The organism is Bradyrhizobium sp. SEMIA (genome assembly GCF_014844175.1).
Classification (GTDB): Bacteria; Pseudomonadota; Alphaproteobacteria; order Rhizobiales; family Xanthobacteraceae; genus Bradyrhizobium; species Bradyrhizobium arachidis.
The window spans coordinates 9,549,070-9,603,714 of the sequence record NZ_CP046601.1 but is presented as its reverse complement, the minus strand read 5'-3'; the positions used below and the strand labels follow the sequence as shown (position 1 = coordinate 9,603,714).

The following is a 54,645-nucleotide window of genomic DNA, read 5'->3' as shown; positions in this document are numbered from 1 at the left end:
ACCGCGAGGCATCGCTTGTCGCCTTCGATCTTCTAGAACTGGAAGGCACGGAGGTTCGCAGGCAAGGCAGCGAAGCGCTGAATTCCATGAGCGGCACGCTGCAGCTTACGGCCGGCGGTGCGAATGTTGACTCACAACTTTTCAGCAACATCCCGCAGAACGCGCAGAGTGCGCCTGAGGAGTTGTGGGACCAAAAACAGGTCGTAAACGCGCACCGTATCTCCACTGGGCTGAACGCATCGGCAGTAATGGAGGCAATTAAAGAAGGGGCGACTTTCGTAGTCGCTGACATTGGAATGCAGCCCGTTGGATCGATCCCGCGGAAAGGTTCGAATTTTGGAAGACGGAAGTGAAGTCACGACTTGCCGATAAGCCGATCTCGCTTGAAGACTTCCCTGGGGAGCACTGCTATTTCGCTTCGAAATGGCTGCTTGCTGATGGACTTCCATTGATTGTCCTTGAACGACACCACTGATTTGATGGCGAGGTCCGCTCAGGGTCAAAGGCTGCCGCGGCTGCCTTGCATGACCCTCTTCGGGTCACCGCTAGGAAGCAGACCTCGCGGCGCTCGGCGCCAGGTGGCGGCCACGGTCAATTCCGGACTTTCCTAACCGGCCGCGTAATCTTCGAACGACGCCATCTATTTCCCGGCTGCGTCAGGTGGCGTAGAATGTTACTGCCCCTTGAAGCGGGACGTGCCGAAAATCACCGCCAGGGCAAACGAGCAGTGCTATCGGCAGGCACGCTCTCTGGAGACCGTTCTTTTTCGGTTTCGCACCACCAGTCTCAACGAACTTTGCGTGTCGCATCTACGGCCGCAGGTTCAGTAATGTCGGGAGAAAAGCCATGAGCAGGGTCGATCGAAGATCCGCACTGGGTATCGGATTGGCAGTGGCTTCGGCTGCCATGATCAAGCCAGCCGCCGCACAGGCCACAAGCTACAAGGATACGACGCCTTGGCCAGGCGTCGTGGTGCGTGAATATGAAGGCGAGACACCATCCCTAATCCCAGGTTTTAAGACCGTCTCAATGCGCGATGTCATTATGCAGCCGGGGTCGAAGACCATGGGTCCCCCTATGATGAATGCTATGGTCTGCCATATCACCGAAGGGGAGCTTCGGCTTGACCAGGAGGGAAAGACCTTCACGGGCAAGAAGAATTTTGTCTGGACCTGCAACAAGGAGACAAAAGAACAGGCGTTCAACGATGGGAGTGTGGTCGCGATTATGCGAATTACGGACCTAAAGGCTTAACACTGGTTTTCGCAAGAGATCGATTGTAGAGCGGATGGCGCACGCGACGACGCGCCATCCGCGTGCAGGTACGGTTTGGGTCAAAGTTCGAATAACTCAGGTTGAGCCCGCTGCGCCGCAATGAGCGGACTCCGTCAGACCCGCTTCGCAGATGGGCAGCAGCCGACCAGAACCGCTGACGTAGCCGCTGGGTTCTATTTGGCTCTCAGGCTTTGAGCCATGTCGTCCTGCCCCTGCGCGAGCTTGTCATAGGCATCTGCCATCCGGCTGTATTGAGCCTTCGTTTCCGAATCTCGCATCAGATCACTCTTGGCACGACATTCTTCGGCTTGGTTGCGGTAACGCTTTGCGTTCGCCGAATGATCCATCTATTCACGATTATCCCGATGCGCCTTGCTTTCGGTGCGATACATCGCGCTCTCCATCACGGTGAGACGAAGGGCGCCGCGACTATGCAGTTGTTCGGCTTGCAAGGCGAGCTTTTCCTTTTGAAGAGCTTTGCTCTCTTCAATGGCAAGCTGAGCGCGAGCGAGAAGGGGATCAATCATCCGGCGATCATGGACGCGGAGAAGCCTCGTTCCTATTGCCTATGTTAACTTTCGGGATCTTCTTTCGGAAACGGCTCGTAGGTCTGACGACCGAGAAAGGTATCGGGCTGAGGCAGCTTGAGTACCTCCAGGGCTTCTCGAATGGTCTGCCGCACCATTTCGACGTGTGCGGCATCTTTTGGTGAGAGTTGATGAAAGTGACGGATGACCGGCATGGCGGCGCTCCCTGTTTTGCAGGCGGGAGCACGGCAGTGTCTCTCAGCCATCGACGCCTACGGCAGAGCCTCGGCCGATGATGTAACGACAATACCACCACAAAGCGGAGGTTCCTAGGGGAGTTACGGTTGTGAGCGATCACCTCAGCGGGCTTTGCTGCTCGGCTCTCGTAAGCGCGTTCAGCCGATCCAATTGACCTGCCAACCCGGTGAAGTTCCGCGCGATGTTCTTCATGAGGGAAGCGCCGTCGATGGACGTGCCCGATACTTGAGAAAGACCTTTGAAATGAGTTGCGAGTTCAACGCATTTTGCCGCCGTAATCATGTTCGGCTCCAGAATGAGAAATCGGTGACGTGCACCCGCTAAGTCTGAAACTGAAGTGTTGTTCAACCAGCAACAATGCTTCCGGGCCGCTGGCAAACGTCTTCACCGGGTCATGAGCGCCGTTTGGAAGATCGGCCGGTTGCTTCCGGTCTACCTCGATAAGCCGACAACTGAGGGCGCCGCCCGAACTTCGCATTCGGCCCAGAAGCCGACATCGGCCAAGCTCGACGCCGACATCCGTACTTCGTCAGACCTGCACAACAAAAATCCGAAGGCCTTCAATGAACCAAGTCCGCCGACCAGAGCGTTCAGCATGGTGTTTGCTCGGTCCACTCTGGCAAGCTGCTCTAGATTTTGGGAGCGCTCTCAGCCCAACGGGCCATCCTTGCGTTGGAAGGCAAGGACTCGTCAACAAGTTTTTTCGCGGTCTCAATACCGGCCACCGGCAATTTATTGGGATCTAGAAGCCCGATCTGGACCAGTACCGAGGCCTGATCCCAATAGATATGCTCATTGTAAAGCTTGTCGCCGCGAAAGCAGACGATCGCGACTAGCGGGATCTCGACGTATCTGCCGGTCGGAAATATGCCCGGTAACATCCAGTCGATCTCGGTGTCATGAGTGAAGCAGAACAACATCTCATCGACCACCCGGTCGGAGCCAATGGTGCGCGAGATCGGGATCAGTTTAGTGTCCTTCGGCGTCTTCGGGATAAAATGGTTTTTGTAGAAGCGCAGAAGGTCACTGTGGCCAACGCCGCCAGTCATGATTGGGATATGGTTGACGTAGGGTTCGGCCACCATCGTGCCCATAGTCGCTTCGGCCGAGCGTGTGGCAAATTCCAGCTCGGTGTGCTTGTCCCACAGTGACGAGAGATCGTAATGAGGGCCGAGGGCTTTACGGAACAGCGCGATCGAACGCGAGTGCGCCATCAAACTCGCCGGTCTGTTGAAACTCGCGCGCTCCGGCGCTGCGAAAGCATGATTGCAGCCCGGGTAAAAATAGAACTCGACATCCGGACGATTTGCAAAGGCCGATCTAGTTTGCGTCCGCGCCTCCGCGGGGGCAAGAGGATCGAGTTCGGCGTAGTGAAAGACTATGGGCCGCTTGATCTTCGAGGCCTCGCTGAGATAGGCCTCGATGCCAATGCCATAATAGGACACGGCACAATCGACGTCGGTGTGCACAGTAACGAGATAAGCGATTTTACCGCCGAGGCCGAAACCGAGTGCGCCAACCTTGCCAATCGTTTCCGGCCGCGCCCGCAGCGACTGTAATGCATCAGTGCAATCCTTGACTGAAAGATCGGCGTCGAAGCGCAGGGAATACTGCATCGCCTTGCTAAAATCGGCCTCGGCGCAGCCGAGATCAACGCGCGGGTCCATGCGCCAAAATAGGTCCGGCACGAGCACGACATAGCCTTCCTCGGCATAGTAGTCAGCGATGCGCATGGAGGGGGCGACGCCAAAGATATCGTGCAACAACAGGATGGCGGGACCTGACCCAGACGCGGGAATAGCGAGATAGCCCTTGAATGTACCGCCATCGGCGGCTTTGATGTCGATCCACTGTCCCGCCATTTCAACCCTCCACGACCTATGAAATGTGTCAGCGAAAGACGACATCTTGCCAACGTCGTCGCCGACGTCTGTGCCTACGTCCAGGTCGGATTTTACTTCGCAAGGCGATGTCGGCCGATGAGCCAATACTAGAAACGTGGAAGATTGCTACTCGAAAATCGTTGCCGGTGTAACACGCCGTCTCTCGTCCGAGCGCAAACGTAGTCCGTCAACCGAGATCACGATGAATGCTCAATTTTCCATGACAGAGGGAGTCTGCTAATGGGATGGTCCGGCCGTGCTCCGGCCCTGCCAGCACGAGAAGCTGGCAAGGGGCGCTCAAGACAAGGAGCACGCCATGTCTCGGAAACTCAACGCAGCGATCGCCGTGATCGGCATCGATATCGGCAAGAACTCGTTCCACATCGTGGGTCATGATCACCGCGGTGCCATCGTGCTGCGGCAGAAGTGGTCACGCGGCCAGCTGGAAACGCGGCTCGCCAACCTGCCGCCGTGCGTGATCGGTATGGAGGCCTGCGTTGGCGCCCATCATCTCAGCCGCAAACTCCACATGCTTGGCCACGACGCCCGCCTGATGCCGGCGAAATACGTGCGCCCGTATTCGAAGGGACAGAAGAATGACTTCCGAGATGCGGAAGCCATCGCCGAGGCGGTGCAACGCCCGACCATGAAGTTCGTCGCAACCAAGACCGCCGATCAGCTCGACCTTCAGGCGCTGCACCGCGTCCGCGATCGATTGGTCGGTCAGCGTACCGGCGCCATCAATCAGATCCGTGCGTTCCTGCTGGAGCGGGGCATCGCCGTGCGGCAGGGCCTGCATGCCCTGCGGTTCGAGTTGCTGGGTATCTTGGCGACACGCGCCGATGTGCTCTCGCCTCGCATGTTGCGCATCATCGAGGGTCTGGCGGAAGACTGGCGCCGGCTGGATGAGCGTATCGAGGGGCTATCGAACGAGATCGAAACACTGGCCCGTCAAGATCAGGCCTGCCAGCGACTGATGACGGTGCCTGGCATTGGCCCGATCATCTCGAGCGCAATGGTGGCCGCGATCGGCACGGGAGACGTGTTCTCGAAAGGCCGCGACTTCGGCGCCTGGCTAGGACTGGTGCCGAAGCAGATATCGACCGGCGACCGCACGATCCTCGGCAGTATCTCAAGGCGCGGCAATCGCTACCTGCGCGCGCTGTTCGTGCAAGCCGCGTGGGTTGTGCTGGTCAAGGTCAGGTGTTGGGAGCGCTATGGCCTCAACTCCTGGATCGAAGGCGCCAAGAAACGACTGCATCACAACGTGCTGGCGATTGCGCTCGCTAACAAGCTCGCCCGGATCGCCTGGGCGGTCCTCAATAAGGGACGCGCCTTCACGTGCGTCAAGACGGAGGAGACGGCGTCTGGATCTGCTTGATCCTCGCGCCGTGCGCGGCGCCGTCAAGGCGCAGCCTGGCCGCAGGAGAGCAAGCCGTCAGGACAGCACGACGGCCGGCCTTGACGGCGCCTTGCGCGCGGCGCGTCTGCGCGCGCAGGCCGGGACGAAGGAACGACCGCCAGGCACGAACAAAGGAACAGCGCGAAGTGAGGAGCTATCGATGACGTAACAACACCCTTACCTGCCGAGGTCTGCGAGAGGATGACACGACGATGGAGAATCGGTCTTCCCGACGCATGCGAACCCTGGTGACCCAAATGGCCCGGTCAAGGCCTGTCCGCTAACCAGATCACGTGCGCGCTGATATCCATGATGGCCCGGAGCACTCCGCTCCAAGCAGAGGCCGGATACATTGATGCAAGACCGTATCTACCGCATCGTCGAAATCTTCTTGCACCGCACGGCCGGACCATACATTTGGGTCAAAGGCCGCTCTCGGCGTCTCCACGATGGCTTTCCGCTCCGCCCTCGGAAGCGGACGGTGCGAGGCCAAGAGCGGAGGTCAGCCACGGGCCAGAAGGAGACATTTTTGGTGCAGCGTGGGGCGGCCGAGAGGCGGCCGCCCCGCCTTGACGATATAAATTTCTATTTCGCCATCGCCGTCCTGGCGGCCTCGATCTTGGCCTTCACAGCATCGAGGTTGAAGCTTGCGCCCTTCTGCATCGGCGGAAACTCGATCGCGGTCATGGCCAGTTTCTCGACCTCCTGCTGGACGAACACGAAGCGCCAGAATTCGTATTTGAACCAGTCGAAGTATTGCTGCGCGCCAAATTTGGTCCCGCTATCGGGCCAACCCGTCCGCTCGAACGGATCGAGGCGAAGGTTGATCAGGTAGGGAACGTCAACCTTGGTCTTCTCGCCTAGCCATCCCCCGGGCTGGTCGATGAAGCGATACTTGAAGTCGTCGATGCTCGCCTAGCCATCCCCCGGGCTGGTCGATGAAGCGATACTTGAAGTCGTCGATGCGCACGGCTCCCAGCTCGCTCTCGCCGAAGTACCAGATTTCGTGCCGGTTCGAGGGCCCTTTGCCGGTGATCATGTCCATCTGATTGTAACCGTCCAGATGGCACTTGTAGGTGCGGTCCCCAATGTGTTTGCCCTTCTTCAGCTCCTCGACAATGTTCGGGTTGCCGGCTGCGGCTAGCAAGGTCGGGAACCAGTCCAGCCCGGAGATGATACCGTTCTCGACCTTGCCAGCCGGCACCTTGCCAGGCCAGCGGATCATCGCCGGCGCACGGAAACCGCCTTCCATGACCGTGCCTTTGCTCTGCGCGAAAGGCGTCTGTCCGCCATCCGGCCAGGTGAAGACCTCTGTGCCGTTGTCGGTAGTGAAGATTACAATGGTGTTGTCATCCACGCCCATGTCCTTGAGCTTTTGCATGACGATGCCGACATCGTCGTCGAGCTGCGCCATGCCGGCTTCATGAATCGTCCAGCCGTTCTTGGAATTGCGCATCGCCTGATATCTTGGCGACAAGTGCGTGACGATGTGCATGCGGGTTGGATTGAGCCACAGGAAGAACGGCTTGTTGTCGGCCTTGGCCTTTGCTCGATCCTGTTGAAGACGCGTTCATCGATATTGCGGGCTCGGTAGACGCATGAGCGATGCACCCCGACCGTGAGCATACGCACTCGAGAAGCAACCGTCAGCTAGGTCGGGATGTTTCCTGCCGCGTGCGGCGCGCTGGACGCGATCGCCGATGCGCCGCGCATGTGCTACTTGAGCTGTAAGCGTGGAGCGGGCGTTAACGCAGTCATGATTGCGAGCCTCCGGAGCCTGGTGCTGTTGGCTTTTAGGCACTCTCCTTTCAAAGCACGGCGAGAGCTCTCATAGGGGCGGTCACCGGCCAGCATCCGACTATTCGCGAATGGGAACATCGCGGAAGTGTAACGCCACGAGAAAAAGCATCTTCCTGCTGAATCGAGCCGCTCATTTCAGAGGGCGGACGATCACATCGCAGCTCCGTGGCGGTATGTCAGCGAATGCAAGGCTCGGATAACGAGCGCGGGCGTGTTTCCCGCTCGGAACCGCTCGCCAGGCCGATGTCTATAGGTCTGGCTCGTCAGTTCATGCCTCGGAGAGTTCGTCATGCTCCACGCCGGCCCGCCAATGACGGCGACGTAGTGTTTCCTCGCACTAGGACGTTTGAGGTAGGCATAGGGCATGGAACGGAGCTGCTTTCTACAAGCAGCGATCAACCTGGATAAGCGCGGCGTATTTCATGCTCTTCCCGCCGCCGTTGCAGCGCGACTCCGCTGGCTTTTCTGCCTCGCCTCTAGACCAGGGGCGCAATAGAATCGGATACCCAAGCGCTCGACCGGCCAAGTACTCACCCGAGTGGTCTTGGGTTGTGAAAACTATCGCGACTTGAAGCCTCGGTCCCAATATTTCTTCCGCAGGGAGGCTGTGAACCTGCCCGTCTGGTCATGTACGCCACTCGCGTTCAGCACTGGTGGCCGATCGCGTAATTGCTCTGGCCGCACCAGCATGCGAGGCTTTCTCGGCTCGTCGCTCGTAGTCGTCGGCGAGAGCCTTGAGCTGGGCGGCAATCGCTCGGTCGGTCATGGTTTGGACAGCGCGGAGCAAGCTCTGTGCTATTTGTAAGTATTCCCTGCCTCGTTGTGAAATCTGGGAAGTCATCAAGCCCTCGCTCGGTTCTCTGGCGCCTGGTCTAAAGCGAGAAGCCAGGATAGCCAATTGCCATCACTCGCCCGACGAGCTCTGAAGCGATTGACGCACTTCTTGGAGCAGAGAGGGGTTCGCCACGAGTAGTGCCGGACGAGTCCAAACTTGCGATCACAAACTGCGCATCGTGTGGCTTTGCCAGATCCAGCGCTCTCGTTACCAGGGGTGCTTGTGTCCATGAGAGTTCTCGATTGAAATGAGTACCCGCACACCCCGAGGGCAGCCAAGGAGTGTGCGGGCATCGCTGACTTAGCCGATCGAGCTGGTGTTCGACTGCGCGAGCAGCTGCGTGACGGCAGCGGTTGAGGCTGATGACACCGGTTGGGGTGTTTGCCTTTGCGAACGCCCGGAGCTGCTTAACTTCCTGCTCGCTCCAGGGCTCACGCAAGCGGCGCTTGTACTTCGGGTTCGCTTTGCGCGGTCCCTTCTTGCCGATCGGTGAGCCGGGACGTTTCCACGATGCTTTTGCAGTTTCTGCCATAGTTCCTCCAAAAACTTAGAAGGCGCGAATCAGGATGTTTGTTCCTGATGAACGCACCGCGACGATCGGCACAACGTCCACCGATCGGTGGGAGATGAGCGTCTGGCTGCTTTGATCGGCCAAACCACTCGCACTTCCTACCAAATGTTAAGCATGGATCGCAGAGTGTGTGCCACGGTACCTTGCGGCGACGTCAACGTCGTACGCGTACTGGGACCCAATGTTTGACGCCAATGAGAGATAGCAGCTGTGGATTTAGACCGCTGGCGTCCGGTGATCCCTCACTCCGAAGGACTGAAAGGCCGTTGGGATGACCAACCTCAGGCAACAAATTGAAGATGCGGAGTCGAAAGCGGCAGAGAGCGAGCTGCTAGGCAATCTCTCGGCGGACGAAGAGGTGCGCATCTACAATCGCCGACTTGCCGTAGAACTCAAGCAGCATGCCGATAGGCTCCGCCGCCAGTTGAGCGCGGCTGGCAAAGGCGGCTGACGTCGAGGAACCGGAGGCAGAATCCGCTCGTTCTGTGTCGATGACACAGTATTCCTTCAAAGTCTCAAACGGCGAACTCTCCTACGAGACGCAAGAGCTGCCGGACGATGAGGCGGCCTGGCGTGAGGCCGTTAGAACGGTGAAAGACGTTGAAACCAATTTACACTCGGGCGGCGGCAGTTGGTCCCTTGTCGTCACGCGTGATGGCAATCCACTCTATCGGATCGACGTGCGCGCGCAGAAGTTCAGTTAGACTGTGGGACTGAGGTGAAGATAGGTCGCATCGAATCCTGCGAGATCTTCAATCTGCTGCGGCTCAAGGATCCGAAATTCGGATCGGCTTGCCGCGACCAATCCCTCTTTTCGAAGATATTGAAGAACCCGGTTCGTGTGCACCGTCGAGAGCCCCAAGCAATCGCTCAGATCGACCTGGGTGAGTGGCAGAGCAAATTCTCCGTCCCGCGTGTGCCCGATGGCCTTGAGCCGCTCATGGAGTTCAATCAGAAGATGGGCCATTCGAGGGATCGCCTCACGCCGCCCGACATTGACGATCCATTCCCTGAAGATCGCCGCATCAATCAACGTTTCGCGCCACAACGCAGCAGCCAGGTGGGGGCGCCGCCGGATGACCTCCCTTAGATCATCATGAGCGATAAAGCCCAGCGTGCAGGGCGAGAAAGTAATGAGGTCGTGGTCCATGACTTTGAGATGGAGACTTTGAAGGTCGGGTATTTCGCCGGGTATGTGGATCGACAGCACCTGCCGCAGCCCATCCGCAGTTATCTTCGAACGGAACGCAAATCCGTCGGCCAGTAAACAGCATTCATTTGGCCGATCTCCGTCGCGAACGATGAATTCGCGGGCATCAAGCCGACGCTCGCGAATCTGAAGGTTCTGAATCGCCCGGATGTCGTCGCCTTCGAGATAATTCGAAACCGTTAGTTTCGTGATCAATGCCGAAGCAAGATTGAGGGCCATTCGGAAGCTCCTTGGAGGCCCGAATGGCGCACCACTCCGACCTTACACAGGCGGGAGCAGATCTACTCTCGACACCAGCGCCCGATGATATCTGCCGGTGATGCAAGACAACGTCGTGTAATAAGATCGTTCCAGTGCCTGACATAGAGCAGATTAGCAAGTGAATTCATAACTTGAGCTTTTTTGGCGCAGCGCGCATCCAATTAGCTTAAGTTAACATGAGCCGGTGTGTTCGGTCGGCTGATGTCGCTCGAAGTGACGACAGCGCATGATCGATAACGCGAAGGCGCCGCCGAGGGCCGAAACGCGCAAGCACGGCCCCAAGCGCTTCCGGGGCTGGAGAGGAGCGGAGCGCTGGGGCCGCGAGCACGCCGAATCGGACAGCGCACCCAATCGGCAGCCTGTGCTTCGCAACAGGCTCACGCCCTACCAAATGTAACGACCCCACGATTAACTTGGGACATCAGATTTCTGGAACCATGCCGCCGTTTCCCCGTTTGGACTTGGCTTCTCACCTGTCCCAACCCTGCGGCTAGAAAGCCCAAGTAATAGCACGGCTCTGCTTTGCCCAAGGCTGGGGCCGTCTGATTTTCCGCCAAATCAAGCCGGACCCATTGCTGGGCCGCAAGATCCAGGGGACATTCCCTTTGGCAAGAGTCGCAGCACTAACCTCGATCTGCTTGCGCCAACCTCTTGAAATTGTTTCCGGGCTTCAACATTCTTTCGCTTATGCGCACTGTTGATTTTTCGCCCCTGTTCCGGTCGGCCATCGGGTTCGATCGTCTATTCGACCTCGCCGAAGCCGCGCAGCGGTGGGCGAGGAAACCTATCCCCCCTACAACATCGAACGTCTCGACGAGAACCGCTTCCAGATTTCGGTGGCGCTCGCCGGCTTCACGCGGGATGAGGTCGCGCTGACGGTCGAGCAGAACGTTCTCTCGCTTGAAGGCCACAAGAGCGAGAAGGAAGGCAAGACCTTCCTGCATCGCGGCATCTCGGCGCGCAACTTCAATCGACAATTCACGCTCGCCGATCATGTCGAAGTGGTGCCAGGTTCGAGAACGGCCTGCTCGTCATCGACCGGCAGCGGGAGATCCCCGAGGCGATGAAGCCGCGTCGCATCGCGATCAATGGTGCTGTCCCCAGTAACGTGACGGAGATCGAGTCCAAGGCCGCCTAAGGTCACTCAGCAGATTCAACGACCGGACCGCGCGGGACATTCCCCGCGCGGCAATCCTTCAACTCGTCTTAGAAACGAAGACAGCCATGCGGCCGACGACCGCTCTCAACGACAGTGTTGTCGATCTCAATACTCTTCTTCATCCCGGTGCGACCTTCGAACATCCCCGGGATGTCGTTTCCAATCGGACTCTGAGCCGTTCTGAAAAGCGCACCATCCTGGCTTCATGGGCATCAGATGCTTCAGCGATGGCGTCATGCCCCTCGCTGCGGGCGCCAAGCGGACTGAAGGCGCCGGTGACCATCGACGAGATCCTGAAGGCGTTGTGCGCGCTGGATGACGGTCCTCGGGATCCTCCCGGCGGCAAGCCGATGCGCCTCCGTTCCGTCGAGCGCGCTGCAGCCTAGGAGACGAGCCATGGAGGTCATTGATCGAATCGCTGAGCCCTCCGAGGGGGATATCGAACGCGGACTGCTCCAACAGATCGCCGAATGGAAGGCAAGGCGTGCGCACGCTCCGGCGACCCGCACGGCTGGCGGCGTGCGGGTTGAGCGGCGGCTCGGACGACGATCGGTAATTCCCAAACGCAGGTTTGATCCTGCTGTTCGTTGACGTTCAAAACCGAAAAGGACACGGAAGTCCGTCAGGAGTGACGAAGATGCTTGATGAGAAACTTGCCCGCATCCGTGCGCATCGCAACAATATTAACCGCAATCGACGGCTCGAGCGGACGATGCTGTCGGACATCGAGCGTCAATTCGTCGAACGGCGTCTTGCCGAGGAGCAGACCGCCCTCGAGGCACTGAGGTCCCGGACATTTTCCGTCACATTGTCCGTGCCGAGAGGATCAACCAGGCCGTCGAACATGGGGCCCGCCTCATGACAGGGGTCCGATCCCTTTTGATCCGCGGCCGCGAGAAGGTCATCCATCACTACCATCGGCTGCTGGCTCGCGCAAAAAACTGACGAGGAGCGCGAACTCCATCTGAGCCGCATCGAGCGCGAACATCGCGTTCTCGATCAGCTTCAACACAGTTTCTCGGAGCATTCCGTGGCATGACCTGTCAGAACGACAATGATCGATTCGCTTATTTCGACTTTTGGCTGAAGCGTCGTGGGCGCGACAGATGGAAGTGGTCCGTGTACGCGGTCGGCGGCGAGGCCGTATTGTCCGGCTCAGAATGCACCCGCGCGGGAGCGCGGTACAAGGCGGAGCGCGCCTTGTTCCTCCTGTGCGCGGGTGCCTGGCGAAAGCAGTCAACCGATGATCCAGCTCGCGACCAAACCCAACGTTGCCGCGAATATGGCCGAGACGGTCAACCAGCCAAGCGCCTTCATTCCGGCGCTGTTGACTTCGCTGCCCATCAGTCGGCGATCGCTCGTCATCAGGAGGATTAGAAGCAACAGTGGCGGGGTCGAGAAGCCCTGCACGATGCCCGAATAAATCAGCGCCTTCATTGGATTGAAGCCAAGGAAGTTGAGCAGGACGGCCGCAGCCGTGAAGCCGGCGATGGCGAGGTAGAATTGGTGGGCTTCCCTGGGGCGCACGTTGAGCGAGCTCTTCCAGCCGAGGGTCTGGCAGAGGTCATAGGCCGCGCCCGTGGTCATGACCGGGACCGCGAGGAACCCGACCGCGATAATTCCGATGCTGAAGAGCGCGGAGGCGGCATTGCCGGCCAGCGGTTTCAATACTTCGGCGGCTTGTGCCGCAGTGCTGATGTCACTCTGCCCTGCCTTGTGCAGCGTCGCCCCGGTCGAAAGAATAATGAAGTACATGATGACATTCGAGAACGCCATGCCGACCAGGATGTCGCGGCGCGATTGTGCAAGCTCCGTGCCCATGCCGGCGCGCCGCGCCTGCGCGCTCGTGCGACCAGCGGCAATCAGCTCCTCGACTTCGACATTTGACTGCCAGGTGTAGAGATAAGCCGATAGCGTCGTGCCGATCACCGCAACCAGGATCGACAGGAATTCCTTGGAAAACTGGATCCGCGGAGCGAACGTACCCCGCAGCACGGCCCATGGATCCGGCGACGCAAGGGCCGCCGATCCGACGTAGGCAAACAGCGACAGAGCCAGCCAGCGGAAGACGTTGCGGATGAGCGCATACGAGCCCCAGATCTGTAGCGCGAGGATGACGCCCGCAATCGCCGGGACCACGATGCCCTGCGGGATGGCCACGAACAGGTTGATCGTTGCAGCCATCGCGCCGATGTTCGCCCCGGCCTCGATGACGTTCCCGATTAGAACGCCGATCAGCGCCGGCCACATCAGCCATGGCGTGAAATGTTCACGGAGAACGGCAAACAGTCCCTTGCCGGCGACGCGTCCGAGCTTGGCCGACAGATAGACGACGGCGAACATCATCGGGAACGTCACGGGCGCCATCCAGAGGAAGCCATAGCCAAATTGCGCGCCTGAGCTCGCGTAGGTCCCAATGGCCGAGCAGTCGTCGTCCGCCGCGCCGGTTATGAGTCCGAGACCGAGGGCGCGGGAGAAACCCCTTGGTTTGTCGCTGGAATCGGGGGCATTCGTCGCATTCATGGCAGCCTTCGATCGCTAGACGCAATCACGACGCACGACGAAGCCGGGATTTATTCGCGTGGCTCCCTTGGGAAAGAACAGCAAGGACCTCATTGCCCGGGATCGGCAATTCTCAACTGGCTGGCGCGTCGTCCAGCCCGGCGCGGCGCGACCGCGGGCACCAGTGCGGGTGTATCGCGGGCTATGCGTAAGGCGAAATAAGCAACCGTCGCCCGAAGACCGTCCTCCAGCGCCACACGCGGCCGCCATCCGAGTACTTGTGCGGCGGTATCGATGACTGGCTTGCGGCGCTTCGGATCATCCTTCGGAAGGGCCTGGAAACGCAGCGGCGAGATAGAGGCCGTGTGCCTCAGGACTTCACGGGCGATGGCTTCGATGGTGACCTCGTGCGGATTACCGAGATTGCAGGGGCCGGTCACCGAGGACGGGCTTTCCATCAGGAGCTGGAGCCCCCGCACGAGATCGTCGACAAAACAGAAACTCCGCGTCTGCGTGCCGGCGCCATAGATCGTGATCGGTTCGCCGCGGAGAGCCTGTACGATGAAGTTGGAGACGACGCGACCGTCGTTCTCCAGCATGCGCGGGCCATAAGTGTTGAAGATGCGGGCAATCTTGATTTCCGTCTGGTGCATGCGATGGTAGTCGAACAACAGGGTTTCAGCAGCGCGTTTGCCCTCGTCATAGCAGGCGCGCGGGCCGATCGGATTGACGTGGCCGAGATAGGATTCCGGCTGCGGATGGACCTCGGGATCGCCGTAGACTTCGCTTGTGGACGCTTGAAGGACGCGAGCGCCCTTTTGGCGTGCAAGCTCGAGGATGTTGATGGTGCCGAGCACGCATGTCTTCATCGTTCCGACCGGATCTCTCTGGTAATGCCTGGGCGAAGCAGGACAGGCCAGGCTGTAGATTCGATCGATGTTGTCGTCGATTTGGATAACGTCGCGCACGTCATGCTCGATGAAACGGAAATTTGGGTGGTTCAGTAGCGGCCTGACATTGTCGATCGACCCTGTAAACAGATTGTCGAGGCAGATGACGTTGTTTCCACGTTGCAAGAGCGCGTCGCAGAGATGCGAGCCTATGAAACCTGCGCCACCGGCGATCATCACAGTCGGAGAGCGGCGGGAAGCGTGGATGGGGGCCTGTAATGTCATGATGTGTTTCTTTCAGAGTTCGGCGACCTGCGCGGAGCGTGCAGCGGGGACGCCCATCGGCTTGCAGCGCCGCCGCGCGGTTGCCTCGGTATAGTATGTCTCCAACTGGCGAGCCCGATGACCTGAAGTGTGATTTGCGAGGATGCGCTGCCGCGCCTTCTCGGCGATTGCGCGCCGTCGGTCCTCTGGCATGTCCCGCAGAATTTGGATGACGTCCCGGGGGGTAGATGCCAGCAGGATTTCCTGCGACGGCTCGAAGACCGTCTCGATGCCCGGCCATCGATCGGAAATCACGGGGGTGCCGCAGGCAGCTGCTTCGAACAGGCGAACGCTCGGCGAGAAACCCAGCGTGCGCATGTCGGCGCGTGTCGCATTGAGGGTGAACCTTTGTTCGGCATAGAACTTCGCATGCTGTTGAGGCGCTAGGTGATCGATGCGCTGGACGTTGTCAGGCCAGCGGATCTGCTCGGGGTATTGCGCTCCGGCGACGACGAATTGTTCCGGGAAGAGTTCCCTTGCTGGGGCGAACAGCAACTGTTCGATGGTCGGTTGTCGATCCTCGCTGTAGGTCCCGAGATAGCCGAGCATCCATCTCGCCTGCGCCTGCTGCGGCTTGTAGGTTTCGTTGTCGGCGCTGCAATAGAGCACGCGCGCCAGGGGGCTGCCGTAACGTTCCTCAAGCATTGCGGGAACAGGGCCGCCGCTAAAGGACAGATAAAGGTCGAAGCGAGGAATCATCGCCGCGGAGAGATAATCGAGGCCGCCGTCGAGCTTCGCGAGCGTGACTGGCGTGTCGATATCGTAGAACGCCTTGATGCCGCGTGCGTAAGAGGTAATCCACTCTGAAATTGCAATGCCGTCGGGCACGTAGGAGCCTACGATCACCAGATTGGCATCGCGGATCAGCTGGCCGAAACGCTGGGGGATATCCCTCAGCGATTGATAAAGCTCCACGCGCCAGGACGATGGCTTGTCGAGATCGCGGTGCGCACGATACCACGGAACGTCGCGCTCCAGGAAGGTGATCTGGTGGCCTCGCCGTGCGAGGGCCTCGATCAGGGCACGATAAGTCGTAGCGTGACCATTGCCCCATGATGACGTGACCGAGAGACCGACGACGACGATGCTGAGATTCATTCTGCTGCCTCGATACGCGAGCTGCTTCCGACAAAGAGTTCGTTGAATTGGCGCGCCCGGTGCCTATAGGTGTGTTCGCTGAGAATGCGGGCGCGGGCGCGGGCGGCTATCGCAGCAGCGCGATCGACGCTGAGTTCGCTCATATGGTGGGCAACCGCCGCTCCGTTCGAAGCCACCAGAACCTCGCGGTCCGGATCCAGGAAATATTCGATCCCGTCCCACTGATCGGTGATCAGGCAGGCGCCTGCGCCGATCGCCTCGAACACCCGTGTCGGCGGCGAGAAGCCGAAACGCGCCATGCTGTCGCGGTTGACGTTGAGTGTCGCAAGACCGGAGCTGAAGAAGGCGTTGTGCTCGCCGGTGCCTACATGGCCCACCTTGCGGATGTTGCGGGCGGTGTCCTTGGTCTCCCAGCCGGAACCGCCGAGAGTGAATGTCTTGTTCGGCAGCTCGCGTGCGACATCGAGGAAGAAGCGTTCAACGCGCTGCTCGCGATCCGGCAGGCGATTGGCCAGTAGGCTGAGATCGCAGGAAAAGCCAGGTTTCGGTGGGGAAGGAAAATGCGTCTCGGGATCGAGGGCGTTGTAGATCGGCACGCAATCCCGCGCGCCCATGGCGCGATAGGCCGAGATGACGGACTCGCCTCCGCCGTAAGTCAGGACGATATCGTAGGAAGGAATTGCGCGTCGCAAATGATGCCCGGCATCGCTCATCATGGCTTCGAGCGTGGCCGGGGCGTCGACATCCCAATAAATACGCATTGTTCGGGAGGACATGGCAGCAACTGCCTCCTCCAGCTCCTGATCGAAGACACCGACGCCACTGGCTTTAATCAGCATTTCACCGGATCGCGCCGCTGCCTCGAGTGAGCCGCGCCAACCATCTGGTGTCGCTGGATAGACGACGACCGTAGCCCAATCGGGATCGGAGATGTCGCGATGGGCCTGACGCTCGAAAGCATCGGGCTCGAAGAAGGTGATGTCGTGGCCGAGCGCAGCGATCTGTTTGAGCATGCCGCGATAATAGGTAGCGGCACCGTTCCAGTAGGACGAGACCAGGCTGGATCCGAAGAAGCAGATCTTCATGCAGAGGCTCCAATGTATCGCAGGGGCCGTGACGAGACATCGGAGGCGCGAATGTCCTCAACAATGTCCACGAGCTGTTGCGCGCGATGAAGGCAGGTATGACGCTCCCGTATCGCCTTAAGGCCAGCCTCGGCCATAGCGGACGACAATTCCCTATCGTCGAGAACGGCGCGGAGCGCCCGCTTCATTTCCATGCCGTCCGCGGCCTTGAGATAAGTGTCTTCGGGAAATAGGCCTTCGGCGTCGGACCAGGGCGCTGAAACCATGGGAATCCCGCAGGCGAGCGCCTCGAACACACGGATAGTCGGTATGCCCGGAAGTGATCGGACATAGGGCCCGCGTGGAACGTGGACGGTGGCACACGCCCCGGCAAAGGCGACTGGAGCCCAGTGCGCCGGAAGCCAACCGCCATATCGGATGCCGGCCGCCTGAATGGCATGGAGAGCCGGCTCCGAATAGCGAACGCCGTACACGTTCGCGCGCAGATTTAGCTCGGCAACAGGTTCGACCAGAAATTCGTTGAGCTCGACGCTGCGCTCGCCATCCCCCCAATTGCCGATCCAGACCAGATCGTCGGTGCGTTCGACGCTTGGCAAGGGATGATACATCGCGATGTCGGCGCCCTCGTGCCACGTATAGGCCCGATCACCCCAGCCCAGCTGGATATAAATCTGGCGAAGCACCTCGCCAAACGCGAGCACGCCGTCGAAGGCGTCGAGGTCGAATTGGGCGAGTTCGTCCGGTGCGGTGATCGCACGGTGGTGGGTGTCGTGGAACAACAACGTAAACCGCGAGCCGTGTGCGCGCCGGTATCCGATTTGCTCGATCACATCAGGCGAATTCCACTCGTGGACGATGACGAGGTCGGCTCCATCCAGTGCCTCGTCGAAGTCGAGGCAGCTGTCATAGCGGCGAATGGCAACGCCCGGGAAAAGATCGCCGACGTCCTGGATCGCTTCGCGGCTCTCGCGGATGGCGTTCAGCCGGCTCCAGCCGTCGATGGGCTCGAACACGATGACCTCATGGCCGAGCGCGCTGAGCTCGCGCGCATAACCGCGAAGGAAATGCGCGTTGCCGTTGTTCCAGCAGGAGGTGAACGCATGGTAAAACAGGACGCATTTCATGCGCGCACCTCGATCGGCATGGCCGGCGCATTCGTCTGGCGGGACTGCAGAAGGTCTTTGTAGAGGCTCAGATACGCTTCCGTCGTCCGCGGCAACGCGTAGGAGAGCGAATGCTCATAGGCTGCGCCTTGCAGGCGCACCCTGGCGGCAGTATCGGTGCAGAGACCGTCCAGAATTTGATGCAATGCCTGGCTATCTTGCGGATCGAAAAACACCGCGGCGCCGCTCCATAATTCCCGGAATGTTGGGATGTTGGACAGCACCAGCGCGCAGCCGGCTGCAGCCGCCTCGAGAACCGAAAGGCCGAACGGTTCATACAGCGCCGAGCTGACAAAGATCGCCGCACGCTGGAGACGTGCGCGCAGATCATAGTGCGAGATTTGCCCAAGCCATTCGACACTGTTCGGCATGTTCGCGCCGCCGGCGCCTGCCACGTGGACCGGCCATTGCAGCCCTGGTGCGGCTGATGTCAGGGTCTCGATATTCTTGCCGCGATCCCACAGCCGACCGGCCGCAAGGATCTGATCGCGCTTTCGGCCGCCGAGAGCCCGCGATACGATCCCGTTCCAGATCACGACACCCGGCGTGTGAGGGCGATAGATATCGGTGATGTCATCGTGAAAGGACTGACTGGGGGTGACCCAGACCTGGGTCTTATCGAGCGCTGTGGCCACCCGTTCCGTGTAACGCGTCCACATGGGTTCATTCAGCCAGACCGTATCGCGACAGGCCAGCGCCCAGGAGTTCACACAGGAATGCGCCACGACAATCGTCGGTGCGTGCCAGAGAAAGGTCGCTTCCCGGAAGCTGTTGAGATGAATGATGTCGGGCCTGACCCGCGCCTCGAGCGCGGCGAGGACGCGTCGCGCTTCGTCTATATCTCGGCCTTCCGGATCTTGCCATTCAAGCGCGAGGTCAGTCTCCATCAGGCGCACCGGCGAGCCCTTGAGTATCGCCCGCTGCTCGGGACGCGCCCGAGGGCCGATCGTCACAAGGGTGACGTCGCCACCGGAGCGGGCAAGATTCGTGGCGAGCGCGCATGAGTAGGTCCATACGCCGCCAACCGTATCGGTCGTCATCAGGAGTCTGATTCTCGATGTTGGCCTCATGAGGCCACCTGAAGCTCGAGTGCGTCGAGCGGCACCGGGCGTTCGTTCTGCACGTCACTGAACTGGTCAAACATCCCGAGATAGTGCCGATGTGCGCGCTCCCAGGCGAAATCATCGGGCTCGCCCCATAGCTTTCGATAGTCCGGCGATCCCGGATAGGGATAAAGCGGGACGGGATCGTTGGCCCAGATGCCGGCATCCTGCATTTTTGTGCGCCAACGCTGCACGACGGGGTCGTCATCTTCAGGCACCTCGATCAGATTGGCTTGCACGAACGGAACGTGACGGCGGGCCTCGACAAGCCGATCGGCGAGCTGATCAGTGCTCATCTTGCAGTTCTTCGCCAGCGCAGCGCGGCCTTCGACCGTGAGGCTTTCAATTCCGGCCTCGATCGATACACAGCCGGCGCGACCGAGCAGAGCGAGCATGTCCGGCTTCCAAAGATCGATCCTCGTCTGCACGCCGAATTTAAGACCGCGCTGGCTCAAGCCTTCCAGCAGCTCGTGATTGGGAAGAAAGATCTCGTCGATGAAGTAGACATATTCGATGCCCTGCCGATGCAGGCGATCGACCTCGTCAAGAATAATGGCGGGCGGCCGTTTGCGGTAGGCGTTGCGGAAGTTCTCCTTGGCGCAGAACGTGCAGTTGTAGGGGCATCCCCGCGACGCTTCGACTTCCGCGCCGGGGCCGACAGGGGCGGCCTCGAAGCGGTGATGGTGGTGATGATGGCGCCGGATCATCTCGTCCGGCCAGTCGAGAGCCGGCTGATCTTTGAACCCGGCGCCCTGCGGGCCGCCATTGACCCGGACGGAAGCCCCGTCCGCAAAGCACAAGCCGGGAAAATCCCGCTCGCCGTTGGCCAGGCGGAGCAAGGACGCCTCACACTCACCCATGACGACGACGTCAACGCCGAGCTTCCTCAGTGCAGCCCGCGGGGTCGTCGATCCATGCGGGCCAACTGCGACCAGCACAGGCGCAAGATCCCGCACTGCCAAAGCAAGCGCCTGCGGAACGCGGAGCTCCGGGGGGGCGCAGCGCCAAAACAGATAGGTCGGTGCCGTGGTGATGACGATCATGTCGGGCCCGAAGTTGTGCAGCTCTGCTTCGATGTCGCGCGGCGACAGCTCGAACATGTGGGCATCGAGTAGCAGCGTTGAGTGCCCAGCCGCTTTCAGGTGCTGTGCAGTAATCCCAAGCTCGAGCGGCAGGTGAGGGGACCGGCAGCCGAAATAGATGCTGCCGGCATAATCCCAGTTCGGGTTGATGAGGGCGGCGCGCGTCATGCCAGAGCCTCGCGGCTGTCATGTTCTGTGCCGAAGCGGCCGCTTAGCCAGGCGTGAAGCGAGTGAAGACCCTCTGCGAGTGGGATTTGCGGGGTCCAGCCCAGCGCTGTGGACAGGGCGCGCGTATCAGTGACGTACCAGGGCTGATCGCCCGGACGCCAATCGGCAAAGCAGTATGAGATTTCGCGGCCGGTCAGCTCGGAGATCTGGTCGATCAACTCGCGAAGGCTGACGGCGTTGGCCGGTCCGCCGCCGAGATTGAACACCCGTCCACATGCGAGCCCGATCCGGTCGAGCGCCGCGAGCCAGGCTGCAACGGCATCTGACACATGCAAGGCGTCGCGAACCTGGTAGCCGTCACCGTAGATCGTTAGCGGCTTGCCGCGGATGGCGCTCAGCAGGAAATGCGCGACCCAGCCCTGGTCCTCGGTGCCGAACTGCCGCGGCCCATAAATGCAGCTCATGCGCATCACCACCGTCCGCAGCCCAAACACCCGCGCATAGTCATGGACATATTGGTCAGCGGTGCCCTTGGAACAGCCGTAAGGGCTATAGAAATCGAGCGGTGCGTTCTCGGAGATTCCGTCCACCAGCAGGGCGCCGGTCGGCGTGTACCGGCGGCCGGCGAGTGCGATCTCGCTGTCTTCGATGAGGCGGCCATAGACCTTGTTGGTGGAGGCAAACATGACGGGCGCGGTGTTGTTGTGCAGCCGAACGGCTTCCAGCACGTTCAGGGTGCCACGCGCGTTGATCTCGAAGTCGGCGGCCGGGTCGCTCACGCTGTCCGTTACGGCGACTTGGGCCGCCAGATGCAGCACGGCCCGGGCGTCACGCACGGCATCGATGACCGGGATCGGCTCACGGATATCTGCCACCGTGATAGTGATGAGATCACCGTGCCTGGATTTCAGCCATTGTGCGTTCTCGCGCACGCCGGCGCGGGCCAGATTATCCAGCACCAGCACGCGCTCACCGCGTACCGCCAGGCGATCGGCAAGATTGCAGCCGATGAACCCGCAGCCGCCGGTGATCAGGACGGGCCTGTTGTCTCGCTGTTCCATCATGCGACCAATCCTCGCTGCAGCAGTTCGTTGGTCGCTCGTTCGGCTTGGTCGTCGGCGATCTGGTCGGCGAGATATGCGGCGAGCTCTTCAAGGCCGTCCTTGAACGCGATGTGTGGTTCTAAACCGAGCAGGTCGCGCGACTTGCCGATGTCCGCGAAGCAGTGCCTGATATCACCGGCGCGAAATTTTCGCGTGATCTCGGGTTTGATGTCGCGGCGGCCCATCACATCAGCGAGGTCCTCCGCGACCGACAGAATCGTCCGGCTTTGGCCCGAGCCCACATTGAACACGTTCTGCGCATGCTCTGTCTCCAGCGCGATGCGGCAAGCGCGGGCGACGTCATGTACATGGACGAAATCGCGTCGCTGCTCGCCGTCTTCAAAGACGAGCGGAGGACGTCCGTTGAGCAGTCGGGCCGCAAAGATCGCAAGCACCCCGGTGTAGGGATTGGATAGGGCCTGGCGTGGACCAAACACGTTGAAAAAACGTAGCGCGAGGGTCGGAATGCCGTAAGCCTTGCCGGTGATCAGGCACATGCGTTCCTGCGCAAACTTGTTGAGCGCATAGACCGAGCTCAGCGATGGGCTCTTGGTCTCCGGCGTAGGTACGGGCTCAAGTAGTTCACCGCTTGCATCGCGAAGATCCCATTCGCCTCTGCGGAGCCGCTCTACGGACCGTTCTCCGCCGTCGACAACGCTCTGATCGTGCGTGCGGTAAAGACCTTCGCCGTATATGCTCATGGACGATGCGACTACGAGCCGCTCAACCGGATGCCTCGAAAGGGCCTGCAATAGCACTGCGGTGCCAAGCTCATTCGTCCTGACATACGGTTCGATGTCGTACATGCTCTGGCCGACGCCGACTGCGGAGGCGAGATGCAGGACCATATCCGTGCCTCGCAGCGCCTGCTCGACGATGTTGGCCTCCGTGACGTCGCCGACGAGGAGTTCAGCTTCCCGCGCGAGGTAGGCAGGGCGTTGGCAGTCGCTGCCATGGACCTGCGGAGAAAGGTTGTCCAGAATTCTCACATCGTAACCGGCAGCGAGCAGTGCGTCTGTTGCGTGTGAGCCGATGAATCCTGCGCCGCCGGTAATCAATACTCGCGCCATTCCGACTTCCGTACCGTTGCTGGACCGATCCAGAGGATCGGCCGATGATGGGAGCTGAGGTGCGCGGTTGATGGTGTCGAAAGACGCGCGCCGGCCAGGTTTGGAGTCAGAAGCGATGCGAGGTATGTTCGTTCCCTCGCATTGTACAAACAATAATTTCGCTAACCTGTATCAATAACCTGGGTGAATTGCGACTCGTCGTCGAAAAATCGAAGCCGTCGGCTAAGCGGTTCGGGAGTCGCTCGAAAGATTGGATCGTCTAGTCGCTTGTTTCGCAGCTGGCGCGAATGGGCGTTGGGAAGCGGCTATGCCAGTCTGCGCACAGTAGCGGTCGACCATCTGCGCACAGAAATCGGCAAACTCATTCACGTCGCGGGGCGGGCTGGTGTGATGTGGCTCGATGCCGCGATGCTCGGGCGTAAAGCAGAAAGTAACAGTCACCTGAAATTCCGCCAAAGCGTCCATCTGGCGGTCGAACCAGTCGAGTGCATTGGGACGAAAACTGTCGGCCCAAGACAGGCCGGTCCGGAGATGAGTGACGCCTAAACGACGCATCCACTGCACGGCGCTATCGAGGCGGTGATCTTCAAAGTGAAACCACTGACAAAGCCCCATGGCATTGGCGTATTCCTCGAAAAGTGCCGCTGCGGCCTTCGGCGAGCCGTCCTCGCGCAGCAGACCCATATGGAAATGCCGGTAATAGGACGATCCCTCGGCCTCCTTGTGCCGCGTTGTGGCTTCCCAGGTGGAGGGAAGATCATAAAGACTATACCAATAAATGCGCGGTGCCCGCTCGATCAGGAGCTCGGCAGTGCGCTCTAAGCCCCAGGCCTGCACTTCTTCGGCGCCGAAGGATGAGACGCCGACCTCCGTGACCCAGACGGGCAGCGAGGTTGCAGCCTTGATCTCGTCGATCTTGGCCGGCCACTCGCCGATCTGCCAGAGGTTCCAGTCTAGCGGAAATCCGTGAACGGCGACCGCATCGAAGTGATCGAGGACGCCCCGCGCCTGCATATTGCGGATGAAGGACGGATCGATCGGCGACATACCGCCGAGCACGCGAGATAACGCGGGTCGTGCGCCGCAGATCGCCTTGCCCGCCGCAATGGCGAGGTTCGCAAATTGGGCCCAGTCCGGATCGAGCATGATGTCCCAATGCGACTTGTTGTTCGGCTCGTTCCAAATCTTTGCTGCCTCGATCATCGCTCGATCTCCCCAAGCGGATGGGCTGATCCGTTGCACGGCGGACGTTCCGAACGCTTGCACAGATAAACTTCGTCTTCCGGATGCGCTGCGATGGAAAAGCCGGCGCTCCGCAACATAGCCTCGACGCAGGCCCGGTTGGGCACCCACCAGTTGGTGGGGTCGTCCGCGTATTCATTCTCGATGAAATGAAGCTTTGGATACCCGGAGGAGTCGAACTGGTCCGTGGTCCAAAAGTCGTAGTTTTCGCCAATGGCGTCGATGTGGGCGCCGCCTCGCTGCATGGATTGAAACAGCAGGAGATCACGGGCGACATGCTCGTGGATGAGGTCGAGTGCAAGCAGCGGGTGTCGCAGATGGTAGAGCACGCCCATAAAGATCACGAGGTCGAATGTCTCTCCGAGCTGTCCGATATCGTATGTGGACATTTTGCGAAATTCGATGCGGAGCCCGTTCACTTCGGCGGCAAAGCGCGCTTGGGCGAGATAGGCTTCGTCGGTATCCAGGCCCAGGACGCGTTCGGCGCCGCGCCGCTTCATCTCCATGGCGTAAAAACCCGCGTTGCAGCCGATATCGAGCACGGATTTGCCCTCAAGCCGTTCCGGAACCACGCTGGAGAAGTGGCGCCATTTCACCGTGGGATAGTCGCCAAGGAAATGCGATGGAGCAGTCCGAATACCGTCGAGATCAAGATTGTGGAACCAGGGTCCCAGATCGTCGACGCGCCGGCGGATTTCGTCCTTCGAAATAAGTCTTCGGTTCACGCAGTCGCTCCATCGCTCGTGAGTGCGCGCGGCCGTGCCTGTTCGATCAGGCTGACGAGTTCCGAGGCGCGTTTGTCGGAGGTATGTTGACTGAGGGTTCGCGCACGCGCCCGTCTCGCCATGCGCTGGAGTTCGGCGTCGGTCAGCGTCAGCGCGGAGAGCGTATCGCCGGCATCGTGCGCGAGCATGATTTCGTCGCCTGGCGCAAAAAAGTCGCTGATGCCGGACCAGTCGTCGGTCAGAAGTGGAGATCCGCAAGCCGCAGCTTCAAACAGCCTGCCCGAGGGACACCATCCTGCCTCGGCCATCGCCTTGCGCGTCACGTTCAGTGTCATGCGGGACGAAGCGAAGAACGACGCATGCTCTGATGGGGGCAGGTGGCGAACAAAGTAAATATTAGAAGACCAGGGGAAATCGTCCGGATATTGCGCTCCGGCGATCAGGAAGCGCAGGTCCTGCCGGGTATGGGCCGCGTCCACGAGGAGAGCCTCGAGTGCAGGTTGGCGATCCCTCGAATACGTGCCGAGGTAGGAGAGATCGCCCCGATATTGCGGCTGAGAAGCCGCTGGCCGGTGGATGTCGGTGTCGACGTGATTGTAGAGCGGCCGGACCTCGCGGGCCCCAAGGATGCGCCGGAAATCGTCCTGGACCCTGGGGCCACCCGCGAAGCTCAGGACGAGATCGAAGTCTGAGAGGCCGCGCGAGCCGATGTAGGGGACTGGATCACCTGCCTTTACCCGGGCGAGCGTCACGGAGGTGTCGAGGTCGTAGAAGATGGAAACGGCGCGATGTTCCGAGCAGATGAGGTCCGTAGCTGCGACGGCATCAGGGCAATAGGAGGTGACGATGGCGGCATCGGCCTCGCGAACGTGCCGGCGTGCGGAGGGGGATATCTCATCCCAGGACGCGAATAGTTCGAGACGACCCGAAGGCAGCTCGGCCAAGTCTCTTGTGTCGGCATAATAGGGCACGTCGCGCTCGAAGAACACGATCGTATGTCCAAGCCGCGCGAGATGCTTGCAGAGGCCGCGCCAGAGGGTGGCGTGACCATTCCCCCAGGAAGAGGAGATCGTGAGCCCGAATATGACGATCTTCACGCCGGCACCCGCTGATTGATCGTCGTGACGCTAAATCCGCGGTCATCGGCGCTGAGGGTACTGACGCTGGCCGGGTCAATCTCTGTCGACAGAAAGTCGTCAAGCCGCATGCGCGCGTAATGAAGCAGCGCCGCGCGGATCGGCTCGGCATGACTGACGGCGATCACGATGCCGGCAAGAGGATCATTGCGCAGCTGCTCCAGATGGTTGACGACGCGACTTTGCAGAGACCGCATGCTTTCGCCACCTGGCGGACGAGCGCTGCCACGACGTGTGTTCCAGTGTGACCATTGCGGATCATCGTGAAGATCGGCGAAGGAGCGGCCGGTCCATTCGCCATAGTTGAGCTCGTCAAGGGCGGGGACGATCTCGATCGGCAACCGGAAGTGGGCCGACAGTATGGAGGCGGACTGCAGGCAGCGCCGCCTCGGGCTTGATTGAATCAGGGATGGTCGCGGGCTGATGTTGGGTGCGCAACGTGCGATTTCTTCGGAACCGATCTCGTCCAGCGTGACGCCGTCCATTCGGCCGCACAGGGTGCGGCCGAGCAATGCGTGGTGGCCGTGGCGGACAAGATGAACGACACTCGCCATCAGGCGTACGCCTTGTCGTCGATGAAGGCGCGGGTGCGGCGGGCAGCCTCTTCATCGGTGAATTGCTGAGGCGGCGACTTCATGAAGTAGCTGGACGGGCCGGTGAGCGCACCGGCAAGGCCCCGATCCATCGCCAGCTTGGCGCAGCGAACGGCATCGATGACGACCCCGGCCGAGTTCGGGGAATCCCAGACTTCGAGCTTGACCTCGGCGCTCAGGGGGACGCCACCGAAGGTCGTGCCCTCCAGCCGGATGAAGGCCAGTTTGCGGTCGGTGAGCCAGGGCACATGGTCGCTTGGCCCGACATGGATGTTGTCGGGGTCCATGGGGACATCGAACTGGCTGGTCACGGCCTGGGTCTTGGAAATCTTCTTCGATGCGAGCCGCTCGCGCTCTAGCATGTTCTTGAAATCGGTGTTGCCGCCGACATTGAGCTGATAGGTGCGGTCGAGCCGGACGCCGCGATCGCGGAACAGGTTCGCGAGCATGCGATGCAAGATGGTTGCTCCAACCTGACTTTTGATGTCGTCACCAATGATGGGCAAGCCGGCATCCTCGAAGCGCTGTCGCCATGCCGGATTGGAGGCGATAAACACGGGAATGCAGTTGACGTAGCCGCATCCAGCTTCGAGCGCGCGCGCCGCATACCATTCGCTGGCCTGTTGGGCGCCGACCGGCAGGTAGGACACGAGCACGTCCGTTCTGGACGATGCGAGCACCTCCGAGACGTCGGCTTCCGGGACCGCGGCGATTGGCACGTCATCTTTGAGGTAACGACCGATGCCGTCGAGGACAGGGCCGCGCTGCACGGTCACGCCGGTGGGCGCAACCTCGGCAAAGCGACGCGTATTGTTCGGCCTCGCAAAGATCGCGTCGGCCACATCGTGTCCGACCTTGTCAGCGTTGACGTCAAAGGCGGATGCAATCTCAATGTCGCTGATGTGATAACCGCCGAGATCGACGTTCATCAGCCCAGGCACCGGTTCGTTGGACTTGGCGTTGCGATAGTAGGTGAGCCCCTGGACGAATGAGCTTGCGCAATTACCGACGCCGACGATACCGACGCGCGCGCGCCTTTTGTCCTTAAGAGGAGAATGCATCGTTGAAGCCTCCGGAAGCCGTGTGCAGGTAAGTAGGTCGGCGAACGTGTGGTAGGTATGTTCGTTCCAGCGTCGGAGACGACCGCAGCTCGCGCCGCGCAAATCCTTGAGCGATAATTCGATAGGCTTAACCTGCGATAGAATCTCCGGCTGCAAAGCCGGAACGATCTTCTTGGATGAAGATGAAGAAGATGCTGGTTGGCTCGTTCGCCGAAGGCTGAAGCCTTGAAGAACAAATTCCGATCCTCTGCGTTCTGGCGGATGACGGATGCGATGGCGATCATCGCCCGATCCTAAGCAAGCGAGGTTCGAGATGACGTCGAGGACGCAGAACAGCGAAGCGCAGCAGACCACCGATCACGATATCATCAGGAAGTGGACCGAGGAGCGCGGCGGCAAACCCGCAACCGTCAAGGCAACCGAGGAGGACGGCCATGCGGGCATCCTGCGCATCGATTTCGATCCGCCCGACGAAGGACTGGAGCGCATCGACTGGGAGGAGTTCTTTACCAAATTCGACGAGAGCGATATCGCGTTCCTTCATCAGGAACGGACCACGGACGGCAAGCTGAGCCGCTTCCACAAATTCGTCCGCCCCTGATCGCGGCGCACCGACGTGACAAACGGCTGGGTCGATGCTATGCGGGCCGGCGATTTCGCACGCGCCTGGGTCATCAACGACCGTGATTTGGCGCAGCTCGCGCTTCAGCCCAAGCATACGGGACCGCGTCACCTCCAGCGGATCTGGCGCGGGGAGCCGCTTGCCGGCAAGCGTGTCCTTGTACGCTGCTATCACGGGCTCGGCGACACGATCCAGTTCCTTCGCTTCATGCGTCCGCTGCGCGACACGTCACGCCATGTGACGGTCTGGTGCCAGCGAGAATTGCTGCCTCTGGTCGAGCGCAGTCCTGGTGTTGATCGCGCAATCGCACTTCATGACGGCGCGCCGGAGACCGGCTTCGACGTCGATATCGAGATTATGGAGGTGCCGCATGCCATCAAGGCGACCCGCAAGCAGGTCGTGACAATTGCACCCTATGTGACCCTTCCGCCGAGCGAGATACCGGAATGCATCGGAGGCGAGGGCCTGTCGGTCGGCCTGGTCTGGGAGGTCGGCGCCTGGGACAAGCGGCGATCCATTCCGTCCGCGTTGCTGCATCGCCTCTCCGTCACCGGGGTGACGCTTTACTCACTTCAACTGGGGGCGCAGCAGAGCGATCTAGCCAAGGTTGGCGCGCGCGATGTCAGCACGCCCGATATCATTTCGCTGGGTCATCGCCTCCGGCGGCTTGATCTCGTCATCTGCGTGGACACCATGGTCGCACACCTTGCCGGAGCCATTGATTGCGAAGCCTGGATCTTGCTGCATTCCGATTGCGATTGGAGGTGGCCCCTGTCTGGCTCTCGGTCGCTTTGGTATCCAAACCTGCGTCTGTTTCATCAGACTAAGCCTGGCGAGTGGGAACCCGTCATCAAGAAGGTGGCAGAGTGCCTGGAAAATCGGGCCGGACTATCACCCGGTACTGCGTGAGACGGTCAAGCCATTTCGACCTCGGCAGACGTCAGCCTCGATTGGGTGGATGGCTGGTCGCGGTGACGAATACCAAGATAGGTCGGATCGAATCCGGCAAGACGAACCAGCCCCCGCCAATCGGTAATGGTCAAGATCTTGCCCTGCCATTGCAGCAGCCGTGCGCGACGCAGCTCCTGAAGGGTGCGGTTTGCATGAACGGGAGAGATGCTGCAGGCGGCAGCCAGATCTGACTGGGTGAATGGCGACGACAATTTCAGATCCTTCGCGAGTCCGACATTTTGCAAGCGCACCGTGATCTCGCAGATCAAATGTGCGACGCGGGTCAGGGCATCGCGGCTGCCGAGGTTGACTGCCCAGTTGCGTTGCATGGCATGGTCGGCGAGCAGCATCAGTAGAAGCGCGCGCGACATGGCAGATGAGCGCTCAGCAAGGTTCCTCAGGAATCGATGCGGCACGAAGGCAACGATGGCCGGTCCCAGCGCGATCAGATTTCCGACGACGCGAGATTGGTGAAGCGAGTGGAGATCGGCAATATCGCCGGGGACGGCGATCGACGTAATTTGCCCTTCGGTACTGCCGCTGTCCTGCCAGGAGAGGTAGCCCTGAAGCAGCAGGCAGCAATGTGTCGGGTCATCGCCGTGGCGCAGGACCGCCTGATGGGAGTTGAAGTGCGCAATTGTGCTCGGCATCTCCGCCAGGAGAGCGAGGTCGTCGCTACTCAGGTCACACAGACTCGCCAAGCGGTCGGCGAGCTTGGAGAAGGAAAAGCCTGCCTGCATTTGTCGTCCGATCGCCCGCGGCCCAGATGCACTCTGACACCAAAAGCCAGCCGAGACATTAACCCTTGATACATTCGCATCATTCGCGCAGCGAAGCGTCGATACATGCGATGAGGAGATGAAACGTGGGACTTCGCCGAACCTCTGCTGCTCGCCGCAGCCTCGGCGTCTGTCGGGAATGAACGCCGGAGCGCGGTTGGTTCCTACGCTCGCTCATTCACGGCCCCGACCGCGATGATCATGCCTTCGTTGCCACGGAGCAGGATCGAGCTATGCGGGATGAGTTCGGACGGGCGGTCAAGATGCGTCGAGAGCAGCAGGCGGCCATGCCCCCGCAATGACCATTTTCGCGGCTCGGCGGCGATGTTGAGCGCGACAATCAGCTCCTGCTCGCCCTGAGTGCGCGCAAAGGCAAGTACGTCATCTTGCGATCGGATAGGCCGGTAGCGACCGTCTCGCAAGCCCGCGTGCTCACGCCGAAGTGCGATCAAGGCGCGAAACAGCGCGAGGATCGATCGATCGTCGCGCTGCTGCCCGGCCACGTTGGCCATGCTGACCGGACCGAGAGGCAGCCATGGCTCGCCGTTGGTGAAGCCACCTTTGGCGCTGTCGTCCCAGCGCATCGGTGCCGCTCGGGATCGCGGCAAAGATCGTAGCCGGGTACAAGCTTCTCGAAGGGATCGCGGACACGTTCGGGCGGGATAGGAACACGTTTCCGGCCGATCTCATCTCCCATGTAGAAAAACGGCGTTCCCCACAGTGTCATCAGCAGCATCGCCAGCACACGCATCTGCGGCTCGCCGAGCTTGCTGGCAATTCGTTGTTTGTCGTGGCCACCGATGACCCACACCGGCCAGGCGTGTTCTGGCAGTGCGTTGAAATAGGCATCGATCGCCGCCTGGAGCGACAACGCGTCCCAGGGTGTATCGAGCAAGGCGAAGTGAGCGGCAGATGCAGGCGCGGTCGCTTCGTGCCGTAGAAGTGTCCGATTCGATCGATTTTTCCCTGGACCTCGCCGCACAACAGCCGTCCCGGATAGTCGTCGATCACGCCGCGGATGAATTCGATACACTGCATCGTCTCAGGCCGGTCGTCGGTGAAGACAGGCGTCTGTCGCTGTGGCGGCGGCTTGCCGTGCGCCTGCGGGTTCGGCGGATTGTCACGCAGATACCGATCCTTGATCAGAACCGCACTGGCGTCGACCCGAAAGCCGTCGACGCCTCGGTCGAGCCAGAAGCGCATCACATCGGCGATGGCTTCGCGCATTTGCGGGTTGCGCCAATTGAGGTCGGGCTGCTCGACTAGGAAGGAATGATAGTAGTATTGCCGCCGCGCTTCGCACCATTCCCACGCGCTGCCCCCAAAGCGGCTCAGCCAATTGTTGGGCGGACCGCCATTGTCGGCCGCATCGACCCAGATGTACCAGTCGGCTTTAGCGCTGTTGGAGGAGTTGCTGCTGTCGACGAACCAAGCGTGATCGTCGGCGGTGTGATTGGGGACGAGGTCGACGATGAGTTTGATGTCCCTGGCATGGAGCGCGGCCAGCAAGCGATCGAATTCGCCGAGGTCTCCAAAGGCGGGGTCGATGGCGCAGTAATCGGAGATGTCGTAGCCGAGATCGCGAAACGGACTTTTGTAGATCGGCGTCAGCCAGACCGCATCGACACCGAGCCAGGTCAGATAATCGATACGGGACATCAGCCCGGCGATGTCGCCCTTCCCGTCATCGTTTGAATCCTGGAATGACACGAGCGCGATTTCGTAGATCACCGCAGATTGCCACCAGGCCTTTCCATCACCGGCCATCCGATCGTTCCCGCTAATTCCATAGTACCGACGCGCCTGAGCAGCAGGAGTTCCTATGCCATGCGACTCGCCGTCAGCCCTGCCGTCGAGCAAGCGCGCCACCATGGCTGGGAGTGTCGGGCGGACGAAACACCAAAGGTCAGGTCAATCCGGCGGTCTAGAAATATTATCATTTCCGAAATTCGGAAATATAGTATGTGTCGCGACAGCCTGGCCCATGGAAGAGGGGCGACGCGGGCCGGGCGGCGGTGGACGTGGGTCACATCGGCGCGAACAGCTTCGCAGGGCGGGAAACTGAGCGAGACCATCGCGCATACGACCGGTGTACTGCGTACGGCAAAATAGTGTGGTCCTTTCCGCCAGCTCTTTCTTTGCTGGTTGAAAGCAGATCAAGCGATTGAAATAAAAAGCGTATTTCTGCTGTTGCAGAGGGGCAAGAGGCCGGGCCTAAACCTGCTGGGCCCTATTAGGCCCTATTTCACAAATGAGGGGCGCGACTGCCTTGCATCCCCCCGGGGTAGCCGAAGTGCTGCGTTGCCGTGGGGTACCGGTGGCTCAGTTGTTCGTTCGGAACGCGGCCCAATCTGACCAGTTTGCAATCTGCACCGTCGCTGTAGGACGAGGCTCAGGCAATGCCCCGAGCTAAAGCGCATGCCGCCGCCATCCTGCGGGAATATCACCAAGCCGAGGCGGAATTGATCGGCAAGGCAGTCGTGCTCACGGACGGCAAGGCGGGGACCGTCGAGGGATTATACTTGGACGAGGCACACGGTTTGCGTCTTTCCGTAGCGGGCCATCCCGGCAAATGGCCTGTGTCGACAATCAAGCTGGTGGCAAAGTGATAGGCTCACCGAGGCGGCCTCAATGGACCTCCGCCGCTGCACGCGCCCATAAGGCAATCATCAAGACGCTAGCCAATGGTGATGCCAGCACGCCCCGGACCTATAGGCATTCGTTCAGGTCTGATTTTAGTTCGCGAAGGATCAGATCGCGGTGCACGACGAATTGCACTTGCGTGCGGAGAAAGGTGTCCAAGAGTGCGCGGGCCAGAGTTACGTCATACCCCTGATTTTCAAAGTCTTCGATACGCTGCTCTTGGTCGGACACGTTCTGCTCGCCACGCAACACGTGACGCTCGGCTTGTTCTAGATGTTGAAGTTGGCGGGATCGATCCATCGGCTCCTCCCGACAGGCGGGAGCACAAGCTGTCTCTCAGCCACCGACGCCTACGAGCCGAGCCTTTGTCGGTGATGTGTGAACTATAGACTAGTTGGCGGCTTATTTCCGTCGTGGGAGCACATTTAATCCAGGCTGCCGCGAACGGGCTTTGCCTTGGGAACGCGCGCTCAATTGACGAGACTGAGAGCACGCGATCTTGCGGGCAAATAAGTGCCATCACAATGAAAGACGAGGAAGCTTACTCTTGCGTCCTGTCCTGCCCTTGCTCTGAACAGGAGCCGAGGACTTTGAACGACTGCTCCAAGACGATTTGGGACTGTTTAACCGCTGCGCGGGTCTGCTCAAGCGCTCGCTGCGCTCGTTCATAGGCCAGCTTCGCCGCTTTGATCTGTTGCCGTATCGCGAAGCGATAATTCGGTTCATTGGGGGAATGGGCTTGTTGGCGATCTTGCATGAAAGTCTCCCTCGCGCTTGCGGGTCCTAATCCGCATGGTTCAGCACCGACGATTACGTAGCAAAGTGCAGGGAGCGGCGAAACGTTCCCTGTGGTGCAGCGCACAAACGGAACCTCACGGCCTTCAATGTCCCCTCAGCCACTACTGCGCGCGCAAAGGACGACCCATGCTAGAAAACGGTGCACACCGTCAGCATGAGCGATCCGTCTAATTCCCACGCACAGACTGCCATGCAGCTCTTGGTCTGGGCCCTGGAGGAAATCGAAAAAGCTGGCAACATGGAAGCCGCACAACACGCGCGAAGCGCATTAGATGCGATCCGTAAGAGCATGCAGCCGGACAAATTAGCCGCGCGCCGCATCACGGAACCTGACGCAAAACCAAAGTAGGCCACCGCGTTTCGGCAATTCATTTGGCGGATGTAGCTCTGAGGATCGTAGCCACTCGCTCACGTGAGAGCCGGTCTCAGCCTGTCGCCTCGAAAAGAACGCAAGAGAGGCCGGGAAAACAAGGTAAGCTTGCCCTGTTGCTGCTCTTTCCCGATCTGCGTGGAGTAAGGTCGCATGGACGTCATGGAGCAAGTTGACATCGAGGCGGCGGCGGATACCCCTCCAAAAGCGACCGAAGACATCGCTATTGACGTGGCTTTCGGCGCAAGCGTGCTGGTTGCGATGGCTGGCTGGCTCTACATTTTAAGCCGGGGCGCGCTCCTCGCAATAAGCTGGATTATTGGTTGATCATTCTCGCGTCCGATTTTGCCAAACTTTCCCGTTGGCAGCGTAAGGTAACGAATTTGAAGTTTAACCCAGGTACGACGGAGCTTCACTCGGTGCCGAAGGCCCGCCGCGAGATATTGCCGTGTCTCCAGAATGCGAAGACGCATTAGCTGCTCTCCTCCGGGAGATCGAAGCCAAGCAACTCCGTGTCAAAGATCAGGCCGTCTTGATTGAGGTTCTTGATCACGACGGACACGCCGTGGATGAGCAGCGAAAGGCTCTTGCGAAGGATCAAGCAGAATTTGCACGACAGATCGCAACGCGATCTGTTGCAGAACACACGGTCAACTCTGGGAGTGAACTCATGAATGTTCGTTAGCGCGCGAGTTCGGACGGGCTCGGGGCCGGTAGTCCATAGTCTTTCGCTCGTTTAGCGGCCAGCTTCCGATAGGCCTGCGCCTGAGTAAGCAATTGCTCTTTGAACTTTGCATCGCGCTCGGTCGCGGCCAAACGTTCAAGCTGTACGGCTCGCTCCAAATATTCGACCAGAAGCTTCATCCCGCTCTCCCTCTATCGTCCTCCCCTTACAATACGAAACCTTGGAGCCGCTAGCTTGTCAGGCGGAACGCGAACGGGCGTGAACTTTGTGTCGGTTCGCTGAGCGCGCTTGCAATTGGGGCAGAGGAAAAGGTGCGCGATATAAGGTTCCTCCGCGTCTTGCACCAACTCCGAGCGAAACCATCGCATGGGGTCACGACAATCGGGGCAGTCCGGTTTTTCGAGGCGACCTAGCGCGTTCCTTAGACGATTCATACCTGCCCCCAAAAGTCCGGGAAAAAGTAGCAAGGAACTCGCCCTCGGAATGCATCAAAAGATACACTGGGCCGTATTAGGACGGCTGAAATAACAACCTATTCGGGGTGCAGCTCGGCCTTTCTTCAAATGATATAGATAGCCCTAAGGCAGATTAGACGGCTTTCAATTCGGACCAAATCAGGGGCGCTCTTACTGCTTCGGCACTCTGATTTCCCCGGACTGTCATCTCGGCGAGAGCGACGGCATCACTAACGCCGCGCACGTGGATGTCGATCATCCTCTTGGCGACTAGATCACAAATCGGGTCGCTTCGATCCACCAAGTCGAGCTTGCGCAGGGCGTGGTTGAAGGCCAGTTCAAAAACGTGTTCTTGCTCGCGGGCAAGATCGATATTCGCAATGAACCGTGAAATCGGCCTGATCATTGCTCCCTTGTTTAGGCGGGAGCGCAACTGGTCTCTCAGTCACCGATTGAAGCCGCGGACCGCGGTAATCGAACAACCCTGTTCGTTAGCGGCTTAGCAGTCAATGCCTGAGGGTGAAAAAAGAGCTCGATTAGCGCGCTTTCAACGTCCTGTCTCGGTAAGGGTATTAGCTTGGGCCTCGAGGTTGTCGGCGCGTAGCCGGTACTCTTCCGCAATTTCGAGCAAGGCCGCCTTTGTGCGCTCGTCAGCAGACAGAGCTGCTTGACGCCGGGCCTGTTGTTCGAGACTTCGGAGTTCTCGTTTCATGGGGAGAGACTACCCGGCCGAAACGGTCGCCGCCTTAAACCGTGCAAATGTGGACGCATTGTCCACTCGCTCAGTAGATTAAGGTCAGCTTCGGGACATCAGCGGGAATGCTTATAAGGCATAAGTCTTCCGCTTTGTGTCTTGAACCCAACCTAGTCGCCCCAAGCAGCCGCCGTGCTGCATCATCCTTGCCGAGAGCGCTACGGATTGCGTCTCGCAAAAAGCGGCCCCAACCCGCAGTCTGAGTTGGGGCCGAATGCACTAGGTCGAGACCAGCAGATGGGGATCGTGCTGGCCAAGGCTCAACGTGCGACGGGCTCGGGCGTTCTAGCGATATGGCAATAGATGTATGGGGTGGCGCGGCCGGCTTGCTCGGAACTTGGAACTGGCGTTCCAAATACGACGCAGCGCGTCGGGCGACCCCCAACTCGCTGTCGGGCTGAGCTGAGCCGAAGTCCAAGTTCACCATGCATCCGGCGCCGATCAGGTGGTTATATGGCGACCGATGTATGGGCATGGCGCAACGGGCCATCTAGGGCCGTCCGGCGAAGTGTTTATCTTCACCGCCTTGTTGTCTGGATCTGCTCAGCTCGGCGGGCAAGGTCAGCGTAATTCTTGGCCGCCTCGCGCAGCGCGCCCTTGGTTGACGCTCGCTTAGCATTGCCAGCTTTCGCGCGAAACAGCGCTGCGCGCTTCCTGAAATAGTTTGCTGAGTGCATGCGTTCGATGCCCATGAAGCTGTCCCTTGTCTCGCGGCGTTCATGAACCTACGCGGACGAGCTTGCTCCCATCGTATCATTTGATACATCGCGACGCGCAGCTTTTGCGTCGGTTGCCATTTGCACGTGGCCATAAGTCCGCGTCGGGCGGCCCATGCGGGTCCACGAACGGCCGGGACCGTTCCCGCTGTTGCGAGCCAGACCCCTGCGACCTCGCGTTCAACTTGCCTCAACTGATCGAAGATCGAAGTTTTGTCAGCGCGCCCGACGGGAGATATAGCGACTTCTATCATTAGCCTGAACTGCTTGCGATCCGGCCCCACGAGGTCGGGAAAAGTAGGAACTTCGTGGCTCGCTGCCGCTTTATCCCCTGCAATGCCAACCGTCTTTTTTGACGTCCATCGCGAGACCGGGACCACGTTCGATGAAGAAGGCATCGAACTGCCCCACACGGACGCGGCCCGCGAGCTGGCTCTGGAATTGTTGGGGCAGGCGATTTTGGATGGTGCGCGCCGCCCCGCTGGCGGCATGACGAAGATCGAAGTGCGGGACCGCAGCGGACCATTCTTGCGAGTGTCGGCCGTCGTGATGTTCGAAAAGCTGCGTCGGACGGGAGCCGACAGCAACTAGGAACGCGAAGCTCGACGCGATTGCCTCTCGCAGGCTGCATCAAGAATTGATCGAGCTCGCGCCGATATGCCGGCTGCTTCGCGTTCTTCACCCAGTCAAAGACTACCAGGGCGAGCGGCTCAGGCCGAACGGCGGGAATTTCCATGCGGATGGTGCTTGAAGAAGAAATCAAGCTTCACAGGTTCGCCGGTATCTCGCCAGAACAATCTTTGCCCATGCTGCCCGCCACCGCCAGGCGATGGTGGCCCCCGAGCAGAACATGATCATCCGTTGCTATGGCGATGACCTCGCCGGTTTCATCAACGATGACTTTCATGCGGCGCCTCCAATGCAGCGCGCGTCCGTCAGCGCAGCGCGATGACGCGCAAATGTAAACCTTGTGTCGGTCTCTGCGTTCCAACCGTGAAGGTCGCCGCTTCCGTGAGCCCTCCGCGCGGACCGCCATTCTGTGCGAGTTGGTACAAAACGAAAGCGCAAAATCAAAAGCTGCAAATATCCTCACGCGGCGCGGTCGCGCGTACCCCGCATTTGGCCCGGCCCCGGGGGACCCGGCTTGATTTGCTACCGTTGACCATCGAGTGAGATAGGACAGCATCAAGTTCGAGCTGGGCGCAGCCCGACGCGACAATATAAACTGTTCATTTTTGCACGGACCCTTGCTCAGTGCATGTCCTATATGCGCGGGCGAAAGACGACCCATGCTAGAAAACAGTGCACACCGTCAGCATGAGCGATCCGTCTAATTCCCACGCACAGACTGCCATGCAGCTCTTGGTCTGGGCCCTGGAGGAAATCGAAAAAGCTGGCAACATGGAAGCCGCACAATACGCGCGAAGTGCATTGGACGCGATCCGAAAGAGCATCCCGCCGGACAATTTGGTCCAGGCCAGCATCACTGAACTCTGACGCGAGCCCGCAGCGCGCCCCAGGGCTTCAATGTCCCGATCATCTTCTCTTTGGACGGACTGGAGGTTCGCGGCGTGCGCCCCTGCCTGACGGCATTGCCCCGTCTCCGTTGTGCCCGGCACGTTGTCCACCGCAATCTGTAGCGGCTTGCCTGTCCCACGCGGTCCGGCGATCCTCCCTGTTGGCATGGGCACCAAATCACGTGAGACCATTTTCGGCGGCTTGGTCAGGGCGGCTGCGGAGCAGGCGGCGGAAGCACGGAAGCAAGCGACCGGCTTGCCTGCGAGGCATGGACCCTGCGCATGCTCGGCTTCAAGGGTCCGGCGCAGCCGTCGCCGACGTTGGGCGACGCGCTGAATGCTTAAACTGCTATCTCGAAGTCCGATGTCTTGGCCGCGACACCAATCAGACCCCTCTCTGGCCCTCTGGAACCTTCGGACGTGCAACTTATTGAGCGGTTAATCACGTGAGGACCGCTCTGTGAACCACTTCGCTGTTATCTTGATTTTACTCGTTGGCGGCGCTTCGCTCGCGTTCGGCCAGAGTGCGGGTGGATCGAGCAGTGGCGGCTCCGCGGCGAGTGGAAGCGCGGCCACCGGCTCCACAGGTTATGCGGGCGGCACCCTATCGACGGGGCATACCCTAAGCGGCACTGGGAGCTCCTCCGGTCCCAACCTCGGCAATGCGCTCGGCCACGCAGCGACCGGTGACGTGGATGCTTTCTCGGTTAGTCCGGCTCCAACCTCGCATGACAACGCGGTGGATACGCCCGCCGCTGAACGGGCCATAAAGAACTTGGGAAACACCGACGTTGGCATTCTCAAGAAGTAAGACCATTCTGCACGCGGGCCTGAGCCGGAATGAAAAGCCGCCGCCCGAGTCGTCCAGCGACGGCTAATTCTTCCGCTTACTTCAGCTTGTAAGTGCCAGTCTGATGATTGCAGTCCTGAAACGTCCCGGCCTTGATAACAGGAAACGGGCCTAGCGGTTCGACTGTGCCCGCCATGACCATACCTTCGTATTTTCCGGTTCCGGCAACGTGCGTTCTTGTTGTCTTCCCATCGCCAACCGAGAAATGCGAAAGTCGCTTGTCGCCATCCGCATCGATTACCTCGCACACGGTAGATGCTGTGCTCTTCCCGTCAAAGGAGGCGTTCATCCCTATACAGCGGAACGTGTTCTTGTCGAATGCGCCTCCAGGTGGATTACTGCGGATAGTTCCTGTCAATTCAGTCGTTGATGCGGTGTGGCTCTTAGAGAAACTGATCGGGTTGGCAACGCCGGACCAACACGAGATGTAATCGTAGCTGCCCTCCATTGGCAGTTCGGCTGCGAATGCTGAAGGCGCCCAAGTAAACGTAAGGAAGGCTACTAGATACCTTTTCATGGCACTTCCCTCCTAAATCGGTTCGAGATCTGCCCCGCTTGAGCGGAACAGCGAAGTGGTAGCACAACGATTACATTTGGACCATTCAACCTCTACGGTGCGGCTGTCTTCGTGGTCGTCGGCTTCAGACGGAAGATCATGCTCTCAGTCGCGCTGTCCCTGCTTTCGCTTGGGAGCTGCCGAAGGCCGCTCGACTTCGGGCACTGCGCGAGGCGGCCGAAATAGCGAAGCTTGAGATCTCGCTCCGCTCCCGCTTGCCCTAGATTGCCCCACGAAGCCGCCCACGGGCATTCCTGATCATGCCACCGCCATCGTCCGAAGCTCGACGCCCAGTATCGCGCTCGGGCCGGTGCTCGATGGCATCGCCTTGCGCCTGCGCACGCCAGATGAGCGCCACTTGCTCACGCTCGACGCGCTGCCAGTCGCGCATAATCTCAGCGAGCGTCTCTTCCGCCTCTTTGAACAACAATCGCGGCGCCCACGCTGCTAAGCACGCGCCTGCCGTTGCCTCGGCTAATGTGCAGCTCACGAAGTATTAGTTCTAGGGGCATGAGCGGCCAACGCCGTTAAGGAGCGCCTCGATCCGGTTGATGGTCTCGTCGTCGAGTTGGTCAATATTCATGCTCCTCAAATCATCTAGCATGGTTTGAACCAGAGCATTGGCGTCGGCATAATCGGGTATGTCGCCGTGCCAGCAATGCAGCAGTGCTTCACTTCACGATCCAATGCCTTGCCGCCGACGCGCCTTACCGCGCCTTTGCTTCGGGTTTTGCTCGTCGTTGTCGGTGATGCTGGTCTGCCATTTCCGCTACCCTTCGATGATCCCGATCTGGCCGGCGTTACGGTAGGAGAAGTGCTTGCCAAGCCGGATCAATTTCTCAGCAAGACCTTGTCCGATCCTTTCGAAGGCCCGGACTACGGTCGCGGCAAAGCAATTCTATACCGGCGCGAGGATGGATCGCTGTTCATTTCCTCGTTTGCTCACGGTGGCTGCTGCTACGAGTTAATCGAGCTGCGGCGCGAGTTTTGTCGCCTACATGCCTATGCGCAAGTACATATTCTTGCCGACGCGAGAACTGTGGCCGGCCTCAAGCGTCAATGCGCGTCTAGCGCCGGTCAAAACCTCCGGCTCCGGCAGGCCGGTGTCGGCAAACAAATGGTTGGACCAGAATCGGCCGGTCGAACAGATGACATGGGCTCCGGGCGAGCCGACGCTTCTTGAGGGACATCTGATCTCAGAGGGGGGCTGGATCCCGCGCGCCGGCTGCACGATCCTGAACCTGTATCGGCCCCCAAGTTGCTGCAAGATGACCTCCTCGAACGCGCTGCCCGCGCGATTGCCGAGAGCAAGAAGCTCAAAGAGTGGACCGAGCAGATCCGGTAGCAGATCGAGCGAAGAGACCCGCCATTTACATATCAGCGAGAGTGACTCCGGTATCTCGCGCTTTGATCGAGGAGAGTGGGAGGTCGTGCGACAAGCACGGGCCGCCGAAGTCTGCCTCCAGAGGTGGAAAGACTCGTCCGGAACTATGAGTAGACGGCCTTTGCGTGATCCAAATGTTCGGGACACTTTATCACATCGCGTTCTCTTGCCGTTCGACTGGCGTTCTCGTTGACCTTGGAAATACAACCGGGAAAATGCGATTGCGGTTGTATCTGAGAACGCGCAGGAACTCCGGGCGCGGTTTTGCGTTCGTGAGTCATTGATTGAGGTAGGTAGACTGCCCGCTGTCGGCTCCAAGCCGACGGCGGGCTTTTTGTGAGTTGCGTGAGTGGCAAAGCGTACCAAGGCACCGGCAAAAAAGCCGGGTGCTCCACCGATGCCGGGGTTCATTGCTCCCCAGCTTGCGACCCTGAAGATGAAGGCGCCGTCGGGGACACAGTGGATTCACGAAGTCAAATACGACGGCTACCGCATCCAGCTCCGCATCAATGGAGATGACCGCCGCGCCTACACGCGAAACGGACATAACTGGGTCCAAAAATTCTCCGTCATCGCCGGTGCCTTCGACATCGAAGGTCAGGCGATCGTTGACGGCGAGGTCGTCGTCATTCATGAGGGCCGCACGAACTTCTCAGAACTGCAGGCCGATCTCGCTCGAGGCGACCAAGATCGGCTCGTCTACTTCGTCTTCGATCTCCTTTGGCTTGATGGCCAAGACCTCCGGAAGCTTTCCCAGCTTGCCAGGAAGGAGCTGCTGAAGGAGTTGATCGAGAGCAATCAAATCAAGGAGCCGATCCTCTATAGCGAGCACCACGAAGGCGACGGACAGGCGCTCTTCGAGGCCGCCAGTAAACTGAACTACGAGGGCATCGTCTCCAAGCGCGTAGATGCTCCTTACCGATCGGAGCGGGTTGAAGCGTGGCATAAGATCAAGGCCGTTCAGACGGGCAAATTCCCCGTCGTTGGCTTCATAAAAGATCCCACAGGTGTTGCCGCTCTCTACCTCGGTAAGAAGGAAGGCAAAGAGTTGGTCTATATGGGCAAGGTCGGGACCGGCTGGAGCCAGACCACCTCACGCAAGATCAGGGATGCCTTGGATACGGTCGTCAGCCCAAAGCAAAAGCTCACCAAGCCCATCAGGATGCCAAAGGCCACATGGGTCGAGCCAAAGTTCTACGCTGACGTTGAGTACCGGGACATCACGTCGGAAGGACTCCTTCGCGCCAGCTCGTTCAAGGGCCTAACTCGCAAATGACGACTTCCTCCGACTTCAGGAACATCGGTGGCGCGTTGACGTTCTGACCTGGAGGACAGGAAGATGACCTTCGGCAAGCGTGTTCAGCCCGACCGCAACAAGATCGATATGAACGACGATTACGCAGTCAAGTACTGGACACATGAGCTCGGCATAACGAGAAGCAGACTACAACACATCGTCGAGAAGGTCGGCAACTCCGCTGCAGCAGTCCGCAAGGAATTGTCGAGGTAGCGTTGAAGCGAGCGGACAGAGAGCAGCTGCTATTGATGGTAGACGTCTGCATAGCTGCTTGCCTCGCGGGCCTCATCGTCGCCGTTCTCATTTCGGTGAGAAGGGTGTTCCTCGACTAATCGCGAAGTGCTGCCTACGACGCATTAGGATTCCTCGACGCTCGTTTGAATCTCCTCCCGATTGATCCGTCATCCCATCACCGGCGGGTGCGAAGAAGGCGCTCGTAGCCGAGGCAGATAGTCGCTCCGAGCCGACGGCCGCCTTTGCAGCTTGGATAAGCGAGGTCCGTTCACCGCCTGGTAGCGGACGGTGCGACAGTCCCGGAGACGGTCAGCAACGGGCCAGCAGCGGAAGTCACCGTGGGCTGAATGAAGGAAGCGCCAACTGAGGCGGGCTTACCTTGCCAGTTCACCTAGCAGGCACTTAATCCAGCTCATGTAGTTCTTGCGTGCGCCTCAACGTAGCGAGCACGCTTATGGCGGCCGTGGTGTCGTGGCCAAGGTCCAATTCTGCGATCAGCTGTTCCTGCCGGGCAAGGTGATGCTCACCCATCGCGGCATGTCGTCGGGCTTGGTTTAGGTGCTCTACAAGGATGGCACGGTCCATGCCGCACTGTTCACCTTAATCATCCCAGATGCGCTCGCCGCACGGCATTGGTGGAGCCGGACGGTCTTACCCTGCCGGGTGTCGAGCAGGGATTGGGTCAAACGGGGAATGCGGCGCAGGTTAGGCAACGTGGGCCATCCGCTCTGCCGCCATGAGCGGACCTCCGTTAGGCACGGCGCAACTTCGCCGATGGGCGACTTCCGGACGCCCGCAATTCAACAAGAAAGCCTATGCGGTCCGCACCGGTGCGGTGGGCGCTAGCGCCGCGACGGCATCCGCTATTCCCGCCGCATCTGCATAGGTAACCATGTGACCGGCATCCTCGACCAGATGAAGCAGGGAGCGGGGCAACACCGCGTGGAGGCGGCGCGACTGGTCGGCCACGATGAGCCGGTCAGCCTTTCCATGCACGATCCTAACTGGACACCGGATATCCCGATATTGGAGCCGCAGCTGCGCAGCAGCTGGAACAAGGAACGCACTCTCCTCGGCGGCCGCCCTCAACTGCTTGGGTCGGAGAGCCAACGAGATCGGAAATTCGTTCTTGAATTCCGGCGGGATGGCGCGCGGCGCGAACAAGGTGCGCATCAGCCTCGGCATAATGGCGCACGATATGATCGGCGAGATAGTGTAGCGCATCAGATCGCCGAGCAGCGGCAGTGCCGGAGCTGACATGAGCCAAAAGTCCGTCCGAACGGTTGGAAAATAGTAGCCGGGCACAAGCACCAGCCCACTCACGGCATAGCCGCTTCGCAGCGCAAGCGCGATCGCCACCAGCGTTCCCCAGGAGTGGCCGAGCACCACGGTTGCGCACCCCAAGCTGATCAAGAGCCTTCGCGAACAAGGCAGCTTGCCTTGTGGCCGTCCAGACGCGTGTGCGCGGACGGTGGCTGTAGTCAAACCCCGGACGGTCGAAGCAAACGACGCGATAGTTCTGGGCCAGGCGGTCGACCAAACCGCTTAGGACGAGATCCTGAACCATGGTGCCATTCCCATGAACAGGACCACGCAAGGCGCGGCGGGATCGCCTCGTTCGATATGGTGAAGGCGGACGCCGTCGCAATTGGTAAAGACGCCGATCGGGGGATTGTTTCGCTCCGCTGCCACCTGAAACGCGATGTTGGCGAGGATCAAAACGACAAGTCCGGCCAAAACGATCAGCAGCGCGGTTTCAGTTGTGGACATGGTGTCAACCTATTCGCCGATGGCAGGCGCTGATTCCACTCCCTCGTTGTGAGCCGCGCTCCCCAGCCGACAGCAACCAACCGTGATCGGCGCGTGCGTGATCCGAGTTCGCGTCCATCCTTTGCCGCCAGTTATCATCCCGGCAGAGCCGTGAGCTCTCGGGGCGGATTGATGCGCCAGAACGGATATGCCGCCAGTTCTTTCGAATGCTGCCCGAACATATCGAACCGCCTGTTTGTAAACTCCGTAATGACGCCGAAAAATTCAGTTGGTGACCTGATCGACGCAAGTCTGAGGCCGAATTCAAAAGCTAATTGCGCGTTGGCCCCGGCAATCTCAAGAAGCTTCGCTTGATACGCCTGCATGTTTGCGCTCGCTAAAGCAAAGCCTTTCATTTGATCGCTACCCGTCATTCTCTGACTGAGGTCATCGGGTAAGGCATCCACCCGAGGCTCTTTAGGATCATCATGAAGCCAAAGAGGCGGCTCGATCGGGACTTCCGCAGCAGAGCGAAGTAAATGCTCTTTCTGGCTTCGAACAATGGCCTGCTTGTTCCGTTGGGCCTGAGCGGCCAATTTCGGATTGCGGGCGCGCTTCAGCGCTGTCGCCGGTTTGCGTTTGTTCATCTGACGCTCCCGGCAAACGGGGGTGCGACTTCATTTCTGAAGGTCAACAGGCATTGTGATGAGGCGTTCCAAACCCGTGGATTGTTGGAGCTTCGCATAAACGAGATCAATCGTGCGTTCTGCGATGTCGAGATGATTTTAGGTAGCAACTCCAACCAACAAACGTCCAGCTAGCGATCTTCCAGATCTATGCTCAGTGGCATCAGTTTGAGAACAATCAGCCCTCCGCGCGTTTAGTCTCCAAACGCCATTCTATCGCCGACGTTCTCATCACTGAGGTCAAGCTGCCGGAGGCATCGACGGATGGCTGATCGCCGAACGTTGCGGAAGCCGGCATCAGTGCCCCACTCGACGAGCGGCCGAACGCCGCCGCTCCTTCGGCAAACATTCGATTTCACGAGAAAGGGGAGTATTGCAGATGCGAAACATTCGGCGAGCCTTTTGCCAGCTCCTCGTCGTACATCCGTTTGATCCTCTGGCGCATCACACCGTAACACTCACAAGCGACGTTTTCGAGCCGCGGTCGATGGACCTCCAACACGCCGCGCCGCTCCGATATGATGCAGCCGACTGCCCGGAGTTTACGCATCGTTAGAGTCACGGTCGTTCGCCGCACCCCAAGAAGTTGTGCGAGCGCCTCCTGCGTCAATCTAATCTCGCCGTTGCCAACACGGTCATGAATCTCGAGCAGCCATCGTGCCGTACGGCATTCCACCGGGTGCACCGCGTTGCACGCGGCAACAGTCTGAAGCTGCAGCAGTTGAGTGCGGAGATGGAGGCGCAGAACTCGCTTTATGGCGCCACTTCGCTCAAACGCTTGGTGCAATCGTGAAGCGGGTATCTTAAGCGCAGCTCCAGCCACATAGGCAGTTGCTGTGACTGGCGAATGCGAGGGACTTAGAACAGTGAGAGCCCCGACCGCTCCTTCCGAACCCATGAGAGTGGAAGCGACAATGTGTCCGTCCGACATCTCGACTAAGAACGCTAAGACCCCGCTAATGGGAAAGTAGACTTCTTTGAGCTCATCTCCGGTTCGCACCAGTACAGCGTCAGACGCGAACGATATCTTCTGAAGGTAAGGTTCAAGCAGGTTGAGATCCGATGGCGGCAAAGCCGCCAGAAGCCCATTCCCGAGGCCAGTCTGGAGCGCCATTGCGGATGTTCCTTAGCCACGCACAAGCACCCAAAGCCTCAAACCAGCGTTCGGGGGGCATGTTCCAAATTTTCCCGACAACCCATGGCGCGACGTGGTCGGCCACGCTTTCACGCTGCGCTGCTCCTCTGTGGGAACACTCCGCTGCCAAGCTGCAAGACCTTCAGCCCTCGCTCGGTGGGACAATGATCTCGTGCAATCGAGCGAAACGTGGCCCTCTTACGTTTAACGTTACCGGGAAAATCAAGACCATGAGTGCCACAGCAGGCTTTGTCCAGTTCCTGGTATGACGGAGTCTGCTAAGGGTCACGAGCGCCCCTCGGAAGGGAAGACTGGTCCGATCTACCCTAAAAAAATGACCTTAATTTTTGGCCTGACAGCGAGGCTAATTCGACGTCTTGTTCTGCTCCTGCGCGGTGCCCTGTTCGGACACAGCTTGATCGAAGGCTTCTTGGTCGGTCTGGGGACGTTTCGTTAGGAGGCCGAGCCAACCCTGAGCCACACGCAGCCATGAGGCCATATCGTCGTCATTACGCGCGCGATCCGCCATCTTCTGTGCCTCGGCAGCGTGCTGCCGATATTCACTTTCTTTGTTGTCCTTGGCGGCCTCTCCTATCTCGAACACGTACTTCACTTGCACCACCGGGCCATTGGCGTCGCGGACTTCGACTGCCATTTGATGACCCGTTCTGTCGGGTGAGCGGATTGCATCTCTGGCGATTTCCGACAGCGCTTTGGCTGCTTCTTGCTGCGCAGACAGCACGTCCGGCAACTCCATGCCCTCTTCATCGTGGGAAAGGTCGCTTCCATCTTTCAGGTCAAAATAGTAGCGCTTCATAGGACTAATCAAATCCATCAACCGCAAGCATTGAGCTTGGACGGGGATCGGGGGCCACATAGTTCCTGTAGGAACCGTCCATGCCCGAACTACCTTACTACTGTTTCCGCAAATTGCATCGTGCGCCGTAATCCATCGCTTACATTCCAGGGATCTGACTCGGCTTACTGGGCGGATTTTGAGGCAATTCAGCCACTCGCGTTCCACCAACCTGCCCCTCACGATCGCCGCGACGAAGATGCCGGCGGCCAGTAAGCATACGCCCACAAATCCGTAAATGTCTCGACCATTCTTGACGTGGTGAGTCGAACGACGGGCATGGGGTTTACCGCAGTTGCCCGCGTCACCGAGGACAGATGGATCACCTGTGCATCGCGAGCGACCTTGCCTTCGGGCTGAAGCCGGGTGACGAGCTGAAGATCGAGAGCACGATTTGCCACGAAATTCGCCAAAGCCGCGAGGCTGTGATCATCGACAATGTCAGCGAGGACTCAGAGTACTGCAACCACCATACTCCGGCTCAGTACGGTTTTCAGAGCTATATCTCGGTCCCGATTGTTCTTCCGGATGGTTCATTCTTCGGAACGCTCTGTGCAATCGACCCGAAAACGCGCAAGCTAAATACCCCTGAAGTCGTTGGCATGTTCAAGCTGTTTCCGGAACTGATTGCAGCTCATCTCGACGCAGCCGAACGGATGGAATTGACCGAAAGTAAGCTTGCAGCGGAACGGAAGAATGCGGAGCTTCGTGAGCAATTCATCGCCATCCTCGGCCATGACCTCAGAAATCCGCTTGCCTCGATTCAGGGCGGCCTGCGGCTCTTAAGCAAGATCAGGAAGGGAAAGATTGGATCGCGCTTTTGCAGGGCAGCATCAATCGGATGGCGGGTTTGATAGACAACGTCATGGATTTCGCCCGCTTCCGCCTGGGTGCCGGGATGCAACTGAGGTCCGAACGCCAGGACTTGCGACCCATCATAATGCAGATCGTATCCGAGTTCGAAAGCGTGCACTCCGAGCGCCGCTTTTGTTGGATGTTGACGCACCAGCGGCGGTAAACGTTGATGCGGGTCGATTGAGCCAGATGATATCCAATTTGCTCGGCAACGCGATTACCTATGGTGCGCCCGACGAGCCCATCAATATCGTTGCGAGGTCCAGTGATGCGGGCTTTAGGATCCAGGTGATCAACAAAGGACCGCCGATCCCAGCGCAAGCGATGCCGCACCTTTTCACCGCCTTTCACCAAGGTGACGTTCTGCCTAACCAGAAGGGATTGGGGCTTGGTCTCTACATCTCACAGGAAATCGCAAGGGCGCATGGTGGACAGATCTCTGCCACTTCGACGGATGACAGCACGATTTTCACGGCAACCTTTGCAGCACGCACCGACCAACAGAAGCGATGAAGGCGCAGCACTCTCGTCTCAGAAGAGTGTGGCTCAGGCCAGCAGCAGACCACCACGGCGCACGTTCTACAGGAACCTCTCTGCTACGCTTTCGTTGTGCCACCGTCTTAAGAACGGCAAAGGAACACGATCATGGACCGCGAACATGTGAAGGGCGTCGCCGACAAGGCAAAGGGCGCGATCAAAGAGGGTGCTGGCAAGCTTACCGGAGACAAGGACCTCGAAGCCGAAGGCAAGATGGATGAGGCAAAGGGATCGGTCCACAAGGCTGCAGGAGATGTGAAGGACGCAGCGCGGGACGCCGCTGACGCCCTCAAGAGATAAGCAGAAGAAGGAAAATTGGAACCTAGCCGCCTCGGGGCGGCCTTTTCTTTTCTGTCATGAAAGCGGACAGGCTTGAATTTACTAGTACACGCCCTAATCAGAACTGATCCCGCAGGCGGCGATAGGCCGGATGCTCGGGGTTCTTGTTCTTGATCCAGTGATCGCAGCGGCCTTCGCGATAGGCGCGATCTGCCGCTTCGAGACCATGCCCTCCAGCCTCATGATGCAAGCGTGTTGGAATAGATCGGGGCCGACCTCGCCCTGCTCGAACAGTGCAGCGAAGACGCTCACGGGGCGGCGCGCCAGCAGCCGCGCGAGGTGTGGCTGCGCAGCTTAAGCGGCAGGCGGCGGTAGTGGTCGCCGTCCCGCGCGACATCTTCGGAGACGTCTCGCCAACCCTCGACCGGATTGAACGCGACGACGCGAAGCACCTGATCATATTGTCCGGCGAGCAAAGGCGGTGTGAGAGAAGGTCTGATAAAGCCCGCCGGTCCTTCGCCTTTACATAACCGGCGACGATCAGTTCCATTGCTTTGGACATACGAGCACACGCTTGCTAATTCAGCATTCCCTGTCGACGTGGGTCCCGAAGCCGGCTCTGGCAACATCGATCCAGAACTTGCTTCGGTGATCATTCCAGACCGGGTCCTAGAATATACGGCCTCACCCCATCCGCTCTCAGTCCGAGACGCGCGATCTCCTTGTCGGAAAGCCGTCGCCGCGCGATCCTTTTGTCTTCGCGAACGAGACCCGGATACCGCAGGATTTCCTCTTCCGCCTCACGAGCCTCACGTATTCCAACGGCGAAGAACCGGGGATCAGATGCGCGGCCCCCGATCAAGTGAACCTCGACGAGCCAACCGCAGGTCGCGAGTTCGATCGCATTCCCGGGCCCGGTCTCGGCGCCGACACCGTGCAACCCACCAGCCATTGCCGCGCTACCTCTGCCACTCATCTTGAGACCTCTTTCGACCGTCAGCGGCAGTTCTCCTTTCGGCCGTTCGGCTCAAAACTTCAGGTTTGCAAATGCCCGCACGCCGATGCCGGGCAGCAGCACCTGGTCCTTGGTGTAGGACACCGAGTTGCGGATGCTCTCGTTCAAGAGATTGTTGCCGACGAGGCCGACCGTCATCTCGCGCGCGCCGAACCAGGACGGATCGAGCTTGGTCTTGTAGCTGACGTCGGCCTTCAGCAGATTGTAGCCTGGCGTCGGCGTCTCCGCGATCGGGGCGATGTCGTTCTGCGCGAACGCATGCAAGAGGTTGATGCGCATGAACCAGTTGTCATCGCGCCAGTAGACGCCGCCGCCGACGCGTGCGGGAGGAATCCGCGGCACATTGGTGCCGTCGGTGAAGGTGGCGCGGACGACGTCGAACTGGTTCTCGATGCCCCAGATACCGCCATTGAGCGGTCCGACGTCGAGCTGGCTCTGGAACTCGCCGCCGCGGAAGACGGCGTCGCTTGCGAATATCTCGCTTGCTGCAGCTCAAGTTGGTCCGGATTGGCGATGTCCACGCAAGCCGCCTCGTCGCATGAGTTGCCGGTCAACCGGCGGAATATGAAGCCGTTGAACTTCGTGTAGTACCCGGTGAGTTCGAATCGGAACGGCCCTGTCGCCCGCCGCAGCCCAACCTCGATCGATTTTGCCGTTTCGATGCCGAGGTCTGGGTTGCCGATGTCGAAGGTAGCAGTCGCGTCATGCGCGCCGCGCGAAAAGAGCTCTGCCGGTTTCGGCGCTCGTTCGACGTATTGACCGGTAATGCTGGCCACCAGATTCCACGGCAGATTCTGGAGCAGGCCAATGCTCGCGCTCTTTGGCGTGAAGTCCAGATTGCGCGGCGTGGCGGGACCAATACTGGCGGGGTCGACGTTGACGTCGAACACGGGAGGTATGAATGCCGGCGTTGTCCCGGCGAGGTTGACGTGCTCAATGCGTCCGGCAATCTGCGCCTTGGTGGTCTCGCTGAATTTCAGCTCGTTGAAGACGTAACCGGCGACCCTGTTGTTGTTGTTGGGGTTCCAAAGTCCGTTCAGCGGGCTGCCTGGATCGTCAGGACTCGGTGCGGTGAGCTCCTGATGGCCTCCCTGCATGCCGAACGCGGTGGTTACCTGCGCGAAGCGGGCGTTGAACGGCATCATCTGCACTTCAACGCGCGCCTCTTGCTCCTTGTTGGTGAAGGTCTGGCGTACGCCGTCGCTGAACGGATCGGCTGGGTCGGCCAGCCCGAGCTCATTGTGCCGGTAGTCGGTTGCGCCGGCCCAGAGACGGATCGCATCGATGGCCGCTGCATCCGGCCGGTATTCGCCCTTCATGGTGATTTTGGTCTGATGCGCGTCAATGCGGGTGTTGTGGTCGGCTCCATCGATGCCAGGGATGTGATAGAGCGAATCGTTTTGCGTAATGGCGGCGCCAATAAAGCCGCCATTGAAGATGTAGGAGCCGCCGATCGAGGCACCATCTGCCTGCACGGCCGAATTCGGCTGCTGTCCACCGACTGGCCGGGTGTGGTCGAACAGGTAGGGATAGCTGGGAATGTTATAATCGCTGGCCGTGCGACCAAAGGCGTCGGCGTGAAACGCGAAATTGCCTCCGCCGGTATCGAGCAGGATGCCGCCATCGACACCACGATCGACGGAACTCACCGCCGTTCGCGTCTCGACGTTCACGCAAGGTGACGTTGGCGCGGCAGCCAACGGCGCTTTCGCCGGTAGTCCGTAGGTCTGGAACGGAGGGGCCGGGCATGTGGGCAGGGCATCCGGAATGCGGTTGTTGGTCGCACTTACCACGCCGCCGATCGAAGTCGAGCCGTAACGCATCGCAGCCGGACCACGAATGACCTCGACCTGGTTGGTGGCGAGCGGATCGACCGGCACGAAGTGATCTTCCCCCAGATCCGAGGCGCCGCCAGCGTTGTTGCCGTTCTCGATGATTCCAACGCGATTGACGTCGAGACCTCGGATAATCGGCCGGCTCGAGGCGCCTGGTGCGAAGGTCGAGCCGGTGATGCCGGGCTTGGAGAACAAGAGGTCGCCGAGCTGGGCGGTGCCCTCCCGGCGAATTTCCTCGTTCGGCACCACGGTCACCGTTGCGAACTGGTCGGTCACGACTTGCAGCACGCCCTGTTGCGCTGCTGCCGGGGCCGCAGACGCAGGTTGGGCTTGCGGCGCGCGCTCGCGAGTGCGTCCGGGTGCGCTGCGGGCGACGCGCACGGGGGCGCGCGTGGGAGTAACGACGCGCCGCCGCACGATCGGACTGGGCGCAGTTACGGTGACGGACGGCAGTTCGGTTGCCGGCTTCTCCTGTGCCGTCGTCGGTGTCGCCACTGCGGCAAGCAGGAGCCAGCTCGCTCCGCCGATATGGAATGCTCGAGTGGGCCTGGAAGCCATGATCCCGATCCTGCTGCCGTCGAGTGGAGTGACGGCTCGATATCGATCGTTCCATTGCTGTCGCTTTGCGTGACGCGGGCGACAGCGATGATCACATCATCAATCGGTGGACAGGGGAGGCGCGCGGGACTGGAACGCCGAGCGTGCTGATTGCACGCGGGGGAAACCGGCGTCGGTCGCAAGATACGGGAGATCGATGGTCTGCGGCAGCAAGAGCACCGGTGGTGCCGCCAAAAGCGCGCTGTCTACGAGCGAAATGACTGCACAGATCGCGCAAGCGCCGGCCGGGTGGTCACGATCATCGTTGGAAGGTGGCTGTTTCCGAGAGGCCTCTGTGGGAGTAGCTTGGGTAAGGACGGCCACGCTGCTAGGCGGAGCCACTTTCGTCAGCGATGTCCAGGTCGCTGGCACCGCCTTGGCGGCCAAGGCATGGAAATGCCCGAACGACAGCGCGAACTCGACGACAAGCGCCAACAGCGCCAGCCGCGAACCAAGTTTCAGGTGCTTCCGAAACCAATTCATGCCGCATCACGCTTGCCGGGAGCCACTCAGGGACCCAGCTGTCCCAAGCGTTACTTTATAACATGGAAGCCGGATTGCAATGTGAACTCTTGGCATCGGCAAGACGCAATTGCTGCTACGCATGAGTCCGGAAGTGGCCCATCGCTGACCTCCCCTATTGGCCTCGCACGGTCCGCTTCCGAGGCCTAAGCGGAAAGCCATCGTGGAGACGCCGAGGGGAGCCTTTGACCCGTTCCGGACATCCTGCCGACGCTTGACCCCGATCTCTTTACCCAGTCAGAATGAGGCCTGGTTTGAATAATTCGGATTCTCCCGGTTTCGGGGTGGATCGTCGCTCATTGGCAGAAGGCTTAACTAAGGCAGAGCCTGCTCCCCCTGGATCGCCTCGACGATCGAACCGTCCAGCGCCCCAACTTCCTCCGGCTTTAGTTGGGATGAGATGGCCGAAAGGGCCGATCCCAGAGCATGGCGTCGCTTGGGATCGCCTTCGCCCTTGATCGCCTGGCGGACCGGCTCAGCGAGTGCCCTCGCGTTGTCCGGCCTTAGGAGAATTGAAATCGCCGCAAATGCCTGCGTCAGGGTGCTCATGTGAGCCGTGTCCGCCGTGTTCTGGATCTTCTGGATGACGGAACTAGCGAGGGTCTGCACCTCCTCCGGCCTTAGGTCCGATGCGACGGCAACAAGTGCGCCTTGCAATGCAATCATCTGATCCGCATTCGTGGTGCTGTTCATGGTGTCAATCATCCGGCCCGCAATTGCCTGCACCTCTCCGTGCTTGAACAATTGAAGGGCTCTTACATTCTGCATAAACATTTCCGTCCGAGCATGAATTAGATCACGGTCTGTTGTGCTATGGATTTCTTTAAAGAAGGAGGCGGTGGCTTCCCGCGCTCTACTTTCCATATTCCAAAAGATCAAACCGCTCAGAAGACCTAGAACTAGAACAAATGACCCGCCTACGCTTAACAGCCGAGCTGGGAGGCGGGCGAGACTCAAGGCGGCATAACCTCGGCTGTTGCCATAGCGGAACCGGCCTTTCATCCGCGCCCATGCTAATCGGAATTGCATCCCGACAGGCAGGAGGGCCTTCCACTTTTTCCAAAGCGTGCCGGCATCCTGAAACGCCTTTGCGCTGTCCTCAAGAAGATAGTGCCAGCGGTTGGCCCGCCGCTCGGCAGCCAACACACCGCGAACCAGATAATCGTGGTCAAGCCGGTAGACAGTGTGACCACTGCCCGGCTCGCTAGGGCTACGAAGCACTTCCCCCCGCTCCAGTTCGTCCAGGGCCTTGTCGAGCTCGGCGCGAGCGACGGGCTGCCCGCTCGATTTCGCAAGGACAGCTAGAAGATCCTGGCTGCCGCGAGACCGCGTTTTGGTCCTGTTTAAGGGATCAATCAGGTCCACAAGCACTGCCCGGACCTGACTGGGTGCCATCCTGACTTTCCGCGCGGCTCCGTTGACTTGCTGCTCGATATAAAACGCCTCGATTCCCGCTACGCCACCAACCCGCTCATATTGCTTAACGTTGAGTGGTTTTAGGCTTTGGATGCCGCCGAGCATGATCTTGAGCTGCTGGGGCAGTATGACGTCTTGTTCGGAGACGTCGCCTATGATGCGGTCGCGCAGTTTGGTCCAGCCTGCGTCCGGATCGGCAATCACCGGCGCCGCAGGAGTCCCTTCCGTGAGGCGAGTGAGCAGTTCGGCAATATACGGAGACCGCACGCGATCTAGGCGCAAAGCCTGCACAGATCCGAAAAACTCAACAGAGCTGAGGCCAGCGGCAGTATCGCTCCGCGTGACGAACAGGCAACGCAGCTTGTCCTGTTCTAAGAGTCCTGCGACCATGCCCCAGAAGGGATTGCTCTGTCGCAATGTAGCAGGATCGAGCCATACGTTATTAGGCAGAAAGCGCTCCCTGTTACGCGCTTGATAGTCGTCGAACTGGTCGAAGATAATGAGTGGGGTGCGCATTTCCTTGTCATTGAGTCGGACAAGCTCCTGTTCCAAGTCCGCGAGCGCGGGCAACCGTCGTCCGCACGATGCTGACGGACCGTCAGTTGGTTTGGCCTTGGCATCGGAGCCGACGGTGCCACTTGCAATCAAGGCGCTCTTCAGGGCCTTAGACGGACTCCACTCCCAATCATCGACCCACCAATCGTCGAGCAGAAGCGGTTGGATAGATCTGTGATCCTTGAGTTTCGGCAGGAGTCCAGCCCGCACGAGTGCTGATTTGCCAGAGCCCGACTCGCCTTCCAGAAAGGTGATCTGCTTGGCGAGGCATCGCTGGAGAAGATTTTTGATGTCATCTGCACGGCCGACAAGATGCTCGGAGCTGTCGCGATCAAGCATAAGCGCATCGGGCTTTAGAAGGCGAGAATGGCGTGTGCGCCATTTAGCTAGCATCCATATGCCAAGAAGAAAAATTGCGACGTACAGGGTGACAGCCGCCCAAAGCGGCAGCCCGATCGTCTTTTTGATGAT

Annotated in this window: 57 protein-coding genes and 5 pseudogenes (1 of these 62 only partly in view); 22 read left to right on the top strand and 40 right to left on the bottom strand. The window is 59.6% G+C overall.

The window, feature by feature from the left end:
- The first annotated feature begins 846 nt into the window (after positions 1-846).
- Positions 847-1,254, top strand: a complete 408-nt coding sequence (locus FOM02_RS46210; protein ID WP_027565162.1) for a hypothetical protein — start codon at positions 847-849, stop codon at positions 1,252-1,254.
- A 194-nt stretch (positions 1,255-1,448) separates the two neighbouring features.
- Here FOM02_RS46210 and FOM02_RS46205 read toward each other — a convergent pair whose 3' ends face one another.
- From FOM02_RS46205 to FOM02_RS46185, 5 genes are all read right to left on the bottom strand, one after another.
- Positions 1,449-1,622 (bottom strand): hypothetical protein, encoded by a 174-nt coding sequence (locus tag FOM02_RS46205; RefSeq protein WP_156950911.1) that lies wholly within the window; start codon positions 1,620-1,622, stop codon positions 1,449-1,451.
- Positions 1,623-1,802 (bottom strand): hypothetical protein, encoded by a 180-nt coding sequence (locus tag FOM02_RS46200; RefSeq protein ID WP_084335169.1) that lies wholly within the window; start codon positions 1,800-1,802, stop codon positions 1,623-1,625.
- 44 nt (positions 1,803-1,846) lie between these two features.
- Entirely contained in the window at positions 1,847-2,017 is a 171-nt protein-coding gene (locus FOM02_RS46195; protein ID WP_167336553.1) for a hypothetical protein, read from the bottom strand.
- 139 nt (positions 2,018-2,156) lie between these two features.
- Entirely contained in the window at positions 2,157-2,342 is a 186-nt protein-coding gene (locus FOM02_RS46190) for a hypothetical protein (RefSeq protein ID WP_035730736.1), read from the bottom strand.
- Between the two features lie 347 nt (positions 2,343-2,689).
- On the bottom strand, positions 2,690-3,922 hold the full coding sequence (locus tag FOM02_RS46185) for a dienelactone hydrolase family protein (RefSeq protein ID WP_027565159.1): 1,233 nt from the start codon (positions 3,920-3,922) through the stop codon (positions 2,690-2,692).
- A gap of 337 nt (positions 3,923-4,259) precedes the next feature.
- Here FOM02_RS46185 and FOM02_RS46180 point away from each other — a divergent pair, with 337 nt between their 5' ends.
- Positions 4,260-5,324, top strand: coding sequence for an IS110 family transposase (locus FOM02_RS46180; protein WP_231164142.1), 1,065 nt, complete (start codon positions 4,260-4,262; stop codon positions 5,322-5,324).
- Between the two features lie 606 nt (positions 5,325-5,930).
- Here FOM02_RS46180 and FOM02_RS46175 read toward each other — a convergent pair.
- Positions 5,931-6,891, bottom strand: a pseudogene (locus FOM02_RS46175) (sulfatase-like hydrolase/transferase); the annotation flags it as partial.
- A 1,931-nt stretch (positions 6,892-8,822) separates the two neighbouring features.
- On the opposite strand from FOM02_RS46175, the gene FOM02_RS46170 reads away from it, so the two are divergent.
- Positions 8,823-9,002 carry a hypothetical protein gene (locus FOM02_RS46170; RefSeq protein ID WP_265441332.1) on the top strand — a complete coding sequence of 60 codons (180 nt, stop codon included), beginning with the start codon at positions 8,823-8,825 and terminating at the stop codon, positions 9,000-9,002.
- 40 nt (positions 9,003-9,042) lie between these two features.
- Positions 9,043-9,255 carry a DUF6894 family protein gene (locus FOM02_RS46165; RefSeq protein WP_265441331.1) on the top strand — a complete coding sequence of 71 codons (213 nt, stop codon included), beginning with the start codon at positions 9,043-9,045 and terminating at the stop codon, positions 9,253-9,255.
- On the opposite strand, the gene FOM02_RS46160 is transcribed toward FOM02_RS46165, so the two are convergent.
- Complete coding sequence (locus FOM02_RS46160) at positions 9,252-9,980, bottom strand: Crp/Fnr family transcriptional regulator (RefSeq protein ID WP_027561352.1); 729 nt, start codon at positions 9,978-9,980, stop codon at positions 9,252-9,254. The genes FOM02_RS46165 and FOM02_RS46160 overlap by 4 nt on opposite strands.
- A 729-nt stretch (positions 9,981-10,709) precedes the next feature.
- On the opposite strand from FOM02_RS46160, the pseudogene FOM02_RS46155 reads away from it, so the two are divergent.
- The 4 genes and pseudogenes from FOM02_RS46155 to FOM02_RS46140 all read left to right on the top strand — a co-directional run bounded on the left by FOM02_RS46155 (position 10,710) and on the right by FOM02_RS46140 (position 12,043).
- Positions 10,710-11,160: pseudogene (locus FOM02_RS46155) on the top strand (Hsp20 family protein).
- Positions 11,161-11,246: 86 nt separating this feature from the next.
- The gene (locus FOM02_RS46150; protein ID WP_027561351.1) at positions 11,247-11,567 is read left to right on the top strand and encodes a hypothetical protein; all 321 of its coding nucleotides are present in this window, start codon (positions 11,247-11,249) and stop codon (positions 11,565-11,567) included.
- A 10-nt stretch (positions 11,568-11,577) separates the two neighbouring features.
- On the top strand, positions 11,578-11,772 hold the full coding sequence (locus tag FOM02_RS46145) for a hypothetical protein (protein WP_141263107.1): 195 nt from the start codon (positions 11,578-11,580) through the stop codon (positions 11,770-11,772).
- A 46-nt stretch (positions 11,773-11,818) separates the two neighbouring features.
- Complete coding sequence (locus FOM02_RS46140; protein ID WP_265441330.1) at positions 11,819-12,043, top strand: hypothetical protein; 225 nt, start codon at positions 11,819-11,821, stop codon at positions 12,041-12,043.
- 374 nt (positions 12,044-12,417) lie between these two features.
- Here FOM02_RS46140 and FOM02_RS46135 read toward each other — a convergent pair whose 3' ends face one another.
- From FOM02_RS46135 to FOM02_RS46070, 14 genes are all read right to left on the bottom strand, one after another.
- On the bottom strand, positions 12,418-13,704 hold the full coding sequence (locus FOM02_RS46135; protein ID WP_265441329.1) for an NRAMP family divalent metal transporter: 1,287 nt from the start codon (positions 13,702-13,704) through the stop codon (positions 12,418-12,420).
- Between the two features lie 89 nt (positions 13,705-13,793).
- A complete protein-coding gene (locus FOM02_RS46130) occupies positions 13,794-14,858 on the bottom strand; it encodes a UDP-glucuronic acid decarboxylase family protein (RefSeq protein WP_265441328.1) in 1,065 nt (354 codons plus the stop codon).
- Between the two features lie 12 nt (positions 14,859-14,870).
- A complete protein-coding gene (locus tag FOM02_RS46125) occupies positions 14,871-15,995 on the bottom strand; it encodes a CgeB family protein (RefSeq protein ID WP_265441327.1) in 1,125 nt (374 codons plus the stop codon).
- Positions 15,992-17,080, bottom strand: coding sequence for a CgeB family protein (locus FOM02_RS46120; RefSeq protein ID WP_265441326.1), 1,089 nt, complete (start codon positions 17,078-17,080; stop codon positions 15,992-15,994). The genes FOM02_RS46125 and FOM02_RS46120 overlap by 4 nt, the downstream gene beginning before the upstream one ends.
- Entirely contained in the window at positions 17,077-18,204 is a 1,128-nt protein-coding gene (locus tag FOM02_RS46115) for a CgeB family protein (RefSeq protein ID WP_265441325.1), read from the bottom strand. The genes FOM02_RS46120 and FOM02_RS46115 overlap by 4 nt, the downstream gene beginning before the upstream one ends.
- The gene (locus tag FOM02_RS46110) at positions 18,201-19,283 is read right to left on the bottom strand and encodes a glycosyltransferase family 4 protein (protein WP_265441324.1); all 1,083 of its coding nucleotides are present in this window, start codon (positions 19,281-19,283) and stop codon (positions 18,201-18,203) included. The genes FOM02_RS46115 and FOM02_RS46110 overlap by 4 nt, the downstream gene beginning before the upstream one ends.
- Before the next feature lie 26 nt (positions 19,284-19,309).
- Positions 19,310-20,596, bottom strand: a complete 1,287-nt coding sequence (locus FOM02_RS46105; protein WP_265441323.1) for a TIGR04295 family B12-binding domain-containing radical SAM protein — start codon at positions 20,594-20,596, stop codon at positions 19,310-19,312.
- Positions 20,593-21,660, bottom strand: a complete 1,068-nt coding sequence (locus FOM02_RS46100; RefSeq protein WP_265441322.1) for an NAD-dependent epimerase/dehydratase family protein — start codon at positions 21,658-21,660, stop codon at positions 20,593-20,595. The genes FOM02_RS46105 and FOM02_RS46100 overlap by 4 nt, the downstream gene beginning before the upstream one ends.
- The gene (locus FOM02_RS46095; protein ID WP_265441321.1) at positions 21,657-22,769 is read right to left on the bottom strand and encodes an NAD-dependent epimerase/dehydratase family protein; all 1,113 of its coding nucleotides are present in this window, start codon (positions 22,767-22,769) and stop codon (positions 21,657-21,659) included. The genes FOM02_RS46100 and FOM02_RS46095 overlap by 4 nt, the downstream gene beginning before the upstream one ends.
- A 222-nt stretch (positions 22,770-22,991) precedes the next feature.
- Positions 22,992-23,972, bottom strand: coding sequence for a beta-xylosidase (locus FOM02_RS46090; protein WP_265441320.1), 981 nt, complete (start codon positions 23,970-23,972; stop codon positions 22,992-22,994).
- Positions 23,969-24,736, bottom strand: coding sequence for a TIGR04290 family methyltransferase (locus FOM02_RS46085; RefSeq protein WP_027561341.1), 768 nt, complete (start codon positions 24,734-24,736; stop codon positions 23,969-23,971). The genes FOM02_RS46090 and FOM02_RS46085 overlap by 4 nt, the downstream gene beginning before the upstream one ends.
- Positions 24,733-25,833: a CgeB family protein gene (locus FOM02_RS46080; RefSeq protein ID WP_265441319.1), complete on the bottom strand. Its 1,101-nt coding sequence runs from the start codon at positions 25,831-25,833 to the stop codon at positions 24,733-24,735. Before FOM02_RS46080 ends, FOM02_RS46085 begins: the two co-directional genes overlap by 4 nt.
- Complete coding sequence (locus tag FOM02_RS46075; protein ID WP_265441318.1) at positions 25,830-26,426, bottom strand: histidine phosphatase family protein; 597 nt, start codon at positions 26,424-26,426, stop codon at positions 25,830-25,832. The genes FOM02_RS46080 and FOM02_RS46075 overlap by 4 nt, the downstream gene beginning before the upstream one ends.
- Positions 26,426-27,526, bottom strand: a complete 1,101-nt coding sequence (locus tag FOM02_RS46070) for an inositol-3-phosphate synthase (RefSeq protein WP_265442280.1) — start codon at positions 27,524-27,526, stop codon at positions 26,426-26,428. Before FOM02_RS46070 ends, FOM02_RS46075 begins: the two co-directional genes overlap by 1 nt.
- 313 nt (positions 27,527-27,839) lie before the next feature.
- Here FOM02_RS46070 and FOM02_RS46065 point away from each other — a divergent pair, with 313 nt between their 5' ends.
- Together FOM02_RS46065 and FOM02_RS46060 are read left to right on the top strand one after the other, a co-directional pair.
- Positions 27,840-28,127, top strand: coding sequence for a hypothetical protein (locus FOM02_RS46065; protein WP_265441317.1), 288 nt, complete (start codon positions 27,840-27,842; stop codon positions 28,125-28,127).
- Positions 28,128-28,142: 15 nt separating this feature from the next.
- The gene (locus FOM02_RS46060) at positions 28,143-29,057 is read left to right on the top strand and encodes a hypothetical protein (protein WP_035730410.1); all 915 of its coding nucleotides are present in this window, start codon (positions 28,143-28,145) and stop codon (positions 29,055-29,057) included.
- 5 nt (positions 29,058-29,062) lie between these two features.
- Here FOM02_RS46060 and FOM02_RS46055 read toward each other — a convergent pair whose 3' ends face one another.
- Positions 29,063-29,839 (bottom strand): Crp/Fnr family transcriptional regulator, encoded by a 777-nt coding sequence (locus FOM02_RS46055; protein WP_265441316.1) that lies wholly within the window; start codon positions 29,837-29,839, stop codon positions 29,063-29,065.
- A 203-nt stretch (positions 29,840-30,042) separates the two neighbouring features.
- Positions 30,043-31,645 (bottom strand): annotated as a pseudogene (locus FOM02_RS46050) (alpha-amylase family glycosyl hydrolase).
- A 632-nt stretch (positions 31,646-32,277) separates the two neighbouring features.
- Here FOM02_RS46050 and FOM02_RS46045 point away from each other — a divergent pair.
- A complete protein-coding gene (locus FOM02_RS46045) occupies positions 32,278-32,487 on the top strand; it encodes a PRC-barrel domain-containing protein (RefSeq protein ID WP_027561334.1) in 210 nt (69 codons plus the stop codon).
- A 100-nt stretch (positions 32,488-32,587) separates the two neighbouring features.
- On the opposite strand, the gene FOM02_RS46040 is transcribed toward FOM02_RS46045, so the two are convergent.
- Positions 32,588-32,821 carry a hypothetical protein gene (locus FOM02_RS46040; protein WP_265441315.1) on the bottom strand — a complete coding sequence of 78 codons (234 nt, stop codon included), beginning with the start codon at positions 32,819-32,821 and terminating at the stop codon, positions 32,588-32,590.
- A gap of 241 nt (positions 32,822-33,062) precedes the next feature.
- Positions 33,063-33,278: a hypothetical protein gene (locus FOM02_RS46035; protein WP_027561333.1), complete on the bottom strand. Its 216-nt coding sequence runs from the start codon at positions 33,276-33,278 to the stop codon at positions 33,063-33,065.
- A 231-nt stretch (positions 33,279-33,509) separates the two neighbouring features.
- On the opposite strand from FOM02_RS46035, the gene FOM02_RS46030 reads away from it, so the two are divergent.
- On the top strand, positions 33,510-33,668 hold the full coding sequence (locus FOM02_RS46030; protein WP_265441314.1) for a hypothetical protein: 159 nt from the start codon (positions 33,510-33,512) through the stop codon (positions 33,666-33,668).
- Between the two features lie 174 nt (positions 33,669-33,842).
- On the top strand, positions 33,843-34,016 hold the full coding sequence (locus tag FOM02_RS46025) for a hypothetical protein (RefSeq protein ID WP_265441313.1): 174 nt from the start codon (positions 33,843-33,845) through the stop codon (positions 34,014-34,016).
- A 354-nt stretch (positions 34,017-34,370) separates the two neighbouring features.
- On the opposite strand, the gene FOM02_RS46020 is transcribed toward FOM02_RS46025, so the two are convergent.
- From FOM02_RS46020 to FOM02_RS46010, 3 genes are all read right to left on the bottom strand, one after another.
- Positions 34,371-34,553: a hypothetical protein gene (locus tag FOM02_RS46020; protein WP_265441312.1), complete on the bottom strand. Its 183-nt coding sequence runs from the start codon at positions 34,551-34,553 to the stop codon at positions 34,371-34,373.
- A 409-nt stretch (positions 34,554-34,962) separates the two neighbouring features.
- Positions 34,963-35,235 carry a hypothetical protein gene (locus FOM02_RS46015; protein WP_027561331.1) on the bottom strand — a complete coding sequence of 91 codons (273 nt, stop codon included), beginning with the start codon at positions 35,233-35,235 and terminating at the stop codon, positions 34,963-34,965.
- Between the two features lie 866 nt (positions 35,236-36,101).
- A complete protein-coding gene (locus FOM02_RS46010; RefSeq protein ID WP_265441311.1) occupies positions 36,102-36,275 on the bottom strand; it encodes a hypothetical protein in 174 nt (57 codons plus the stop codon).
- Positions 36,276-36,635: 360 nt separating this feature from the next.
- Here FOM02_RS46010 and FOM02_RS46005 point away from each other — a divergent pair, with 360 nt between their 5' ends.
- Complete coding sequence (locus FOM02_RS46005) at positions 36,636-36,890, top strand: DUF6894 family protein (protein WP_265441310.1); 255 nt, start codon at positions 36,636-36,638, stop codon at positions 36,888-36,890.
- 175 nt (positions 36,891-37,065) lie between these two features.
- Here FOM02_RS46005 and FOM02_RS46000 read toward each other — a convergent pair whose 3' ends face one another.
- Positions 37,066-37,206, bottom strand: coding sequence for a hypothetical protein (locus FOM02_RS46000; protein WP_265441309.1), 141 nt, complete (start codon positions 37,204-37,206; stop codon positions 37,066-37,068).
- A 446-nt stretch (positions 37,207-37,652) separates the two neighbouring features.
- Here FOM02_RS46000 and FOM02_RS45995 point away from each other — a divergent pair, with 446 nt between their 5' ends.
- On the top strand, positions 37,653-37,796 hold the full coding sequence (locus FOM02_RS45995) for a hypothetical protein (RefSeq protein WP_231164193.1): 144 nt from the start codon (positions 37,653-37,655) through the stop codon (positions 37,794-37,796).
- Between the two features lie 186 nt (positions 37,797-37,982).
- Positions 37,983-38,208 (top strand): annotated as a pseudogene (locus FOM02_RS45990) (hypothetical protein); the annotation flags it as partial.
- Positions 38,209-38,703: 495 nt separating this feature from the next.
- Here the strand turns inward: FOM02_RS45990 and FOM02_RS45985 are convergent.
- Together FOM02_RS45985 and FOM02_RS45980 are read right to left on the bottom strand one after the other, a co-directional pair.
- The gene (locus FOM02_RS45985) at positions 38,704-39,183 is read right to left on the bottom strand and encodes a hypothetical protein (protein ID WP_265441308.1); all 480 of its coding nucleotides are present in this window, start codon (positions 39,181-39,183) and stop codon (positions 38,704-38,706) included.
- Between the two features lie 259 nt (positions 39,184-39,442).
- Positions 39,443-39,652, bottom strand: a complete 210-nt coding sequence (locus FOM02_RS45980; RefSeq protein ID WP_027561328.1) for a hypothetical protein — start codon at positions 39,650-39,652, stop codon at positions 39,443-39,445.
- Positions 39,653-39,829: 177 nt separating this feature from the next.
- On the opposite strand from FOM02_RS45980, the gene FOM02_RS45975 reads away from it, so the two are divergent.
- From FOM02_RS45975 to FOM02_RS45965, 3 genes are all read left to right on the top strand, one after another.
- Entirely contained in the window at positions 39,830-40,405 is a 576-nt protein-coding gene (locus FOM02_RS45975) for a hypothetical protein (protein WP_265441307.1), read from the top strand.
- A gap of 550 nt (positions 40,406-40,955) precedes the next feature.
- On the top strand, positions 40,956-41,882 hold the full coding sequence (gene ligD, locus FOM02_RS45970) for a non-homologous end-joining DNA ligase (RefSeq protein ID WP_265441306.1): 927 nt from the start codon (positions 40,956-40,958) through the stop codon (positions 41,880-41,882).
- 63 nt (positions 41,883-41,945) lie between these two features.
- Complete coding sequence (locus tag FOM02_RS45965; protein ID WP_035730403.1) at positions 41,946-42,116, top strand: DUF3606 domain-containing protein; 171 nt, start codon at positions 41,946-41,948, stop codon at positions 42,114-42,116.
- An 834-nt stretch (positions 42,117-42,950) separates the two neighbouring features.
- Here the strand turns inward: FOM02_RS45965 and FOM02_RS45960 are convergent.
- The 5 genes from FOM02_RS45960 to FOM02_RS47040 all read right to left on the bottom strand — a co-directional run bounded on the left by FOM02_RS45960 (position 42,951) and on the right by FOM02_RS47040 (position 46,524).
- A complete protein-coding gene (locus tag FOM02_RS45960; protein WP_416207752.1) occupies positions 42,951-43,526 on the bottom strand; it encodes an alpha/beta fold hydrolase in 576 nt (191 codons plus the stop codon).
- 156 nt (positions 43,527-43,682) lie between these two features.
- A complete protein-coding gene (locus FOM02_RS45955; protein WP_231164195.1) occupies positions 43,683-43,907 on the bottom strand; it encodes a hypothetical protein in 225 nt (74 codons plus the stop codon).
- A gap of 134 nt (positions 43,908-44,041) precedes the next feature.
- Positions 44,042-44,533 (bottom strand): phasin family protein, encoded by a 492-nt coding sequence (locus FOM02_RS45950; protein ID WP_265441304.1) that lies wholly within the window; start codon positions 44,531-44,533, stop codon positions 44,042-44,044.
- A gap of 394 nt (positions 44,534-44,927) precedes the next feature.
- Complete coding sequence (locus FOM02_RS45945; protein WP_265441303.1) at positions 44,928-45,686, bottom strand: Crp/Fnr family transcriptional regulator; 759 nt, start codon at positions 45,684-45,686, stop codon at positions 44,928-44,930.
- Positions 45,687-46,071: 385 nt separating this feature from the next.
- A complete protein-coding gene (locus FOM02_RS47040; RefSeq protein WP_063617197.1) occupies positions 46,072-46,524 on the bottom strand; it encodes a DUF6894 family protein in 453 nt (150 codons plus the stop codon).
- Between the two features lie 356 nt (positions 46,525-46,880).
- On the opposite strand from FOM02_RS47040, the gene FOM02_RS45935 reads away from it, so the two are divergent.
- The 3 genes from FOM02_RS45935 to FOM02_RS45925 all read left to right on the top strand — a co-directional run bounded on the left by FOM02_RS45935 (position 46,881) and on the right by FOM02_RS45925 (position 48,255).
- Positions 46,881-47,417, top strand: a complete 537-nt coding sequence (locus FOM02_RS45935) for a GAF domain-containing protein (RefSeq protein WP_265441302.1) — start codon at positions 46,881-46,883, stop codon at positions 47,415-47,417.
- A 133-nt stretch (positions 47,418-47,550) separates the two neighbouring features.
- The gene (locus FOM02_RS45930; RefSeq protein WP_265441301.1) at positions 47,551-47,931 is read left to right on the top strand and encodes a sensor histidine kinase; all 381 of its coding nucleotides are present in this window, start codon (positions 47,551-47,553) and stop codon (positions 47,929-47,931) included.
- A gap of 132 nt (positions 47,932-48,063) precedes the next feature.
- Positions 48,064-48,255 carry a CsbD family protein gene (locus FOM02_RS45925; protein WP_265441300.1) on the top strand — a complete coding sequence of 64 codons (192 nt, stop codon included), beginning with the start codon at positions 48,064-48,066 and terminating at the stop codon, positions 48,253-48,255.
- A gap of 287 nt (positions 48,256-48,542) precedes the next feature.
- Here FOM02_RS45925 and FOM02_RS45920 read toward each other — a convergent pair whose 3' ends face one another.
- The 4 genes and pseudogenes from FOM02_RS45920 to FOM02_RS45905 form a co-directional block, all read right to left on the bottom strand.
- Complete coding sequence (locus FOM02_RS45920) at positions 48,543-48,890, bottom strand: hypothetical protein (protein WP_265441299.1); 348 nt, start codon at positions 48,888-48,890, stop codon at positions 48,543-48,545.
- 371 nt (positions 48,891-49,261) lie between these two features.
- Positions 49,262-51,642: pseudogene (locus tag FOM02_RS45915) on the bottom strand (TonB-dependent receptor).
- Positions 51,643-51,741: 99 nt separating this feature from the next.
- A complete protein-coding gene (locus tag FOM02_RS45910) occupies positions 51,742-52,164 on the bottom strand; it encodes a DUF2946 family protein (protein WP_027564669.1) in 423 nt (140 codons plus the stop codon).
- Positions 52,165-52,518: 354 nt separating this feature from the next.
- Positions 52,519-54,645, bottom strand: partial view of an ATP-binding protein gene (locus FOM02_RS45905; RefSeq protein WP_027564670.1) — the 3' portion only. It continues 87 nt past the right edge of the window; the window shows 2,127 of its 2,214 coding nt (coding positions 88-2,214); its start codon lies beyond the right edge, outside the window — the gene reads right to left on this strand; its stop codon occupies positions 52,519-52,521.

What these genes read in the sequence shown, in the direction of transcription:
- FOM02_RS46005 (WP_265441310.1), top strand. Translation starts at nt 36,636, where the DNA reads ATGCCAACCGTCTTTTTTGACGTCCATCGCGAGACCGGGACCACGTTC.
- FOM02_RS45910 (WP_027564669.1), bottom strand. Translation starts at nt 52,164, where the DNA reads ATGAATTGGTTTCGGAAGCACCTGAAACTTGGTTCGCGGCTGGCGCTG.
- FOM02_RS46090 (WP_265441320.1), bottom strand. Translation starts at nt 23,972, where the DNA reads ATGATCGAGGCAGCAAAGATTTGGAACGAGCCGAACAACAAGTCGCAT.
- FOM02_RS46165 (WP_265441331.1), top strand. Translation starts at nt 9,043, where the DNA reads ATGACACAGTATTCCTTCAAAGTCTCAAACGGCGAACTCTCCTACGAG.
- FOM02_RS46075 (WP_265441318.1), bottom strand. Translation starts at nt 26,426, where the DNA reads ATGGCGAGTGTCGTTCATCTTGTCCGCCACGGCCACCACGCATTGCTC.
- FOM02_RS46010 (WP_265441311.1), bottom strand. Translation starts at nt 36,275, where the DNA reads ATGGGCATCGAACGCATGCACTCAGCAAACTATTTCAGGAAGCGCGCA.
- FOM02_RS46140 (WP_265441330.1), top strand. Translation starts at nt 11,819, where the DNA reads ATGCTTGATGAGAAACTTGCCCGCATCCGTGCGCATCGCAACAATATT.
- FOM02_RS46205 (WP_156950911.1), bottom strand. Translation starts at nt 1,622, where the DNA reads ATGGATCATTCGGCGAACGCAAAGCGTTACCGCAACCAAGCCGAAGAA.
- FOM02_RS46125 (WP_265441327.1), bottom strand. Translation starts at nt 15,995, where the DNA reads ATGAATCTCAGCATCGTCGTCGTCGGTCTCTCGGTCACGTCATCATGG.
- FOM02_RS46190 (WP_035730736.1), bottom strand. Translation starts at nt 2,342, where the DNA reads ATGATTACGGCGGCAAAATGCGTTGAACTCGCAACTCATTTCAAAGGT.
- FOM02_RS45935 (WP_265441302.1), top strand. Translation starts at nt 46,881, where the DNA reads ATGGATCACCTGTGCATCGCGAGCGACCTTGCCTTCGGGCTGAAGCCG.
- FOM02_RS46000 (WP_265441309.1), bottom strand. Translation starts at nt 37,206, where the DNA reads ATGAAAGTCATCGTTGATGAAACCGGCGAGGTCATCGCCATAGCAACG.
- FOM02_RS46115 (WP_265441325.1), bottom strand. Translation starts at nt 18,204, where the DNA reads ATGAAATGCGTCCTGTTTTACCATGCGTTCACCTCCTGCTGGAACAAC.
- FOM02_RS46160 (WP_027561352.1), bottom strand. Translation starts at nt 9,980, where the DNA reads ATGGCCCTCAATCTTGCTTCGGCATTGATCACGAAACTAACGGTTTCG.
- FOM02_RS46095 (WP_265441321.1), bottom strand. Translation starts at nt 22,769, where the DNA reads ATGGCGCGAGTATTGATTACCGGCGGCGCAGGATTCATCGGCTCACAC.
- FOM02_RS46120 (WP_265441326.1), bottom strand. Translation starts at nt 17,080, where the DNA reads ATGAAGATCTGCTTCTTCGGATCCAGCCTGGTCTCGTCCTACTGGAAC.
- FOM02_RS45920 (WP_265441299.1), bottom strand. Translation starts at nt 48,890, where the DNA reads ATGATCACCGAAGCAAGTTCTGGATCGATGTTGCCAGAGCCGGCTTCG.
- FOM02_RS46150 (WP_027561351.1), top strand. Translation starts at nt 11,247, where the DNA reads ATGCGGCCGACGACCGCTCTCAACGACAGTGTTGTCGATCTCAATACT.
- FOM02_RS46070 (WP_265442280.1), bottom strand. Translation starts at nt 27,526, where the DNA reads ATGCATTCTCCTCTTAAGGACAAAAGGCGCGCGCGCGTCGGTATCGTC.
- FOM02_RS46105 (WP_265441323.1), bottom strand. Translation starts at nt 20,596, where the DNA reads ATGACGCGCGCCGCCCTCATCAACCCGAACTGGGATTATGCCGGCAGC.
- FOM02_RS46180 (WP_231164142.1), top strand. Translation starts at nt 4,260, where the DNA reads ATGTCTCGGAAACTCAACGCAGCGATCGCCGTGATCGGCATCGATATC.
- FOM02_RS46045 (WP_027561334.1), top strand. Translation starts at nt 32,278, where the DNA reads ATGCCCCGAGCTAAAGCGCATGCCGCCGCCATCCTGCGGGAATATCAC.
- FOM02_RS46110 (WP_265441324.1), bottom strand. Translation starts at nt 19,283, where the DNA reads ATGACGACCGATACGGTTGGCGGCGTATGGACCTACTCATGCGCGCTC.
- FOM02_RS46035 (WP_027561333.1), bottom strand. Translation starts at nt 33,278, where the DNA reads ATGCAAGATCGCCAACAAGCCCATTCCCCCAATGAACCGAATTATCGC.
- FOM02_RS46040 (WP_265441315.1), bottom strand. Translation starts at nt 32,821, where the DNA reads ATGGATCGATCCCGCCAACTTCAACATCTAGAACAAGCCGAGCGTCAC.
- FOM02_RS46195 (WP_167336553.1), bottom strand. Translation starts at nt 2,017, where the DNA reads ATGCCGGTCATCCGTCACTTTCATCAACTCTCACCAAAAGATGCCGCA.
- FOM02_RS46030 (WP_265441314.1), top strand. Translation starts at nt 33,510, where the DNA reads ATGCAGCTCTTGGTCTGGGCCCTGGAGGAAATCGAAAAAGCTGGCAAC.
- FOM02_RS46100 (WP_265441322.1), bottom strand. Translation starts at nt 21,660, where the DNA reads ATGATGGAACAGCGAGACAACAGGCCCGTCCTGATCACCGGCGGCTGC.
- FOM02_RS46025 (WP_265441313.1), top strand. Translation starts at nt 33,843, where the DNA reads ATGGACGTCATGGAGCAAGTTGACATCGAGGCGGCGGCGGATACCCCT.
- FOM02_RS46200 (WP_084335169.1), bottom strand. Translation starts at nt 1,802, where the DNA reads ATGATTGATCCCCTTCTCGCTCGCGCTCAGCTTGCCATTGAAGAGAGC.
- FOM02_RS47040 (WP_063617197.1), bottom strand. Translation starts at nt 46,524, where the DNA reads ATGAAGCGCTACTATTTTGACCTGAAAGATGGAAGCGACCTTTCCCAC.
- FOM02_RS45955 (WP_231164195.1), bottom strand. Translation starts at nt 43,907, where the DNA reads ATGTCCACAACTGAAACCGCGCTGCTGATCGTTTTGGCCGGACTTGTC.
- FOM02_RS45985 (WP_265441308.1), bottom strand. Translation starts at nt 39,183, where the DNA reads ATGAAAAGGTATCTAGTAGCCTTCCTTACGTTTACTTGGGCGCCTTCA.
- FOM02_RS46130 (WP_265441328.1), bottom strand. Translation starts at nt 14,858, where the DNA reads ATGACATTACAGGCCCCCATCCACGCTTCCCGCCGCTCTCCGACTGTG.
- FOM02_RS46020 (WP_265441312.1), bottom strand. Translation starts at nt 34,553, where the DNA reads ATGAAGCTTCTGGTCGAATATTTGGAGCGAGCCGTACAGCTTGAACGT.
- FOM02_RS45945 (WP_265441303.1), bottom strand. Translation starts at nt 45,686, where the DNA reads ATGGCGCTCCAGACTGGCCTCGGGAATGGGCTTCTGGCGGCTTTGCCG.
- FOM02_RS46210 (WP_027565162.1), top strand. Translation starts at nt 847, where the DNA reads ATGAGCAGGGTCGATCGAAGATCCGCACTGGGTATCGGATTGGCAGTG.
- FOM02_RS45950 (WP_265441304.1), bottom strand. Translation starts at nt 44,533, where the DNA reads ATGAACAAACGCAAACCGGCGACAGCGCTGAAGCGCGCCCGCAATCCG.
- FOM02_RS46170 (WP_265441332.1), top strand. Translation starts at nt 8,823, where the DNA reads ATGACCAACCTCAGGCAACAAATTGAAGATGCGGAGTCGAAAGCGGCA.
- FOM02_RS45965 (WP_035730403.1), top strand. Translation starts at nt 41,946, where the DNA reads ATGACCTTCGGCAAGCGTGTTCAGCCCGACCGCAACAAGATCGATATG.
- FOM02_RS46055 (WP_265441316.1), bottom strand. Translation starts at nt 29,839, where the DNA reads ATGCAGGCAGGCTTTTCCTTCTCCAAGCTCGCCGACCGCTTGGCGAGT.
- FOM02_RS46145 (WP_141263107.1), top strand. Translation starts at nt 11,578, where the DNA reads ATGGAGGTCATTGATCGAATCGCTGAGCCCTCCGAGGGGGATATCGAA.
- FOM02_RS46185 (WP_027565159.1), bottom strand. Translation starts at nt 3,922, where the DNA reads ATGGCGGGACAGTGGATCGACATCAAAGCCGCCGATGGCGGTACATTC.
- FOM02_RS45995 (WP_231164193.1), top strand. Translation starts at nt 37,653, where the DNA reads ATGCAGCTCTTGGTCTGGGCCCTGGAGGAAATCGAAAAAGCTGGCAAC.
- FOM02_RS46015 (WP_027561331.1), bottom strand. Translation starts at nt 35,235, where the DNA reads ATGATCAGGCCGATTTCACGGTTCATTGCGAATATCGATCTTGCCCGC.
- FOM02_RS46135 (WP_265441329.1), bottom strand. Translation starts at nt 13,704, where the DNA reads ATGAATGCGACGAATGCCCCCGATTCCAGCGACAAACCAAGGGGTTTC.
- FOM02_RS45925 (WP_265441300.1), top strand. Translation starts at nt 48,064, where the DNA reads ATGGACCGCGAACATGTGAAGGGCGTCGCCGACAAGGCAAAGGGCGCG.
- FOM02_RS46065 (WP_265441317.1), top strand. Translation starts at nt 27,840, where the DNA reads ATGACGTCGAGGACGCAGAACAGCGAAGCGCAGCAGACCACCGATCAC.